Below are 57,671 nucleotides of genomic sequence, written 5' to 3'. Positions count from 1 at the left end.
AGCAACAAAATACTATTTGACAAAATTAAGAGAACAGATAATATATGAGGGTCCAAACAGTGTTGCAGCTATAGTTTTAGAAACCATAACAGGTTCAAATGGTATAATAATTCCACCGAAGGGCTATTTACCAGGAGTTAGAGCTTTATGTGATGAGTTTGGTATTTTAATGATATGTGATGAAGTAATGACAGGCTGGGGAAGAACAGGTAAGATGTTTGGATTTGAGAATTTTGGAGTAAAACCTGACATCGTAACTTTTGCAAAAGGTGTAACCTGTGGTTATGTTCAACTTGGGGGAGTAGCAGTAAGTAGTGAAATTGCAGCATATTTTGATGATAATTTATTATCTTGTGGATTAACTTATAGCGGACATCCTCTAGCTTGTGCAGCAGGACTTGCTTGTATTAATTATTATGAAGAAGAAAACATCTTAGATAATGTAAATAAGGTTGGAAAAGTACTTGGCGAAAAACTTGAAGAGATCAAGGAAAAACATCCATCTGTCGGGGATGTAAGATATATTGGGTTATTTTCAGCTGTGGAATTAGTTAAGGATAAAGAGACAAAAGAGGCATTAGTACCTTATGGAAAAGATCCAGAAGGAGTTATGGGAAAAATCTTAGGAATGCTTAAAGAAAGAAAGTTTATGACTTATACTCATGAAAATATGATACTTGTAGCACCACCATTAATTATTACAGAAGAGCAGCTAGTTGAAGAGTTAGCTAAATTAGATGAAGTGCTTGAGATTGTGGACAAAGAATTTATCTAGATGAGGTGAAAATAGTGGCATATGAATTTAGTTTACCAGGACGTACTATTATTGGAGAAGGTGCACTTGAACAAAGTGAAAATATAATAAAATCCTTTGGAAAAAAGGCACTTATTGTATCAGGTAAAAATGTAACTAAGATGGGTACAGTTAAGATTATTACTGACTGTTTAGAAACGTGGAAAATAGATTATTTAATTTTTAATGAAATAACTGGTGAACCAACAGAGGTTATGATTGAAGCTGGAGTTAAGGCTTATAAAGAAGGAGAATGTGATTTCTGTATAGCAGTAGGAGGAGGAAGTCCTTTAGATAGCGGAAAAGCAATAGTAGCTATGACAAAACTTGAAGGTGAAATCTCAGATTACATGGGACAAACTATGGAAGGAAGGTTTCCACCCTTAGTATTAATTCCAACTACAGCAGGAACAGGCTCTGAAGCTACGAAGTTTACAGTTATTACAGATTCAAAAAAAGATATAAAGATGTTATTAAAAGGAGAAGCACTGCTTCCTGATTTAGCAATTATTGATGCTAAGTTTTCACTTACGGCTCCAAAAGGAGTTACAGCAGCAACTGGTATGGATGCATTAACTCACGCAGTTGAAGCTTATACTTCAAGAAAAGCTAATCCATTAACAGATACATTTGCATTATCTTCAATTAAGAAAATATTTAAGCATTTGCCTCTTGTATATAAAAATGGAGAAGATAAAAAAGCAAGAGAGGAAATGGCAATAGCTGCTTATGAAGCAGGAGTATGCATAAACAATTCATCTGTAACCATAGTTCATGGAATGAGTAGACCAATAGGAGCATTATTTCATGTACCACATGGAATTTCAAATGCAATGCTTATAAAGGAATGTTTAAGCTATGTTTTAGATGGTAGCTATGAGAGATTTGGTGAGATTGGAAGAGCAATCGGAGCAGCTGATGAAAGCAAAAGTGATAAGGAAGCTTCAGAAGCTTTTTTAGATAAACTCTCAGAGTTATGTAAGGTATGTGAAATACCTACATTAAAAGAATATGGTATAGATAAAGATGAGTTTAATAAATTTGTAGATAAGATGGCACAAGATGCAATGAACAGTGGAAGTCCATCAAATACAATAAAAGAAGTTTCAAAAGATGATTTATTAAAAATTTACGAAAAATTATGGTAGAAATAATTTGCAATGGCGCAAAACTTAAGGTTTTGCGTCATTTTTTATATTTAGGGGAGGCGTAGTAAGTATGATTAATGAAATAGAAACTACATTTCAAGAAGAGTCAAATAATATAGAAATTAAAATAGAAAATTTAAGCATGATATATCAAGATAAAAATGGTGGAAAGCCGGTAACCGCTCTTAAGGATGTTAATCTAGAGGTTAAAGAAGGAGAATTTATTTCATTATTAGGACCATCAGGCTGCGGAAAAACAACATTGCTTAGAATCATAGCAGATTTATTACAACCTTCTATGGGAAATATCACAGTAAGAGGACAAAGTCCAAGAGATATAAGACTACAAAAGAAGTTTGGAGTAGTGTTTCAAAATCCAGTTTTATATGATTGGAGAACAGTTAGAAGAAATGTATGTATGCCAATGGAGATTTTAGGTATGAAGAAACAGGATCGTACCGCTAAGGTTTCGGAAATGCTTGATCTAGTAGGATTATCAAAGTTTGGGAAACATTATCCTTATGAGTTAAGTGGAGGCATGCAGCAAAGAGTTGGAATTGCAAGAGCTTTAGCAATTAATCCAGAAATTCTTCTTATGGATGAACCATTTTCTGCTTTAGATGAATTTACTCGTGAAAAACTTCATGAAGATCTTTTGGATATCTGGAGTAAAACCAAAAAGACAGTAGTATTTGTAACTCATAATATTTCAGAAGCGGTTTTCCTATCTGATAGAGTTGTTGTTTTATCACCACATCCTGGACGTGTTTCAGCTGTAATAGATATTGATATTCCAAGACCAAGAAATATGGAATCAAAGCAAACGCAAAAATTCTATGACTATATAACTAAAATCAGAAACAGCTTTGAGGGGGTGTGATAATGCTAAGTAAGAAAGAAAAATACAAAGTCAATTTAGTGTGGACTATTGGAGTATTTTTAGTTTGGGAATTGATTGCTTTCTTTCTAGATAAAGTGATTAATGATCCTATGGCTGATGCGAAGTTACCTTATCCACATAGTATTATTGTATCTATTACTCAGAATTTCACTGACTTAGTTTCAGCAGCTGGACTTACTTTTTCAAGAGCAGTTTTAGGATTTGCACTTGGAGCTTTAATAGGATTTATATTAGCTATAATTATGAGTTTATCAAAAATAGCAGAAAAGATAGCTTTGCCGTATTTGATAGTATCACAAATGATACCAGTATTAGGACTTGCTCCTATAATATTTACTTTAGTTAAGGATATGAATACATCAAGAATAGTAATAGCTGCTTATATAACATTTTTCCCTGTTTCAGTAAATATGCTGAGTGGACTTAATAGTGTTGAAAGTGATAAGAAGGAACTACTATATTCATATGCAGCTAAGAAAAAGAGCATATATTACAAGCTTATGATTCCCTATAGTTTACCTTATTTATTTGCAGGATTAAAAATAGCAGCGCCAATGGCTATAACTGCATCAATATTAGTTGATATGTTAGGTTCAAGTGGTGGGATAGGTGTTAAACTTCTTTATTCATTATATTCTGGAACAAAAGATGTCTTTTGGGCTTCAGTTGTAACTAGTGCGCTTATGGGTATTATGGGTTATTTTGTAGTGATTTTCTTTGAGAAGATATGTATGCCATGGAGAAAACAAACTACATAAGGGAAAGGAGATGAAGTCATGAAAGAAAAAGTTAAAAATGTGTTGTTGCCTTTGGGATTTGGAATATTAGTTATATTTATCTGGCAAAAAGGACTTATACATGATGCGTTAGGTTTTAAGCCTTTTCAGCTACCTATACCATCACAAATTATAGAGACTCTACAAAAGAATTTTGATAAAGCTATAGCAGATACAATTGTAACAATTTCAGGAGCCTTAGTTGGACTAGCTTTGGGATGTCTTATTGGATTTTTAGTAGCTGTAATTGCTACACAATTTTCAAAGTGGGGATACACAGGACTTAGTATAATAGCAGCATTTAATGCAATACCAATAGTTGCATTATCTCCTATAATGAATCGCTGGTTTACTAGTGGATTTGCTCAAAAAGTAGGCGTAGTAACAGTAGTTTGTATGGCAGCTATGGCTATTAACGCTTATAGAGGGCTAAATGATTTAAAGCCTTTCTCTAAAGATTTATTGGAATCCTATGCTTCCTCAGAGCGGGTTATATTTTTTAAACTTCGATTACCAAACTGTTTGCCTAGTGTTTTAACCGCACTAAAAATAAATGTTGCAGCAGCAATAATGGCAGCAATGATAAGTGAATATTTTGCTGCATCTACTTCAGGTATTGGGTTTGGAGTTAAAGATAATTTAAGAAAAGGGATGATGGCAATGGGGTGGTCTTACATAGTTATGGCAGCCTTAGTAGGAATTGTTCTTTATTTAATTGTTCTTTTAGTAGAACGCAGAGCTATAAAATGGCATGCTTCACAAAGATAAATTATTTTATTTAAAAAGGGGGATATAAAAATGAAAAAGAAATTATTAACTCTATGTTTAAGCGTAGTAATGATGGGATTAACCCTTGTAAGCTGCGGTACTAAGGCACAAGATACTACAAAGACAGATGGAAGTTTAGATAAGGTGAAACTTCAACTAAAATGGCTTCCTCAGTCACAATTTATGGGATTTTATGTAGCTGCTGAGAAAGGTTATTACAAAGAAGAGGGAATAGATATAGAACTTTTACCAGGTGGAAGTGATATTATACCAGAACAAAATGTATATAACGGGGCAGCAGATATCGGAGTTACATGGGTATCAAGTTTAATGACCTATCAAGCTCAAGGATATGAGCTACAAGAAATAGCACAAGTATTCCAAAAGTCAGGTTTATTATTAGCTTCTAAGAAATCTTCAGGAATTAATTCTCCAACAGATTTAAAAGGTAAAAAAGTTGCTAACTGGTTTGGTGGTAATGAATATGAAGTTCTTGCATTATTAGAAAAATATAAATTAAATAAGGATTCAGACCTAAAGTTAGTTCAACAAGATTATACAATGGATCAATTAAAAGAAGGTTCAGTTGATGCAGCTTCTGCAATGACTTATAACGAATTTGGATTATTATTAGAAAGCGGTATTCCAGAAAGTGATTTAAATGTTATAAACATGAATGACGAAGGTGTTGCGATGCTTGAAGACTGTTTGTTTGTAAACTCTGAATGGGCATCTAAGAATAAAGATGTGGTTACTCGTTTCTTAAAAGCTACTATAAAAGGATGGCAGGAAGCTGTTAAAAATCCAGAAGCAGCTGGAAAAATTGTTTATGAAGTTGATAAATCAGTATCTTTAGAACATCAAGTGTATATGGCTAAAGAAGTAGCTAAACTTGCAGCTCCACAAGGTTTTGACTCAGCTAAAATAGGACAAATAGATATGGATGCAGTTAAACAAACAGCAAAATTCTTAAAACTTTATAATAAAGACTTGGCTAAAGATCCAGTAGTTAATAAAACAACATTTACTTCAGAATACTGGGATGAAGCAACTAAGTAATTAAACTTAAGTTCAGATGAGGGAATTCTCTCATCTGAACCATAAATATACAAGCTTAGTGCGACTTATCATCATCTAAATGGGTGATGTGTAAGTGGCAGTAATGGTATAGATAAATGAAAGGAGAATATGTATGGATTTAATTATAAAAAATGGAATGATTATAACATCAAGTGAGACATATGTAGCTGATATAGCTGTTAAGGGTGGAAAGATAATAGCAATAGGTACAGATTTAGAGGAAAAAGGAGCAAAGGTTGTTGATGCTAAAGGAAAGATGATTTTACCTGGGGCTATAGATGTTCATACACATTTGGCAATGCCTTTTGGAGGTACTGTTTCATCAGATAGTTATTTATCTGGAACAAGAGCAGCAGCTTGTGGTGGAGTTACTACAGTTTTTGATTATCCAATGCAAAGAAAAGGTAGTGGTATTTTAGAGACTGTAAAGGGAAGAAGAGAAATGGCTGATCCAGAAGTTTGTGTTGATTATGCTTTCCACTGCATTATAACAGATTTAAATGATGGGAAGATATTAGATGAATTTGAAGAGGCAGTTAATTACGGTATAACAAGCTTTAAATGTTTTTTTGTATATAAAAAAGAAGGAATGATGGTAGATGATGCAACCTTCACTAAAATTTTATTAAAAGCGAAGGAAACCGGTGCCATAACTAATCTTCATGCAGAAAATCCAGATTTAATTGATTTAAATATTGAAAAGTTTTTAAAAGAAGGAAAAACCTCAGCTTGGTATCATTATTTAAGTAGACCTGAGTATGTTGAGGCAGAAGCAGATAAGAGAGCTGTTCATATAGCAAAATCAGTAGATGCACCGCTTTATATAGTTCATATGGCAGATAAAGAAGGACTTGAAGCTGCTGTAGAAGCTAAAATGGATGGACACGACATATATATAGAAACTTGTCCTCAATATTTAGAATTTACTAGTGAAGTTTATAAGAGAGAAGATGGAAGAAACTTTGTATGTTCACCGCCAATTAAAGGACAAGAAAGTCAAGATGCACTTTGGAAAGCCATTAACACAGGAGCTATAGATACTGTAGCTACAGATCATTGCCCATTCCAAAGTTATGAAAAAGATTGGGGTAAAGATGATTTTACTAAGATTCCTAATGGTTGTGCAGGGGTTGAAAACTTATATCCATACATGTTATCTAAAGCAAATGAGGGAAAGTTAAGTTTTAACCGTGTGGTTGAGTTATGTTCAACTAATCCTGCAAAGATATTTGGATGTGCGCAGAAAGGTTCTATAACTGTTGGGAAAGATGCAGATATAGTTATATATGATCCAGAAAAAGAGTTCACTATTTCAGTAGATAACATGCATTCAGATTATGATCATACTATTTGGGAAGGTAAAAAACTTAAAGGATATCCAGTGCAAACTTATGTACGTGGATCTTTGGTATATGATAATGGTGACTTTGTTGGAAGACCTGGATTTGGTAAGTTTGTTAAAAGAGTAGGTCGTAAATAAAGATGTATTAAGAGGGGGCAATGAAATGAATAGTTTATTATATAAAGATATTTCACTTAGAGAGGATGTTGCAGGATGTTTACTTTGTCATGAGGCACCTTGCCGAAAAGCTTGCCCTCATTCAGTAGAAGTTAATAGTATTATTCTTTCTTTAAGATTTGAAAATAAGGCAGGAGCAGTAAACAAGTTACCAGATGTTCTGCCATGTGATATGTGTGAATCTAAAGCTTGTAAAGATGCCTGTTTAAAAGGTAAGATTAACGATCCAGTTAATATAGATAGAATACTAAAAGGTATATCTAGTGAAGAAAAAGTTGAAGAAAAAGAGGTTGATTTATCAATAGATTTTTGTGGAGTTAAATGTGAAAACCCATTTTTCCTCTCATCTTCTGTAGTTGGTAGTAACTATGAGATGGTAGCTAAGGCTTTTGATATGGGATGGTCAGGAGTGGCTTTTAAAACTATAGGTATGTTTGTGCCTAAAGAGGTTTCTCCAAGGTTTACAGCCCTTACAAAAGAGAATGTACCTTTTGTAGGATTTAAAAATATTGAACAGATTTCTGATTACACCTTAGAAGAAAATATTGAATTCCTAAAAAAGTTAAAGAAAAACTACCCAACTAAAGTTATTGTTGCATCAATTATGGGACAAAACGAAGAGGAATGGACTACCTTAGCTAAATTAATGACAGAGGCAGGAGCAGATATAATAGAGTGTAATTTTTCTTGCCCTCACATGACGAATAAAGGAGTAGGTTCAGATGTTGGTCAAGACCCAGATTTAGTAGCTCTTTATACAAAGGCTACAAGAAAAGGCACCCATCTACCTATATTAGCTAAAATGACACCGAACATAGGTAATATGGAAGTTCCTGCAATTGCAGCAATAAAGGCAGGAGCAACAGGTATAGCAGCTATTAACACAATTAAAAGTATAATGAACTTAGACTTAGAGACCTTTGAATCAGAACCAAATGTTGAAGGTAAAACAAGTGTTGGTGGATATTCAGGGAAGGCAGTAAAACCTATAGCCCTTCGTTTTATTCATAGCATGAGTAGTTGTGAAGAGTTAAAAGTTGCAGAGTTTAGTGGAATGGGTGGAATAGAAACCTGGAGAGATTCAGCAGAGTTTTTAGCATTAGGCTGTAAAAATGTTCAGATTACAACTTCTGTAATGCAGTATGGATATAGAGTTATTGAGGATTTAATAGATGGGATGAAGTTATATTTAAGTTCACAAGGATACCATAGTATTTCTGAAATTGTAGGGAAAGCACTTCCTAAAATAGTTCCAGCAGATGAATTAGAAAGGGATAGTATCTGCTATCCAAGATTTAATAGAGAAAAATGTGTAGGTTGTGGTAGATGTTATTTATCCTGTTATGATGGAGGCCATCAAGCAATAAAAATGGATGAAAAAAGTAAAAAGCCTATACTTATTGCAAATAAGTGTGTGGGATGTCAACTATGTGTAACTGTTTGTCCAGCTAATGCTGTGGCACCAGGAAAAAGGGTTAATAAAAAAATATAAGGGGGATACTGAGATGTTAACTTGTAGTAAAGAAAGACTTGAAGACAAAATTAAAACTTTTAGTAAGTTTGGAGATACAGGAAAAGGAGGTATTACAAGATTATCTTTATCTAAGGAAGCTCTAGAGGCAAGAGAAGAGTTTTGCAAAAGGTGCAGAACACTCGGAATGGAAATAAAAACAGATGACATGGCTAATATTTATGCAACTATACCTGGTGAAGAAGGACTTCCAGCTATAATGAGTGGTTCTCATATGGATTCAGTTAAGCAAGGAGGGAATTATGACGGTATATTAGGAGTACTTACAGCACTAGAAGCTGCAGAAACTATTGTTACTGAAAAGATAAAACATAAACATCCAATTACGGTAGTAGTATGGACTAATGAAGAAGGTGCTCGTTTTGAACCAGCAATGATGTCTTCAGGAGTTATAACTGGCAAATTTGATAAGGATATTATGTTAGCATCAAAAGATATTGAAGGAATTACATTTAAAGAAGCTTTAGAAGCTAGTGGATATATGGGTGAAATAGAAAACAGGGCTAGCTCAGAGAAGTACAAGGCTTTAGTGGAATTACATGTAGAGCAAGGACCAGTACTTGAGGATGAAAAAATAGATATAGGAGTTGTAGAAGGGGTTTGCGGAATGATAAACTATGAATTTACATTTATAGGTCAAGCAGATCATGCAGGAACAACACCTATGAAGTATAGAAAAGATGCTTTATATGCAGCTGTTAAAACCATACAATATCTACATGATGAGCTTGATAAACTTGATAGCAAGTTAGTATATACAACTGGTAAAATATCAGCACATCCTAATATCCATACAGTTATTCCAGACTGTGTAAAGTTTACTTTAGATGCAAGACATCAAGACCCAGATGTTATAAGTCAGGTTCTTAATATTATAAATGAAATTCCTAAGGTGGTTGAAAAGTGTGAAGCCAGTTATGAAAAGGCATGGTCACGTAATACAGTTCGCTTTAACCCTGACTTTATAGATTACGTTGAAAAAAATGCAAAAGAATATGGTTATTCTACTAAAAAAATGTATAGTGGTCCAGGACATGATGCTCAATTTATAACAGAAATAATTCCAACAACCATGATTTTTGTACCAAGCGAAAATGGACACAGCCATTGTGAAAAGGAGTTTACTCCACTTGAAAATTGTTTAAAAGGAGCAAACGTATTATTACAAACAATATTAGATATTGATAAAAATTAAATATTAAGATATTAAAAAACTCACAGAATCTAGTTAGATTTGTGAGTTTTTACTTTTTATAGAAATAAATATTTATAAATAAAAATTATTAATTAGAATTGACTATTAAGTAAAAAGATGCTAATATTTTTACAAGAACTAACGATAGGTAGGAAGAGGTGAGGATTTGTCTAAACAAAAAATACTTGATGCTGCCTTTGAATCATTTTCAAAAGGTCACTATAACAGTGTAAGTATTTCTGAGATATCACAAAAAGCAGGGATAAAAAAACCTTCTATCTATGCACATTTCGATAGTAAAGAAAGTTTATTTTTACAAGTGTTTGAAGATGAGTCTTCAAAGATTTATTCAAAGTTTTTAAATCTTATCAATGAGAATAGAGGATGTGATACAAAAGTTATTCTTGAAAATATTTTAATAGAAAGTATTAATTACATAAGAGAGAATAAACCCATTGGAGGATTTTTAGCTTATTTGTTTTTTGTAACATCTTACGATTTACCAGAAAAAATTATTGGTAGAATAGAAAAGTTCAAAAATTTAATGAATGATTTAATTTCTGAAATAATTCAAAATGGAATTAACAAAGAAGAATTAACAAAAGAGGAAATTGATGCTATAACATATTTCTATTATTGTCTCTTACAAGGAAATATACAAATGGAGTTAAATTCAGATATTTTTAACATGGATAAAGTTAATAAAAGTTGGAACTATTTTTGGGAGGGTGTAAGAAATAAATTTTATGGCACATAAATAAAAGCTTAAGGGGGAAAAGAAAGTGGTTAGCAAGTTAAAATTAAAAGGCAAAATTTTAGTAATGACAATATCTTTATTAGTAGTTTTAGGAGTTTCAGTTTTTGGAGTTGTATTTTCTCAAATAAAAAATCTAGTTGTAAATAATTTGAATACTAGCCTTAATAGCTATGTTAATTTGGCAGAGAGTATTTTAGACGAGAAGTACCCTGGTAATTGGAAAGTAGAAGGAGACAAGCTTTATAAAGGGAATACTATTATTAATAATAATACAGAATTTGTAGATACCGTTAAAGAAGCAACAAATTCGCCAACTACAATATTTCTTGGAGATACTAGAGTTGCTACAAATGTAATAACAGATGGTAAAAGAGCTGTTGGAACAAAGGTATCTGAGGAAGTAGCAAATGAGGTTTTAACAAAAGAAAAAGAGTATATTGGATCAGCTAAAGTACTTGACTCTAAATATAGGGCAAAGTATGTACCAATAAAAGATAGCTCAAATAAGGTTATAGGAATATTTTTTATAGGAATAGAAGAATCAAAGATAAATTCTGAAGTAAATGCTTTAATGTTAACAATAGGGATAATAACTTTTGCAATAGTGGGACTAGCTATCCTAATATCAATATTATTTACTAATTCCATAACAAAAAATATTAAAAAAATAGTATTTTCCTTAAATAAGATTTCAAATGGAGATCTTACGGAAGTTTGCGACATAGATGCAAAAGATGAAACAGGAGATATAGCAGAAAGCTTAAATAGCATGAATAAAAATATATCTTCATTAGTTAAAGAAATCAAAACAACATCAAATTATTTACAAGAAAAAGGAGAAAATTTAACTGCTGTATCAGAGGAAATGGCATCCTCTTCTGAAGAAGTAGCTATGGCTATACAAGGTGTAGCCAAAGGAACTGTAACTCAAGCAGAAGACCTAGTACAAGTATCCTTTGTACTTGAGAAATTTGGTAGCGAAGTTGAAGAAATTGTTAGTGATATTTATGAAATAGATTCAAGTTCTAAATATATAAGTTCTATGGCAAACACAAGTAACGAAGATATGAGTCACTTATTTAAATCCGTTGAAAATATAAATCTTACATTTAATGAATTCATGAATAAGATAAACCTGCTTGAAGGTAATATAATAAGAATAAATGATATAACAAATGCAATTAATAGTATAGCTGATAAAACTAATCTATTAGCTTTAAATGCAGCTATTGAAGCAGCTAGAGCAGGTGAAGCTGGAAAAGGATTTTCAGTTGTAGCAGATGAAATAAGAAAACTTGCAGAGCAATCTAAAAATTCTTCAATGGATATAAATAGTCTAATAAATAATATATCAAAAGATAGTGAGAATATTATTAACTCTGCTGATGGAATGAATTCTGAGCTTAGTAATCAGATAAACATAATAAATACTACTATGGATTCCTTTAAAAATATAATTCAGTCTGTTAATGGTATAATACCGATGATAGAGTCTGTAAATACCTCAGCAATATCAATAAAAAATGAAAAAGATTCGATAGTTAAAAACATAGAATCCCTAACAGCTATATCTGAGGAGGTTTCTGCATCATCAGAAGAAATAGCTGCATCATCAGAAGAGATGAGTGCTTCTTCTCAAGAGGTTACAGCTACAGCTCAAGATTTAAGTGATATGACTATGAATATGAATAAATTAATAGACAAATTTAAAGTATAATTATAAAGACACATGTATAGTAGCCATAATTGACTACAAGATATATGTGTCTTTAATATTTATATATAGTTTCAGTATTAAAAGTTATTATTTTACTACTACTCCTACGCCGTTTGGAATTACAACAACCTCTGCATCTTTTCCTTTTATTTCATAAGCCATTTCTAAAGCTTCTTCAAATGTGTATGCATGTTTCATGTGCATACTTTTAATCATATCTGGATTACACATATCAGTAACCATAATTACAGTATAGTTACATAAAATTCTTGCAAGTATTTGAAATTCCCATTGATCAGGAATGGTTTCATTTCTAGGAACAGTTAATACCTTGTCCAAAAGTTCTTGAGGATTTTTAGCTTGTGCAACATTATCATAAAAAGATTGGCCGCCATGACCATCATTACAGGCTGATATCATAATAATTATTCCACCTTTTCTACAAGTAGCTTCAGCAGCTGTCATTCCTTTTACAGATTGGTATATATTTTGATCTAAAGGATATCCACCATTACTTGAAACTACAATGTCAGCAGGTATGCTTTTTACACTTGAAAGGTCCATTACAAACTTACAACCTTCTTCATGAGCTAGTTTACTATCTCCAGCAAAAGCATTTATAATATTTTTATCTTCATCTATAACAACATTTAATATAAATGCAAGGTTTGCTTTTTCAGCAGCATAAAGCATGTCTTTATGAATAGGGTTGTCCTTTATTATTCCAGTTCTAGCTTTACTACTATTTATAAATTCAGAGCAGTGATTAGCCATTATAGTTTTTGCAGAAGCTATTCCAGGTAATACACTTTTTCTACCTCCAGAAAATCCAGCAAAAAAGTGAGGTTCTATAAAACCTTCTGATATAAGCAATTCAGTTTCCATAGCTAATTTATTTAAATAAAGTTCCCCGCCAGAAGGTAGAGTTCCAACATTAACTAAGGTACTCTCATCTGTAGAGATATGATTTATTATTTCTTCATTTTCTGAAATTGTTTTACCAAACTTATTAATCATTTCTTCCTTTGTAGTGGGTCTATGAAAACCTGTTGCTATAAGTATTTTTATATTTATATTTGGATTTACTTTTCTTATTCTTTTTAATAATATAGGCATGGTAATTTTACTTGGAACTGGTCTTGTATGATCACTTGTAATGATAACCATGTTATTTTTACCTTTTACGAGTTCTTCTAAAGAATTGCTGCCTAAAGGTTTATTAAGTGCTTTGTTTACGATTTCATCTTGAGAAATAGAAGCCCTGTAATTATTTGCTTTTGACTCTAAAATACCTTTTAAATTTTTATCCTCGATATTTATCTTTAGTGTTTTATTAGAATAAGGGATATCAATTGTATTCATAAATTATCCTCCTCTTAAAAATTATACACAACCATATTTTAACATATAAAACAAAATATAAAAAAGCCTTGCCAGGAGTATATAAGATTAGCAAGGCAGAGCTTTTTTAAGTATATATCAATATAAAGGTATCTTAGAGTAGATTAAAGCTTAATAGTAAGTTAAAAAGAGATTTAAACTAATCTAGAGTTATAATGTCTTCCTCATTTACTCGTTGCATAGCTCCAAGAACTTTAAAAATGCATCCTATAATTGCTATGTTGTATCCTTTACTTATATTTAAGTTAGGGGTTGGAGTTAGTGGAGTATCTACTATGGCTTCTGATTCAACAATTTCAGCATATCTCCTATCTGCTACATTGCCAAAAATAATATAAGCAATAAGTACTAGGCTATTTGATAAAGCAACTAATCTATTTGGGCTAACAGCATTATTAGGTTCAGTTCCTTTTAATCTATTATATATAATTTGTTTATCTTCATGTGCTGAAAAAAGAAGAACTATATAAGCAAAAATAGCAATGTATGCTGCGGCAATCTCTTTATCTATTAATTCTAAATCAAGCTGTACATTACCAGTTTGACGTATAGAAGTGCCATTTATAGAGGAGTTATTTGTAGATCCATTATTTGTAGAGTAATTATATGAAGGCATATATTCATCTCCAAGAATTAATTTAACTACTACTAATATATTAATATATATAGTTAATGTGTCCCTTTTTAAATATTAAGAAAAAAAGACTTTGGTACTTAATATAGCAACAAAAGTCTTGATGTTTAAAATTCTATTAATACTATAGCTTTATTATTTATTGCGAATACGATAAATAATTAGGGTTATACATGAACAGAAAATATTTATAAGAATATCAGAAGCAGTGTCGTGTATTCCTCCTGTCAACATATCAGTTTTAAGTATAAGATCTCCAATGTATTCAAACATCTCCCACAAGGTTTCTAAGGTAATGGAAAAGGTAAATGCAAAAATAGTCTTAAATGTAAAAAATCTTTCTTCGCTTATTTCTGCTTCTTTTCGTATAATTCCTTTAATTAAGTTCATACCAATTATAACAGCATAAGAACCAAATGCTCCATGTAATAATAAGTCCCACCACCAAAAAAATTCATAAAAGTGTAAAATTTCACCCAAGTATTGAGCCGAAAAATTGAATATTAGGGCTATTGGTAGAAAGTTTTTAGGTAATTGAACTTTTTTGACTCTAGCAATGAAGCCAATTATAAATGGAATAGGAAGACATATAAAGGCTAATAAAGATAAAAATATATTATCCCATTGTTTTTCTATAATATTGAATATACAAGTAATTAAAATAATAATTCCAAATAAAATAGCTAATTGTACAGAAATTTTATCTTTTTTATTCTTCATAATTAATCCACCTCGTAGGTAAGTAGTATCTCTTTAGTTAATATCTTTATAAACAGAATAAAATATTCTCATTAACAAAAAAAATAAACTGTTATTACATTGCCTCATATTGTAATAACAGTTTATTTATTATTTTATAGATTTCTTTCCAATTATACACTCTAGTAATATTATCATTTAGAGGAAGTCTATTGTAGTTTGTATCAATAAGTAGAACCTTATAGCCAGCATTTGAAAGCTGAAGTGCATTATCATAGCTATCCTCAATAAATATGTCACAATTAAGTTGGTTAGCTGTTTCAACTTTATCTGGTGAACCTAAAACATAAAGACCATCATAAGAAATTTCATTTTTCTTAAGATAACCATGGGTTAACATAGTTAAGCTTTTATCTCTAGCAGTTACAAAATATATATTATTATATATACTAAGTTTATTTATTAGTTTGCGAGCATTTGGTAGAAGTTCTTGCTCAAGATGAATTTGAAATTTATGATTTTCATAAAATTCAGCATAAACACTTTCCTCTACACCTAAAACATTAGGAATTGAATATTCAGTAACTTGTTCTTTAGAAACATTGGTATTAAAATATTTATTAGAAAGATTTAACCAATAATACGCATCAGTTATTGTACCATCAATATCAATACAGATGTTTAAATTTTTCATTTAATCACTCTCCTTATATGATTTATATTATCATTTGGAAGTTAAGGTTTTATTAAATATAGGTTAAATATATATAAGTAAGGATGGTAAAAGTATGCAAATTAATAGATTATTAGAAATAGTGATGATTTTGTTACATAAAGAAAATATCACAGCAAAAGAACTTGCTGAACGGTTTGGAGTATCTACTAGAACTATTTATAGAGACATAGATGCACTTAGTTTAGCAAATATTCCTATATACACAAACAAGGGGAATAAAGGTGGAATTAGGATATTACCAGAGTTTACTCTTAATAAATCTATTTTTTCAGAAGAAGAGCAATCAGAAATGTTAAATGCCATGCATAATCTTAAGGCTGTTAAATATCCTGAAATTGATGGAGTTTTGACTAAACTAGGAGCTTTATTTAAAAATGCAAACAGTTATAACTGGTTGGAAGTTGATTTTTCTAGTTGGGGAAGTGGGGAAGAAGAAAAAAATAAGTTTAATAAAATTAAAACATCAATTTTAAGTCATAAGGTTATAAGTTTTAATTATATAAATTACGATGGAGAGGAAACTAAAAGAGAAGTGGAGCCTTATAAATTAATATTTAAAGGGCAAGCTTGGTATGTAGTTGGATTTTGTAGAACTAGAAATGCTAATAGAACCTTTAAAATCACAAGAATAAGAGAACTAATCATAAGAGATGAAGTATTTGATTTTGTAGATGGAGATGGAAGGTTTATAGATAGTTCCTCCTCAAAGAATACTATGATTAATCTTATATTTAGATTTAATCGTAAAATAACCCATAGAGTTTATGACGAGTTTAAAGTTGAAGATATAAATAATAAAAATGATAAATATATAGAAGTTAATACCTCATTTGCAGAGGGGGAATGGGTATATGGATATATACTATCTTTTGGTGCAGATGTTGAGATTATAGAACCAGAATATATAAGAGAAGAAATAAAAAATAGATTAAGTGATGCTGTAAGAAATTATTTATTATAAGTAAGTAATAGTTAAATAATTGTCACAATTTCTCGAAAAAAACAAAAATTTAGTTGAAAAATGAATAAAGAGTAGGCAGAAAAAGTAGACTACCTATTGAATGTCTGAATGTCTGAATGTCTGAATGTCTGAATGTCTGAATGTCTGAATGTCTGAATGTCTGAATGTCTGAATGTCTGAATGTCTGCACTTCTATTCGGTAGAAGCGGTTCTCAGCTTCAGCCTAATTCTTTTATATTAAGTAAAAGGAATCTAATGGAGAATTCCTGCGGAATCTCCTACAGGGCAGAGGGGCACCTTTATTCGGTAGGCGCGTCTTTCAGCGCCAGTCTAATCCTTCTAACCTCTATTCAGTAGAAGTGCTCTTAATCTTCAATCCAATCCTTTTAGTATAATAAAAAAGGATTGGATTGAAGCTTTTGAAAAGAAAAGCTTCTACATAGTAGAGGTTAAAGGAATTTAATGAGACTTGGGAAGAAGTCTCTACAGGGCAGAAGTGCACCGCCAGTCTAAGGCTTTATATAGATTCTAAAGTGAGTGCAAAAGAAATTTATAAGAAGTATTAACGTGTATACGTACATTATTTGCAGGTGGTGATTAACCACCTGTTTTTTGTTGTGTAGAAATTTTTTATTGACAGGAAAAGGATATTAATGATATCATGTGACCATGAAGAATAAATTGGTCATAGGGTGGTGATTGTATGGCGAAAGCTTTTACAGATGAGGAAAAAGATATAATAAAAAATAAACTTAAGTTAGCTGCACGGGAATGTGCTTCAAAATATGGAATGAAGAAAACTACTGTAGATGAATTAGCAAAAGAGGTAGGGATATCTAAAGGTGCATTTTATATTTTTTATGACAGTAAAGAACTACTATTTTTTGAGATGATGGAGGATTTGCATGAAGAAATTTATACAAATGCTGCAAGAGCTCTTATTGAGAGTGAGGATGAAGAGGAAAGTGATAGATTGGCAAAAGCTTTTATGACAGCTCTTAAAAGTATGGCTGAAAACAATCTTATGTATTTTTTAGAAAATGAAATAGAGTTTTTACTTAGAAAAATCCCTAAAGAAGTTAAAGAAAAACACTACCATAGTGATGATTTTCATATAAAAGAACTTATGGAACTTACTAATTTTAAGTTTTCTGTTTCTTATGAAGTGGCTTCTGCTGTAGTAAGGGCTTTGATCTTAACAGCTTCTAAGAGAAAAGAAATAGGGGAAGATTTTGATGAAGTTATTTGGATTTTAGTAAAAGGTGCATGCGAGAATATGCTAAAAAGATAGTAAGGTATACCCAAATAATATGATTAGTAAATAATACATAATAAGAAAGGAGGATTATATGAAACCTATTGTTGAATTTAAAAATGTATCCAAAATTTATGAAGTTGGTGATAAAAAATTAATGGCGGCTGACAGAGTTAATTTTACTATTGATGAGGGTGAATTTGTTGTAATACTTGGACCAAGTGGAGCAGGTAAATCAACTATACTAAACTTGCTTGGAGGAATGGATTACGTAACAAGTGGAGAGATTGTAGTTAATGGTGAAAATATAGAAGGTTATTCTGATAATGAACTGACCGAGTTTAGAGGTGAAAATATTGGATTTGTATTTCAGTTTTATAATCTAATACCAACACTAACTGCATTAGAAAATGTGTCCCTTATAAAAGAAGTTGTAAAGGACCCCTTAGATGGAAAAGAAATATTGGAGTCAATAGGACTTATAGATCACGTGAATAAATTTCCATCCCAATTATCAGGAGGGGAGCAGCAAAGAGTATCAATAGCTAGAGCTTTATGTAAAAATCCAACAATGTTATTATGTGATGAGCCAACAGGTGCATTAGATTCTGAGACGGGAGTTATGATTTTATCGTTACTTCAAAAAATGTGTAGAGAAAATAAAAAGACAGTTATAATAGTAACTCACAACGGAATTCTTACTGAGGCTGCGGATAAAGTCATAAGGGTTAAAAATGGGAAAATACAAGAAATTATTATTAACACCTCACCTAAAAAAATAAGTGAGGTGAATTGGTAATGTTATTTCGTAAAATGCTTAGGGATATGAAGCAGCATAAAGCACAGTTTATTTCTATTTTTCTAATGGCTTTCTTAGGCGTTTATATCTATAGTGGTGTAGGTGGAGATTGGCATGGATTGAAAAAGATAGTAGATAAATATTACTCAGATACTAATCTATCTGATATTTGGATTTACAGTAAAGGATTTTCTAAAGAGGATATAGAGAAAATTGAAAAACTTACAGATGTTAAAGAAGCTCAAGGTAGGATGAGTATTGAAGGGATAGGGGATTTTGATAATAATCCAAGTTTAAAACTTAATTTCTTAGATGAAGATAAAGTATCTAAAAATTTTCTTGTTGAAGGGGAAGAATTCTCGGTAGATAAAGAAGGTATTTGGTTAGATTATAGTTTTGCTAAGGAAAAAAAGTTAAAGATTGGAGATGAAATAAAGGTTAGTTATTATGGAGTCTCAATAACTGAAAAGATTAAGGGTACTATATATAATCCAGAGTATGTTTATTTTACAAAAGCTAATGACATGATACCAAATCATAATAACTATGGTTTTGCATATTTATCATATAAATCACTACCAGCTGGATTTAATATTGTATATACAGATCTATTGGTTACTAGTGAGAATAAGAATTATTCCGCACTTGAAGATGAGATAGATAAAACATTAAATGGAAAATATAGTGTTATTATATCAAGAGAGGATTTTCCGAGTTTCACTATGTTTGATGAGGAAATTCAACAACACAAAGCCATGGGACAGGTATTCCCAATAGTTTTTTTAGGAATAGCAGTTTTAACTATTGTGACCACAATGTCAAGATTGGTGAATTCTCAGAGAACACAAATAGGAACTCTAAAAGCTCTGGGTTTTAAAAGAAGACAGATTCTTTTTCATTATATTTCTTATGGCTTTTGGTTACCTCTTTTAGGTGCAGCCTTAGGAGCTATATTAGGACCAATAAGCTTACCATTTCTTTTTTATAAATCTCTAAAAACCACTTATACACTTCCAGAATGGAAACCAGGGATAGCCTTGAGTTTTGGAGTGGTAGCATTGATTTCAGTGACTTTATGTGTTATAGCAACTTATTTAACCTGTATGAATGTATTAAAGGACACTCCTTCAGAAACTTTAAGACCTAAGGCACCTAAAATTATGAAACAAAACATTATAAGCAAGACTAAGCTATGGAATAAACTTGGGTTTAATGCTCAGTGGAACTTTAGAGATATATCTAGAAGTAAAATAAGATCTATAATGGGTATAGTTGGAGTAATGGGATGTATGGCATTATTAGTTTGTGCATTTGGGCTGCAAAACAGCTTAGATGATATGAGTAATTGGCAGTATAGGGATATATATAGATTTGATAGCAAATTGGAGCTTGAAGAAAATATAAATGAACAAGAACTTAAAAATATAATTGATAATACAAATGGAGAAGTCTTAATGGAGGGAGCTATTGAGGTTAAAGTAAATGGAGCGAAAAAGAGTGGAACCATGCTTGTGACTGATGATACAACTCTTATAAAATATACGGATAAAAGTAGAAGGTTTATAGATTTACCTAAAAACGGGATATCAATAAGCTATAAACTTGCAAACTTACTTGGCGTAAAAATTGGAGATAAAGTTGAGTGGCATATTTATGGAGAAGATAAGTGGGTATATTCCAAAGTAAGTGAAATTTATAGAGTTCCTATTTCACAAGGTGTAGTAATATCTAAGGATGATTATGATAAGCTTGGATATGATTATAAGGCAACCTCAGTTATAACTTCAGAAAAAGTTAGTGGGGACTTGAAAGGCGTGAATTCAAAGTGGACAAGAGAACAGCTTATAGAAAGTTATGATACTTTAAGCGAAGCTATGAACACATTAGTTTATATATGCATTTTTGCAGCGGCCCTTCTAGCAATAGTTGTTTTATATAATTTAGGGGTTATATCTTTTGTAGAGAGAGAAAGGGAACTTGCAACTCTTAAGGTTATTGGTTTTAAAAGAATAAAAATAGCCAAATTATTATTGACTCAAACGATAATTTTAACTATTTTAGGTATGATAATAGGTGCACCTATAGGAAAGGCGCTTATTGAATATATGTGTTCTTTTTTAGGAGATGATTTTGATATGATGGTAGTGATAAATCCATTAAGTATTATTTATAGCATTATTATAACCTTGGGACTTTCGATAATTGTAAATCTAATGTTTTCAAGAAAGATAAAAGATATCGATATGGTAAGCTCACTTAAGGGTGTAGAGTAAATTCTATTGATGTTTTTTTGGAACTCGTAAATAACTTAACTATTCATAAAAAATAAGAAGAACAATTCAGCGCTTGTGAGAATTAGATTAATTGAAGATAAGTAGATGTACTTTTTCTCACAGGCGTTTACAAAAGATAGGGGAAAAACAATATTTATAGTAGTTACGAAATTCTTTTACGAATTTAATTAATGGACATATAGGAAGAAATTTGTCAATAAAAAATAAGTATTTTCTTATTTTGAAAAGGTTAACAATTCACCTTTAAAATCAATTAAACTATAAATCATGTAATAATAAATTGAATTTAGAGGTAGGAATAATGGGAGTTTATAAATTAACCATAAATTTATTGAAATCAGATTTAAAACAATGTATTTTTTATTGTTTATCCATAGCTTTTTCTGTTGGGATTATTTTTAATGCATTTAATATAGTGACAAATGAAAGTTTTGTTGCATTAGGAAAAAATGAAGCAGAAGTATCGTCCACTATAATATTTTCAATAATATCAATAGTAATCTTATTTACTTTCTTCGCAAATTCTTATTTTATTATGAGTAAAAGTAAAGAAATTGCAACATCTATTTTAAGTGGAGCTAATTATTATAAAATATCAGCATTACTGTTTTTCCAAAACTTTATTATTATAGGACTTGGAAGCATATTAGGTTATATTTTAGGAATAATTATTAGCCCCTTATTTTTATATATTATGTTTAGAGGACTTGGCATAAGCGGAAGTATTTTGGATTTATCTACTGAAGGTATATGGGGAACATTTGCAGTTATAATAGTACAATTTTTTTGTGTAAGTTATGGAGACTTTATGTATGTATCCAGTAAAGAAATTACTGAATTAATGAAGGAAAATAGACAAGTATATAAACCTGACGATAGGATAGTAAAAATCCCTAAAATTGTATACTTAATTATCTACTTAATACCCATAGTAACAATATTTATAAATCCCAAAAAGTTAGATCCATCTGCTTTAATTTTTATAAATATAATTTTTTCAATATATGGAACACAGGGAGTAATTAGATACTTTTTGCCAGATATTATTTTAAAGCTTAAAAAGAATAAATACATAAATGATAAAGTAAAGTTAATATCCTTTAGTAATCTACATTATTCTTTAAGAAAATTAGATTTTTTAGTTGTGATACTTTCTGTTTCTACAATTACGCTTATAGCTTTATCTGGATTATATAGCCATTCTTCTAGTATTAAAATAGTAAGTATATGCTCCTATATTACTATTATCATTTTAATGGCAATAACTATTTTGTATAAGCTGATGATTGAGGTAAGTAATAGAAGATATGCATTTAAGCAGTTAAGATTGATAGGATATACTATAAGTCAAATAAAAAAAGTTATATTTCATGAAGTAAAAATATTTTATTACATGGTAATAGGTATTCCATTATTTCATATAGTTATTTACTTAATATTATTTAGGAATATAGGAATCATATCTACGACTTTATCTTTAGCATTTTTGGGAGTTTATCTATTAACCTTTTTAATTATAGGAATAATATCGTATTTTGTGTATAGAAGGTTAATAACCAGTTATTTATAGGAGGCAGTTATAATGAAAAAAATAATAGAGGCTAAAAATATTATAAAAGTTTACGGGGACAAAGCAAAAGTTAAAGCATTAAATGGAGTTAGTTTAACTGTCAATGAAAGTGATTTTGTATGTATTATGGGACCATCTGGAACAGGTAAATCTACATTTCTAAACATATTAGCTACTATTGACAGACCTAATGGTGGAGAGGTAAAAATAAATGATAAAAATGTTACTATTATGTCAGAAAAAGAAATAAGTAGGTTAAGATATGAAAATATAGGTTTTGTGTTCCAAGAATTTAATCTAATAGATTCACTTACTATAAGAGAGAATATAGGGGTTCCCTTGGTGCTGGCTAATAAAGATAAAGAATCTATAAATAAAAAAGTTGAAGCTATTTCTAAGGATCTTAATATACATAACCTTTTAGATAAGTTTCCATCAGAGTGCTCTGGCGGACAAAAACAAAGAGCTGCTATTTGCAGGGCCTTAGTTACAAATCCTAAAATGATAGTTGCAGATGAGCCTACAGGAAGCTTGGATACCAAAAGTTCTCATGAATTACTTAAGATTTTGCAAGAAAGAAATGAAAAAGATGGAATTGCAATTCTTATGGTTACCCACGATTCTATGATAGCAAGTTACTCTAAAAAATTAGTTTTCTTAAGAGATGGAAAGATTGATGAAGAGATTGAAAGAAAGTCTTTAACCCAAAAGGAATTTTTCTATAAAATTGTTGATACTACGTCTAGAGAATCACAGTCATTATTTGAAGCATTTTAACAAATATCCCTTAGTTTAAAGTATAATTAAAAACTAAGGGATATTTTTATTTAATTCATGATAGAATAGGTAAAAAGATTATTTTAGATAAATTATTATAAAGGAGCTTAATTACAATGAAGAAAGCTTTAATAGACTTTTGCAAATCGATAGATATAGAATGTGTTGGAATAGCTCCACCAGGACCATATTATGACTTTAAAGAAAGATGGGAAAAGCAGATAGAAAGAGGGTTTTTAACTGGTTTTGAAGAAATAAATATAGAAAAAAGGGTAGATCCAAGACTAACATTAGAAACAGTAAAATCAGTTATAGTATGTCTATTTCCATATTATATTGGGGAAAGCACGGAAGGTAATATTTCTAAATATTCTTATGGATTAGATTATCACATAGTAGCTAAAGATAAGCTTAAAAAAATAGGAGAATTTTTAAGTGAAAATATAGAGGGTTTTCATTATAAGGAGTTTTCAGATATTGGGCCTTTAAGCGATAGATACTTAGCTCATAAGGCAGGCTTAGGGTTTTGGGGAATAAACAATCATTTAATAACAGATAAGTATGGAAGTTATGTATTTATTGGCTACATATTAAATAATTATCCTTTTGAAGTTGATAAACCTATTGAAAAAACTTGTGTTCAATGCTTAAGATGTATGAATGCCTGTCCTGGACAATGTATTCAAGGAGACTTCACAATAAACCCACTCAAATGCAAGTCATATTTAACTCAAAAAAAAGAAGAACTTACAAAAGAAGAAGAAGAAATAATTAAAAAAACATCATTGATATGGGGATGTGATGTTTGTCAAAATGTATGCCCTCATAATAAAGGAATTGAGGAAACTATATTAGAAGAGTTTAGGATGGATTTAAAATATAAGATAGATTGTGAAGAAATAAGCAAAATTTCTAACAAAGAGTTTACAAGAAGATATAAACATAAAGCCTTTGGCTGGAGAGGGAGGAAAATACTAGAAAGAAATTGTGAAATAATTAATAAAAATTAAGATAAAATATAAAACACTCTGATATAAAATCAGAGTGTTTCTTAATTTGGATTTGTATTTCTAATTAATACCCCTATTAATTAAATTAATTATTTTGCAGCTTTTGCAGCTTCAACAAGAGCTGAAACATAACCTTTAGTATCAACTAATGTAGCACCACTTACTGTATCAACCATCTTTTCAGTGCTAGTATCTTTTAATACTTTTTCTAAATCAGCAACTGTTTTACCAGTTACATATTTTTCGATAGCTGCTAAAGAATCTTCAACAGGAGTTGTAGCCTTACCTTTTTCTTTCATATTTTTGTTGTAGTATTCAGTATTAGCTTTCTTTGAAGCTAAAACATTTTTTGGATCAGCATAACCTTTAGCAAAATCTTTATCTGAGTTAGGTACGCCTGTTGCTACATCTGTGCTCATAAATTGATAATCATCTAAATAAGCTCCAACAATTGTATCACCAGATACTGTAGCTACTGCAATTGTGAAACATTTAGTTCCGTGAGCAGCATATTCAACTTTACCCATTTTTATGTTGCTTGTATCAACTGGAGAAGTTGATGCAGGTTCTGTTTTGCTTCCACATCCAGCTAGTCCTAAAACAAGACCTAATGATAATACGATTCCTAAAAATTTTTTCATAGTAGTTTGTCCCCCTCTAAATTGGTATTACGTTTTCATTTATATATTACAGTGTCGTTATTTTTTTGTCAATGGAAATGTTAATAAAATTGAAACATTTTTAACAAATATTCAAAACTATCACTTTAACAGAAATATAATTAAGCTTATAATAAAAAAGTAATAACTTACTAAATACTTTAATAATAAGGGGAGCAATATATGTATAAGTATAATGATTACCATCTACACTCAAAATTTTCTTTTGATTCTAAAGAGGATATTAAAAATATAATTTTAAAAGCAAAAGATAAACATATTAAAGAAATATGCCTAACAGAACATTTCAGTATGATAGAAGCCAATGTTAGTTATGGATTCTTAGACTTTGAGGAATATGCGCAAGAGATTTCAAAGTATAATTCAACAAATAATGATATAAATATTAAACTTGGTTTAGAAATAGGAGAAGGACATTTAAGGATTAAAGAGATAGATGATTATTTAAAAGGAAAACCTATAGATTTTATAATAGGTTCACTTCATAGAATAGATAATATAGGTGTAATTAATCATATAGAAGAAAAAGATATTGATGAAGTGTACAAAAACTACTTTTTAGAAATGTATGAACTTGCAGATACAAGTGAATATGATGTGTTGGGACATATGGACTTAGTCCAACGATATGCTTGGAATAAATATTCAAGATATAATTATTTAGATTATTTAGATCTAATAGATAATTTATTAAAAAAAGTTATAGAAAAAGGAAAAGGTATTGAAATTAACACATCTATACTAAAAACACGAAATGATTTTATGCCGAAACTTGATATAGTTAAAAGATATAAAGAATTAGGTGGAGAAATAATAACTGTTGGATCTGATGCACATAGTGCTGATAGAGTAGGGGAAGGTATAGAGTACGTATATGAGTTTCTAAAGGAAATAAATTTTAACTATATAGCTACCTATGATAAAAGAAAAGTAACACTTATACCACTGTAGAATTTATTTTTTCAGTAGTTTCATTAGATTCATTTAACAAAATAGGGTGTGTATTAACAAATGTTTAGAACACTCTATTTTACTTATTGGAATCAGAAGGGTCAGGTGGTATAATTTACATAAAAGAAGCAAGTGAGGAAGGCAAAATGAAGAATTTAAAATCTATACATATTAAACTAGCAATGATAACAGTATTATTTATTTGGACAATAGCTTCATTAGTTATCGTTTTTAAAAATATAGTTGGAGATTTTACTATAGGGTTAGTAGTGGGAAACATTTTTCTATTAGTGATTGTATATTTGTATCTATTAGTAGACTCCATATTAAAATTAATAAAGTTAGATTCCAAGAACATAAAAGATAGGGGATTTAAGTTTATAGTATTTTTTATCCTAATAGTTATTTTGGATTTTATCCTATATTATTTTACTAAAGCCAAGGGTTTAAGATTAAGTACAAGCGTACCAGTGTCAATTGTACTTTCATTAGGAATTTCTCTTTTTGATTTACCTTTTATAACTAAAATTAAGGAAGATGATAAGGATGAATAATAATATTTTAATAATTGAAGATGATGTATCCATAAGTGATATGGTAAAAAATTATCTAATAAAAGATGGTTTTAGTGTTACAACTGCTTTTGATGGAGAAGAAGGAGTTGTAAAATTTCTTAATGATGATTTTGATTTAATAATATTAGACCTAATGTTACCTAAACTAGATGGACTTGATACTATGAAAATAATAAGGAATAAAAGTTCAGTTCCTATATTAATAATGTCAGCTAAAGGTAGTGATGTGGAGAAGGCTGTAGGACTAGAGCTTGGAGCAGATGACTACATAGCTAAACCTTTTTCAATGATAGAAATATCAGCAAGAATAAAGGCTGCTATTAGAAGAGCTACTAAATATTCAACTAACAAAGAAGACAATATAATAAAAATCAAAGATATAACTATAGATTTAGATAGCTTTTTGGTTAGTAAAAATGGTGAAAATATTCAACTTACATCAAAAGAATTTGATATATTAAAGTTATTTGTAAAGAATCCTAATAGAGTTTTTACAAAAGCTCAAATTTACAGTTTTGCATGGAAAGAAGAATACTATGGAGATGAAAATGTTATAAATGTACATATGAGAAGACTTAGAGAGAAAATTGAAGATGATCCTTCAAAGCCTGAATATATAAAAACCTTGTGGGGAATTGGGTATAAACTGGAGGTAAACTAATTTGCTTATTATTTTATGTATTGTAATAGCTATATTAATCTGTATTATTTTGTTTCAGTATTTTTCGCAAAAAGTTAGAAATGAAAACTTAGTATATATAAAGGGAAAATTAAAACAAATATTAAATGATAATAGCGAAGAGAAGATATTGGTTGTAACTGATGATAAGGTTTTAAAAGATCTATTATCAGAAATCAACAAACTTTTAGAAAACAATCAAATGATTTTAGCTGAATATAGAAAAAAAGAAGATTCTATGAGGAAAATGCTTTCAAATATTTCTCATGATTTAAAAACTCCCCTTACTGTAGTTTTAGGTTACATAGAGACCATAAATTTAGATAAAAGTATGCGTAGTGATGAGAAAGAAGTTCTTTTAGAGAAAGTGCATGACAAAACTATTGAGGTAATTGATTTAATAAATAAGTTTTTTGATTTAGCTAAATTAGAATCAGGGGATAAGGATATTTCTTTGACTAGGATAAATATAAATGAGGTATGCAGAAAAAATATACTGAACTTTTATGATATATTAAATTCTAAAGGATTTGAGGTAGATATTAATATTCCAGAAAAAGATTTATATGCCTTTGGAAATGAAGAAGCACTTGATAGAATCTTAAATAATTTACTTTCTAATTCTGTTAAATATGGAACAGATGGCAAATTTATAGGATTAAGTATAGAAGAAAATGAGAAATCTATTTATATACATGTAATAGATAAAGGAAGAGGAATAGAAGAAGATAAAATAGATAGGGTTTTTGAAAGAATGTATACACTTGAGGACTCAAGAAATAGGGTTTTTCAAGGCAGTGGACTAGGTCTTACAATAACCAAAAGATTAGTTGAAAAGATGAATGGTGAAATATTTTTAAAAAGTATACCTTATAAAACAACAACATTTACAGTTAAGTTAAAAATAATAGACTATTAAATGAAACCAAGATGTATGAAATTATAGCATCTTGGTTTTTAAACTTAAGTATTTTGTAAGATTTGATTAATAAAAAAGAGAAGTTGAAGATTTAGAATAAACTTAGAGATAAGGTAATAAAAGGAGTGAGAGCATTGAAATATATATTAAAAACTACAAACTTAACAAAAACATTTAAGGATAAAAATGTTGTTTCAAATGTTAATATGAACATTAAAAAAGGTGAGATATATGGATTTCTAGGACCAAATGGAGCAGGAAAAACTACAATCATGAAGCTTATTACTAACTTAGTTAAACCAACTGAAGGAGAAATAGAAATCTTCGGAGAAAAGCTCACAAACACATCATATGAAGTGTTAAAAAGAATGGGAACTATAATTGAGTACCCAGTATTTTATGACAAAGTAACTGGAAGAGATAATCTTGAACTTCATTGTGAGTATATGGGATATCATAATAAAGAAGCTATTGATAAAGCACTAGATTTAGTAGATTTAAAGGACATTGAAAATAAAGCAGTTAAGGATTATTCATTAGGAATGAAACAGAGGTTAGGAATAGCAAGGGCTATATTAACTAAACCGGAGTTATTAATATTAGATGAACCTATTAATGGACTTGATCCTATTGGTATAAAGGACATGAGAAATTTACTTAGAATGTTAAATAAAGAATATGGAATGACTATCTTAATTTCAAGCCATATCTTAAGTGAAATAGAACAAATAGCAGACACTATTGCAGTAATAAATAATGGAAGATTGGTTGAAGAAGTTTCTATGGAAGAGATTAGAGGGGAAAAGAGTGAGTATATAGAAATTATAACTAAGGATTGTTCTATAGCTGCTTTTGTTTTAGAAAACAACTTAAATATAACCAATATAAGAGTCGAAGAAAATACACTTATAAGAATATATGATTTAAGGTTAAGCCAAAATGAGATATCAAAGGCTTTAATTCTAAATGACGTTAATATAGAAGCAATAAACAAAAAAAATAATTCTTTAGAAGATCATTTCTTAAAGTTATTAAAGGATGGTGAAAGAAGTGCTTAATTTAATAAAGCTTGAATATAAAAAGGCAAAAATAAGTGTTAAATCAGTTGCTATAACCAATATAATATTAGTTCCATTAATAATGGTTACTGTTTACCTAGCTAAGGCTGAAGGAGATTTACCTATATATGACTATGGTACTATGTTTGAGTTTGGTGGTGTAATGGTAAGATCAGTATTTTTAGTTTTTACTGCTGTAATAATATCTAGGGTTATGATTAGCGAATATACAACTAAAACTATAAATATTATGTTTATGTACCCAATAAAAAGGATGAAGATAATGGTATCGAAAGTGATTTTAATATTAAGTTTTTCCTTTTTAAGTATGTTTTTATCTAGCATATTCGTAAATATATGTATATATATTATAAATAAGTTTATTTATATTTTTGATGAAAGATTGACATTAGAGATAATTTCAAAAGGGTTAGTTAATAATTTTATTTTTTCTTTAATCTTTTCTTTTATTAGTTTAATTCCAATGTTCGTAGGTATGAAGAAGAAGAGTACAGTAGCTACTATAGTAACATCAGTTATAGTACTTAGCATACTAGGCAATGGGGTTCAAGAATCAATAATAATTACAACTGCTATGGGGGTTATCGGAATAATAGCTTCATATCTATCTATAAGAAATGTTGAAAATGCTGATTTATTAAACTGATAAACACCACCTTGATTAATTTCAAGGTGGTGTTTATCTTACAATTTTATACTATATTCATTACGAGTAGCAAAATGATCATAACCAGCTTTAATGAATGCATTTGCCATAGGAACATTATTTATGTCAGTATCTGTTTTAATTACATCAACATCATTATCTAAAAGTATTTTGGTTCCTAGGGAAAGAAGAACATCTACATACCCTTTACCACGCTTTTCAGGAACCACACCTATATGACCTATAGTTCCAAATGAGGGTGCAATAGTAGGCATAACTAAACCTATTAGTGAATTATCAATTTTATCATATATTAATTTCCACCAAGAGGGTTTATAATGCATATTCTTAAGATATTTAAAGTTTTCTTCTGCTTGAGCAAACGCACCTATTGAGTTTATATCAAAATTAATTCGTTCATCTAAGGTAGATTTTGAAACTTCAAGTATAGCTTTAATATATTCACTGTCATCAACATCTTCTAAAGATCTGATGATAAAATTTTCGTAATTAAAGTTAACTAATGGAGCACTTGATGAGTAGATGAATCTTTTAGTTTTTCTAGAAACTTTAAAACCAGAGGTTTCTAGAAGTTTAGACCTTTTATTAAAGTGTTCCTGCCACTGAGGATATTGAGCTGGGGAATCTAAAACATATCCCAAATTAGCAATAGATAGATCTTTAGAGATATCTTTAATCTTTTCTAAAAATAAAGTTCCTAGTTCTAAATACTTCTTATTTGACCAATCTAAATCTAATAAAACTATATCTAGTGGTTTATCTAGTTTAGGAAGAGACCAAAATATAAATTTTCCTAAAAAATCACCATTATTTTCTAAGACATAACACCATTCTAATCTTGTGCAGCCAGATTCTAAAAGCTCAGTAACATATTTTTTTATATCTTCTAAATTTTCATGGCTAGTTCCTATTGATAAGAATCTAGGAAATTCACCTATTTGTATGGGACGAACTGTAATATTTATCATAGAGTACCTTCTTTCTTTTAAATAAATGTTTTTTATTAATAATAAACATTTTCATCCCTCCTTTTAAATTTAATAGTAAGAAAATAAATTTCTATAATTATTATATAATCATTAATAGAATTTTAAAAGAAAAATTTGGGTTTTAGATTCAGCTACTGATATAATAATAGGTATAAATTAATTTTATAATATGAAAGGAAGTATTAAATATGGCATTGATAGATTGCAATTTTCACTCATATGTACTAAATACAAAAGTAAATGTAAGAGTAGTAATTCCAACATTATTTGATATGAATAAATATGAAAAAACTTTGGATGAAGTTTATCCTATTAAAAAGTTTAAAACTTTATATTTGTTACACGGAATGTTTGATGATTATAGTTGCTGGACTAGACATTCTAATGTTGAGAGATATGCTGAAGAGAAAGATCTAGCATTAGTAATGACTTCAGTTCAAAATAGCTTTTATGTAGATACAGAATACGGGCATAACTACTACACATTTATTACGGAAGAACTTCCAAGGTTTGTTAGAATGACATTCCCTTTATCAGATAAAAAGGAAGATAATTTTATTGGTGGATTATCAATGGGGGGATATGGTGCACTTATGATAGCACTTAGAAATCCGGATAAATTTGCGGCAGCTGTTTGTTTATCAGGAGCTGTTGATGCTTTGGAAAGCGTTGATTTTTCGAATGAACCTCCTTTTATTAAGTTAAAGGCAATGTTTGGAGAGAATCCTGAAAAGGTTAATCCATATAAAATATATTCTCTTATAGAAAATCTGACTAAAAACGGTCTTAAACTTCCAGGAATATATCAAGCTATAGGAACAGAGGACTTTTTATATGAATCAAATGTTAGATTTAAAAAGTATCTAGAAGAAAAAGGAATTTCATCTACTTATGAAGAAGGACCAGGAGGACATGAATGGGATTTTTGGGATACTTATATTAAAAAAGCAATAGAGTGGCTTAATTTATAAATAGGATAAAGCTTAAATTAAAAGGTGATTTGATGAGTAATATTATTATAGATGTAATAACAAAAACAATAGTAGAAACATTATATTTGACAGCAGTTATAATTGTAATAGGCTTTATTTTAGGAGCATTAAGAAATAATTCACTCAAAAATTTTCAAAAAAGATTTGGAAGTAAGTCACTTATGATTACAGGTTTTATAGGAGTACCTATCCATGAATTAAGTCATGGATTAATGGCCTTACTCTTTGGGCATAAAATAACTGAGGTAAAACTTTTTCAAAAACCAGATGCAAATGGAACTATGGGATATGTAAAACATAGTTATAGAAAAAATAATTTATATCATGAGATAGGTAACTTTTTTATAGGAATTGCGCCTATGTTTGGAGGAACTATATCAATTATAGCTTTAATGAGATTTAGTATTCCTAAATCATATTTTAATTTAATTGAAATTCTTGAAAAAGGATTAAAGTTCGAAGTATTAAATAAAGAAGTTTTTTATAATATACTTATTTTATATAAAAGTTTTATAAGAAATATTTTTCTTATAGAAAATTTTAAAAATCCCTATTTCTATTTATTTTTATTTCTATCAATTTGCATAGCTTCTCATATATCCTTAAGTAAGGCAGATGTAAAAGGAGCTTCAAAGGGATTAGATGTTATATTTCTCTTATTACTTATACTTAATGCAATAGGATTTTCAAACTTAATATCTGAAGTAATTATTATAAAATATAACATTTTAATGACTTCTATATTAATTTTAGCAGTTGTTCTTTCATTAATTACATATGTCATAAGTGTAATTCTTTTGGAACTGAAGATTTAAACATTTAATTAAATTAAGAAAAATAAGATGCCGAGTAAGTTCTCAGCATCTTATTTTAAATAGTGTGTTGAAATATAAGCTGAGGACCTTTAGGTCCTATTTTTTTTATTGAAGTATCAGTGTATCCGCAACGTAAATATAGGTTTTGAGCAGGCGTATTTTTTTCATTTACAGCCAAGATTAGTTGGTTTATGCCTGAAAAGTTATTTTTTATAAATTCAAGAACAAGCTTTAAAGTTTGTTTTGCATATCCATTTTTTTGAAACCTATAATTAATTGAAAAAGAACGTAATAAAATTGCATTGGGATTATGTATAAATTCCATTATATCTCTACCGTAATGAAGAATAAAAAAGCCAACAACCACATCATCGAGTAATACAACAATAGGAAACCTGTGTCTATCAGATAAGCAAAGATGAAGCACATCTTTAGGAAGCGCGGTAAAAACTTCTTGTTCTGGTGGAAGACAGAACCTTAGTAGTTCTGGAAGGTGTTTTTCTTTATAAAAATCTAAAGTTATAATGCTTGACATCTTATCCTATAAACCCTCCTTGATTTACTATAATTACTGAGATTATAACATTATAAAATTTAAGAGTAAAGCTAAAATTAATAACCTTAAATATTAATTATGAAATTTATTCTAAATAATATAAAAATATAAATTTAATTATTATTGTAGTAATAATCAAAAAAAATGAATATTTTATAGTATTACTAAGTTTTAGAGGTGATGGATAATGCTGCCTAACATAGAGACTATAGATCCAAATTTTAATTGGAATGATTCCAATTATATTTTGATCGAATACCAAGGTAATATAGAAAGTCAGATGAGTAAGTTTCCAAATGCGAGATTAATAATAGTGGATAGAAGTCGTGCTGTATTGGTGGTTTTAGGAAATCTTTCAGATGTCATAAAAGGACTTGGAGTATATGTTTCTAATGTAGAGCTTAATGCATTATATTCTCCGTGCGAGACATCACCTGGAAATGCTGCTGGAGCTGACTTATTTCATACAAGTCCATATCTTCAATTAGATGGAACGGGGACTATTATAGGAATTTTAGATTCTGGAATAGACTATTTAAATGAAGAATTTAAAAATGAAGATGGAACTACAAGGATATTAGCGATGCTAGATCAAGGTGGCAGAAGAGACTATTCAAGTGAGGATATTAATAATGCAATAAAGGCAAAAAATCAAGGGTTAGATCCATATTCAATAGTACCACTTAGAGATGACCAGGGACATGGTACTTATATGGCAAGTGTTGCAGGAGCTAGGGGAGTTAATCCAGATATTATAGGGGTTGCACCTAAATGTCATTTTGCAATAGTTAAGTTAGCTATAGCTGATGAGCGTACGAAAAGTGAATATGCGGTTGTTGGAGATAGCCCAGTGTACACTACAGTAGCGTTGATACTTGGAATGAGATATTTATACGAAGTAGCAGTTAGGTATAATATGCCAATGGTGATTTTAATACCATTGGGATCTAATACTGGACCTAAAGATGGATTAAGTACAACTGAAAGATTTATGGATGAAATTTCTGCTACTAGAGGAATAACATTTGTGACACCTACAGGAAATCAAGGAGATGGAGAAAATCATGCTTCTGGAGAATTAACGAATGTAGGTGATGTATCAGAAATAGAATTAAAGGTAGATAGTAATCAAAGAAATATATGGATGGAGATTTGGGTCAAAAATCCAGATAAGTTTACATTATCAATAGTATCTCCAACAGGTGAAATAGTACAAAGGGTTCCACCTATTCCTAATAGGCAAACAGAAGTAAGTTTTCTATATGAAGGAACTAGGATGATTATTGAATACCTTTTACCTGAAAGGCAAACAGGAGATGAGAGAATAATTATAAAAGCTACAAATATTAAAGAGGGTATATGGAAGTTTAGACTTTTAGGGGAATTAGTTGTAACTGGAAGATATGATGCTTATTTAGTTTCAAGACAGTTGTTAGCGCCAGAAACTAAATTTTTAAGACCAGATCCATATATAACATTATCAACACCATCAACAGCCACTCAAGCTATAACAGTGGCAGCTTATAATCAAAGTAATAACTCTGTAGTTGGGTTATCTGGAAGAGGTTATACAAGGGACGGGAAGATTAAACCTGATATAGCAGCAGGAGGGGTAAATGCATTAGTTGCATCTGTAGGAGGTGGAACTCAAACCATTACTGGTACAAGTGTAGCAGCTGCAGTTACAGCAGGATGCTGTAGCCTAATATATGAGTGGGGTATAGTTGAGGGTAATGACCCATCTTTATATTCACCAAAACTTAAGACTTATTTAATAAGAGGAACAGAAAAAAGATTAGGTGATACATATCCCAATAGGGAATGGGGGTATGGGATGCTCAATTTAAAGGGAGTATTCGATAATATTAGATTTTTAGTTTCTGAAAATAAAAAAAGAAACAGATATAGAGATGGATATTATGTAGGAAGTTTATTTGTAAGACTTCCATAATGAATTAATATAAGTCAAATAGCAATGATTTAGAGGTGTTTATTATAGAAACAAATAAGTTTGATAGTGGATTAAATTTGTTAAACAATGTCCCAGGACAACTAATATATAAAGTGGTTGCTTTATCGGAAAATGAAAAAATAAACCAAGGTAATGTTGAAGTTATAGTATTGTTTGGAGATAATTTAGAGCAAATTGTAAGTTCTACTGCCAAAATAGGTGGAGTGTTTGAAAATTTAGGTTTTGGTTTTGGAATAGTAACTGTTAAAGCATCAGATATTAGAAGATTATCAGAACTTGAAGGAGTTCAATATGTTGAGCTTCCTAAGGTGTTATTTACATCTGACTATTATAGTAATAGAGCTTGCTGTGTTTTAAGCGCTTGGGAAAGTTATGGTCTTTCAGGTGAAGGGGTTATAGTTGGGTTTATTGATACGGGCATAGATTATACTCATCCTGCATTTAGAGATGAAAACGGAAATACTAGAATAGATTATATTTATGATTTAGGGGAAGATAGAAGAGTATATAATAGTACACAAATAAATGAAGCTATAAGAGCACAAAACCCATATTCAGTAGTAAATGTAAGGGATCCTTTAAATCATGGAACACATGTTGCTGGAATAGCTTGTGCAGGTGGAAGAGTTCCCAGGGTAAACTATGGTGTAGCTTATAAAAGTTCAATAATAATGGTTAAAACAGCAAGAGGCGGGCTTTTAAACTATGCCTTAAGCACACAGATAATGAGAGGAATAAAGTTTATTGTAGATAGGGCAAAAGAATTAAATAGACCAAGTGTCATAAATATAAGTCTAAGCACTAATGATGGTGCGCATAATGGAACTAGTTTATTGGAGCAGTATATAGAGACTATATGCAAGCTTGAAAGAGTAGCGATAGTTGTAGCTGCTGGAAATGAAGGTGATGCTGCACATCATACACAAGGATTATTAGAGAATACTAATAATATTATATTAAGTATTTCGGAAGCAGAAACATCAGTATCTTTACAGTTATACAAGCCTCTTTTAAGCGAATTGTCTATACAAATAACAAATCCGCTAGGAGAAAGAACAGGAAATATAGTCTTAAATGAAGGATATAAAGAAATGAGTATAGGTAAGGATAGGTGTATTATTTATAATACTGGGCCTAAACCTTTTGACATAAATGGAGAAATAATTGTAAGCATAGTCCCTTCAGCAGACTATGTTCCAAGTGGTCAGTGGAGTATAAACTTACAGTTATTAAATGAGTATAGAGGGGTTTACAACATATGGCTTCCTATATCAGAAGCTTTAAATACAAAAACGAAATTTCTAAATCCAAGTGTATATAACACGTTAGGCATACCTGCAACGGTACAAAGTGTTATATCGGTTGGTAGTTATAATTACTTAACCAATTCGATTTCACCATTTTCAGGAAGAGGAAAAATTGAAGTAGGATCTTTTAATAAACCTGACCTTGTTGCACCAGGTGATGAGATATTATCAACAGTTTCAGGAGGTAGCTTTGAAACTAAGTCTGGAACCTCGATGGCAGCACCACATGTAGCGGGAATATGTGCACTGCTCTTAGAATGGGGAATCGTAAGGGGAAATGATCCGTTTTTGTTTGGAGATAGGCTTAAATATTACTTATCCAAAGCATCAAAAAGAGAAAGAAAAGAAATAGTTTATCCAGATCCTACTTGGGGATATGGTACTATATGTGCTTATGATTCATTAAGGCTTTTAGGTGCATCAAGGGGAAGAGAAAATTTAAATGAAATGTCTAGACAAAATATAGAATATGCTTTAGTTGAATATCAGGGAGATATAGTTGGAGAGGCTAACAAACTTAATGGCGTAAATGTTCAAATTATAGATAACGAGAGAGCACTAATACAAACAACGGTAATGTCAATTGATGATGCTATAGCTTCCTTAAGAAATAGGATAACCTATGTATCACCAGGCGCAATATATACATTGTGTGATATTTCTCCACTTCAAGCTTCAGGGGCAATTATGTTCCAAGATACAAATGCACAAAACAATTTTTTATCTTTAAGTGGATCACAAGTCGTAGTTGGTATAATTGATACAGGAATAGATTATTTAAACGAAGAGTTTATTAATGAGGCGGGGAATACAAGAATTATTTCTATTTTTGACCAAACTGAAGAAGGTGGAAGAAAAATAGTAGGACATCCAATAGGAAGTGAATTTATAAGAGCAGACATAAATAAAGCTATAGAAGAAATGAAGCAAGATAGAGATCCATATGCTGTTGTTCCATCAAGAGATACAATAGGTCATGGCACAAGCATGGCTGGAATTGTTGGGGCAAGAGGGGTTAATCCTGATATTATAGGAGTGGCTCCAAAATGTGAGTTTGCAATTGTTAAATTAAAGGAGGGAAGTCAAGGACTTAGAGATTATTATGGAGTATACGGGAATAGACCTGTATTCTATAGTATTGATATTATTTTAGCCATTAATTATTTATATGAATTAAGCTTAAATATAGCAAAACCTATGATAATATTACTGCCATTGGGCTCGACTATGGGGGCTCATAATGGATTTTCATCCACTGAGAGGTATATAGATAGAATTTCTAAAAGTCGGGAAATAACATTTGTAGTTCCGACAGGTAATGAAGGAGAAGCTTTTACGCATACATCTGGAGTAATACGAAATCAAGGTGGAATAGATAATATTGAATTACAAGTTGATAAAAATCAAAAAGATATAAGATTAGAAATATGGGTATCTAAGCCAGATAAATTTGCATTATCTGTGGTTTCACCTTCAGGAGAAATCGTAGAAAGAGTACCGCCTAAACTCAACGAAGCAACACAGATAAACTTTATATATGAGAAGACACAGATGTCAATAACTTACTTCATTCCAGAAGAAAAAACTGGGGATGAAAAGATAGTTATACTTGCACGTAATATAAGAGAAGGTATTTGGATTTTTAGACTTATTGGAGATTTTGTGTCAACAGGACAATATAATGCGTGGCTATTACAAAAAGAGCTATTAGCACCTAGGACTATGTTTATTAAGCCTAATCACTATACGACACTAACACTACCTTCAACATCTTTAGAAGCTATTTCTGTAAGTTATTATGATCAGAATTATGATACCATAGTAGAAAGTTCAGGACGTGGCTTTAGTAGTGATGGAAGAATAAAACCAGATCTTGCAGCAGGAGGAATAAATGCATTAACTACTGGTCTTGAAGGTACAAATGTTCTTGTAAGCGGATCCAGTGTAGCAGCAGCAATTATAGCTGGATGTGCGGCTCTTATAATGGAGTGGGGTATAGTAAAGGGTAATGATACAGGAATGTATGCAACCAAGATGAAAACTTATTTAGTTAGAGGAACAGATAAAAGGCCAGGAGATGTATATCCTAATCCTGAGTGGGGATATGGAACTATTGATATGAAAAAGGTTTTTGACAATATAAGAAGTCTAGAGAATAAAAGTTATAGAGAAATTTCTCCAAAACCATCAGAAAATAAATTTCTAGAGGAAAAAGGAAGGAATTATTTGGTTGAGTACAATGGAGATATAGTTGAGGCTGTAAAAAGATTTCCTAATACCTATGCTTATGTAATAGATGATACTAGAGCTATAATAGCTATAGAAGAGTCTTTTGTTAAAGCTATAGATATAATTTCATCTATTCCCGAAGTAATTGTTATAGATTCAGGAGCAGTATTTACACTCTGTGATATTTCTCCTATAGAAGCCTCCGGGGCAAACTTGTTTTACAATAACATATATCTACCTTTAGATGGAAGAGGGGTTACAGTAGGAATAATAGATACGGGAATAGATTATTTAAATAAAGAATTTATGAATGATGATGGAACTAGTAGAATATTGTCAATTTGGGATCAAACTATAGAAAGTAATCAAGAGACCACAGGATTAATTCAAGGTACTATATATAGTCAAGAACAAATAAATAGAGCAATAAATGAAAGTGCTAATGGAAGAGATCCTTATGCAATAGTTCCATCTAAAGATGAACTTGGTCATGGAACAAATATGGCTGGAATAATAGCTGCAAAAGGGACAACACCTGTATTTAGAGGAGTAGCACCTAAATGTGATTTAGCAATAGTTAAACTTAAGGAAGCATCGAATATAGTTAAAGATTATTATGGAATCTATGGTAATGCGCCAGTGTTTAGAAGTACTACACTCTTTATGGCAATAAGACACTTATATGAGCTTTCATTATCATTAAACAGGCCAATGGTAATATTTCTTCCACTTGGTACTAATAATGGACCTCATAACGGAGATGGATTTACAGATAGATATATAGATGAGATATCTTCATATAATGGGATAACAGTAGTAGTACCTAGTGGAAATCAAGGAAATACTAACACACATACATCCGGTCTTATAAAAGGGGTTGGAGATGTTGGTATTATAGAACTAAGAGTTGGAAGGAATCAGTCAAATATACGTTTTGAAATATGGATATCAAAGCCAGATAAGGTTTCGATATCAATAACTTCACCATCAGGAGAAGTTATACAAAGAGTTCCACCAAAACTTAAAGGTTTTACAGAGGTTAACTTTGTTTATGAAGAAACTAATATGATTGTTGAATATTCAATACCAGAGGAAATCACAGGAGATCAAAGAATAACTATAGTATGTAGAAAAATGAAACCTGGTATTTGGAAGTTTCAATTAACTGGAGAGTTAATTGTAGTTGGAAGATATGATTCGTGGATACTACAAAAAGAATTACTAGCTGAAGATACTAGATTTCTTAATCCAGATCCACAGATTACTCTAACTGCTCCATCAACATCATCTGGAGCTATAAGTGTAGCTTTTTATAATCAAAATAATAACTCTATAGTACCTGAATCTGGTAGAGGATATACACGAAAAAATTTAATAAAACCAGATATAGCAGCTGGAGGGATTAATCAGATAACTACAGATGTTAATGAAGGAACTAAGCTAGTATCCGGTTCTAGTGTGGCAGGAGCTGTTTTAGCTGGATGCTGTGCCTTAATAATGGAGTGGGGTATTGTAGATCAAAATGATATAACCTTGTATGCAACCAAAGTTAAAACATACTTAATAAGGGGAACTAGTAAAAGACCTGGAGATATATATCCAAATCCTGAATGGGGTTATGGGATGTTAAATATGAAGGGTGTTTTTGATAATATAAGAGGGCTGGTTTACGAAAATAGAGAGCTAGTAAACATTCAAAACATAAATTATTTTAACCAAGATACCCATAGAGGGGTATTAATTGAGTATCAAGGGGATATTAGAAGTGCTATGGCAAAATACCCTAATACCGGGTTGTATATATTAGATAATAGAAGAGCAGCTATTGCAATTCCAATTGAAAACTCAGATGCTTTTATAAAATCAATACCACAAATAATATATAATGATCCAGTAGAAGCATATACCTTAAGTGATATATCACCAGTAGAAGCTTCTCAAGCTCCATCATTTATAAATAGCTCAAATTTTGCATTAGATGGTACAGGGGTAGTTATAGGACTTGTGGATACAGGGATTGATTATTTAAATGAACAGTTTATTAATGAGGATGGAACCTCTAAAATTCTGACTATATGGGATCAAACAATAGTTCCATCTATAATAAATCCAGAACTTGTAGGTGGTGTAGAATATAGTAAAGAAGAAATAGATAGGGCAATACAATTGAAAGCAAGTGGAGGAGATCCATACTCAATAGTTCCGTCTAAAGATGAAGTTGGGCATGGTACTCATATGGCAAGTATACTTATAGGAAGAGGTACAATTCCAGAACTTCAAGGAGTATCACCAGGAAGTAATATAGCAGTTGTAAAGCCAAGAATGAGTAGTAAAAAGGGAAGGGAGTTTATTGGCATATATGGAGATGTTCCTAGTTATAGAGGAACTGGAGTATTTTTTGCAGTCAGATATTTGTATGAGTTGGCTTTAAAATTAAATAGACCTATGGTTATATATGTTCCTTTAGGAACAAATACGGGAGCTCATAATGGAACTACTTTCTTAGAAAGATATATAGATGAAATATCAAATCGTAAGGGAATAGTAGTTGTAGTACCAACAGGAAATCAAGGAAATACAGACACCCATACATCAGGAATGATAGAGTTTGTTGGAGATTCAAAAACAATAGAGCTAAAAATAGGACCAAGGCAAAAAGATATTAGATTTGAGATATGGGTGACAAAACCTGACAAGGTTTCGCTTTCAATAATATCACCTACAGGAGAGATTATAAAAAAAATAGTCCCTAAATTTAAGGAAGATGCTGATATAAACTTTGTATACGAAAAAACTAGGATGTATATATCATTTTTAATACCAGAAGAAATTACTGGAGATCAGAAAATAGTTATTTTTGCAGAAAATATTAAAGAAGGTATATGGCAATTTATTCTAATAGGTGAATTAATTACAGTAGGTAGATACGACTCTTGGTTATTACAACGAGAGTTAATAGCACCAGGAACAGCTTTTCTTAACCCAACAAGCAACACTACATTAACAATACCATCAACATCTGAAAGAGCTATAAGTGTAGGTTATTACAATCAAAACAATAATAGTATTGTACCAACCTCGGGTAAAGGATATACAAGAAATAATATTGTGAAACCTGATATAGCAGCAGGGGGAGTGAATCAAATAGTTGCTTCTGTTGGAGGAGGAACTCAAGTTGTATCTGGATCAAGTGTAGCTGGAGCAATAACGGCAGGATGTAGTGCATTAGTACTTCAGTGGGGAATAGTAAATAATAATGATCCAAATATGTATGCTTCAAAGGTTAAAACCTATTTAATAAGAGGAACCAATAAAAGACCGGGGGATATTTATCCAAACCCTAATTGGGGATATGGAATGTTAGATTTTAGAATGGCTTTTGAGGCAATAAGAAGTAGTCCTGAAGAGGAAATTTTAGAAGGTAATAGTAGAGAGTATTATCTTAAAAATCTATTTATTAGGCTACCTAAAGAGCGAGATTCTAAGTAAAAATCATAAAAAGGAACAAATAGAACTTAAGAATATTTGTTCCTTTTTATATTTCTAGGATTTAAATTAATTCATCAATATCCCATATATTTTTTCCATCTTTAATATAGCCATATTCTATAGTATCAAAATCTATAGTTTCATTTTGTTTATTATAATAGGACATAGGTATTTCAACCTCTAAAGAACCATATTTATATAATTTGCCCTTCATATAGTTTTTTTTCATGGTATCAAAATTATGAACAAGTCTTATACCAAGATTAGAATCGCTATGATAAGTAGCTCTCCAAAAGTCAGTGCTTGTTACATCTTTTTTTAATTTTACTTTTACATTTTTATACATAATGATTCCTCCATATTATATTTGACTTGTATTATAATTATATTTTATCAAAGTTTGAAAATATATAACACAAATAGATAATTATTATTGAAAATTATATTAAAATAACTTAAGCTATACTAATAGGAAAAAATTTGTAACATTGGAGGAGATGGGATGATAAGAAAACTAAAGGAATCAGATAGACAGATTTCATTAAACTTTCTAAGTGAGGAGCCTGCTATAAATTTATTTATAATTGGAGATATAGAGAATAATGGATTTGATGAAGATTTTCAAGAATTATGGGGTTCTTTTAATGAAAACAATGATTTAGTAGGTATTCTTTTAAGATATCATGAAAGTTTTGTTCCTTATTTTAACTATAAAAACTTCAATGTAGAGGGATTTAAAAGAATAATAAATTCTTTTCATGGTTGTAAAATTATCTCAGGAAAAGAGTCTATCGTAGTTAAGTTTATAGATATTTTAAAAGATCCTAAAGTAAAATATATGAACTTTTGTGAGTTAAAGAATAGGGGAAAATTAAGTGATAATAAAAATAATGTTTTTATAGCAACAGAAAAAGATGCCAAGGAAGTTTATGATTTATTACTATCAATTGATGAGTTTGATACGATAAGTACAAATTCTCCAGAGAGAATTTCAGAAAATATAAGAAGCAAAACTTCAAGAATATATTATTCGAAAAATGAAGAAGATGAAATATGTGCGGTTACTCAAAGTACAGCTGAATGTACTAAAGCAGCTATGATAGTTGGAGTAGCATGTAAAAAAGAGGATAGAAAAAAAGGACATGTTACAAAATGTTTATCTAGTTTATGTGACGATTTATTAAAAGAGGGAAAAAGCTTATGTTTATTTTATGATAACCCTAAAGCAGGTAATATTTATCACAGATTGGGATTTGAAAATATAGATAGATGGACAATGGCATTAGAGAAGGAAAGAGAAGAGGTGTAAAATGTTATATTTAGAAGAGTTATCAATGAATGCTTGGCCAGCGATACAAACCATTTTATATGATGGTTGGATTTTAAGATTTGCGAATGGATACACAAAAAGGGCTAATTCCATAAATCCTGTATATTTTTCTAATGAAAATATACACGATAAAATAGAAGAATGTGAAAAAATCTTTAAGGAGAAAAATATACCTATTGTTTTTAAGATAACACCCAAGATTTTTCCTAATAACCTAGATAAAATACTAGAATCAAAGGGTTATTTAGTAAAAGATATTACTAGATTTCAGACTCTTGATATAGAAGAGAGTGACTTTGAAGTTTCTCATAACATAAAAATAGAAGATGATTTTAATGGGGGATGGTTAGAGGCATTCTGTAAGTTAAATAAGTTAAGTGAAGAAAATAAAAATACTATAGAAAAAATGTTTAACAATATAATTTCTGAGAAATTCTTTGTTTCAATATTAGATGAAGATAAAGTTGTTGGATGCACATTAGGTGTTTTAGAAAGAAATCACGTAGGTATTTTTGATGTAATTGTTGATGAAAATCATAGAAATAAAGGATTAGGAGAAAAATTAATAAAAGCTACTCTTAGAAAAGCGAAAGATAATGGAGGAGAAAAGGCTTATTTGCAGGTAGTAGATAACAATATCTCCGCAATCAATCTATATAAGAAAATTGGTTTTAAAGAAATATATAAATATTGGTATAGGATTAAATAGATAAATTGGTCTAATTTATCTATTTATTACATAAAGTATATATGAATATAAATACTTAGGAGAGCTATAACAATGCATTTTGTGGAAGTTGAAGATAGAGTGAAATTATATGTCAAAGACTTGAATCCAGGGTATGAAGATGCTATAGTTTTTATTCATGGATGGCCAGTAAATCATAAGATGTTTGAGTATCAATTAAATTTTCTACCTAATTATAATTTTAGATGTGTTGCTATAGACTTAAGAGGTTTCGGAAACTCTGATAAACCTTGGCATGGATATTGTTATAATAGATTAGCTGATGATATTAGATTTGTTATAGAAGAGTTGAACATTAGAAATATAACCTTAGTAGGATTTTCAATGGGAGGGGCTATAGCAATAAGATATCTATCTAGATATAAAAAAAGCAGAGTAAAAAAACTGGCTTTATTATCAGCAGCGGCTCCTGTGTTTACGAAAAGAGAAGACTATCCTTATGGGAAAAGTATAGAGGAAGTAAATAAGTTAATTTTAGACACTTATGAAAATAGACCTGAAATGATAAGTGAGTTTGGAAAAATATTTTTTAATACAGAAGTTACTCCTAATTTTAGAGCTTGGTTTAATGGTCTTGGTCTAGAGGGGGAGAACTATTCAACAATAAAAACAGCTGTATCCTTAAGAGACGAAGATTTAAGGAATGATTTAAAAAATATAGATGTTCCAACTGGAATTTTTCATGGAAAAAAAGATAAGGTTTGCCCTTACGAACTTGCGTTAGAAATGAAGAAGGGTATTAATAAATCAGTTTTATATACCTTTGAAAATAGTGGACATGGTATCTTTTATGATGAATTAAATGAGTTTAATAAAAAATTTACAGAATTTTTATTACAAGATTAATAGAAAAAAGTTGTTGCAAATTTATTTTTTAATGATTTGCAACAACTTTATTTTTTAAATTTCTTTATCATTAGGATAATATTGTTTAAATGCTTTGTCATAATCTTCAGGTTTATTGAATTCTTGAACTTCACTTATGTAGGTACCTTTTTCATCATGAATTTTTTCTTTATATACAGTTTTAAAACTATCACTATCTTTAACTTTATTTGATTTTCTCAATGTTTACACCTTCTTTTAATTTAATAGAAAAAGAACAAATAGGATTAAACTAACACCATTATAAATAATTTATTATACATAGATAATCTTTCGACTAAATACAAATAAATCACTACCTATAACAATGAGTCGTTCCACCACATAAAATATCTACACAACCTTATATAACCTTACGGCTATATAATATCATTACAACACCTTATATGATGTTAGCTAAACCCTATATGATAAGTTGGAATATTAGTATAATAAGAAGTTTTAGTTTCCGACTACAAAAACACTTTTCCTAACCATATAGAATTCACTAGAATTAAGTATAAATTTATACTTAATTCTAGCAAGCTTAAATAAATCTAAAAGAATTATTTAAGTATTGGCTTAATCACTATTTGTTCCTTGATATTATATTAACCTAAATTGGTTTTTATATTCTGGTAAGTTAAGGAATTAAAAACCTCTTTTTTTAGCTTCAACATAACTGTCATTTTTGCCAGGTTCCTCTATAGTCTGAGAAATTTGATTTTTAGACCATTGATCTCGAGTTTTAGTTCCATTTCTTAAAGCATTTTCTTTAGTAAAAGTTCTTTTATTATCATTTTTCATAGCTACACCTCCTTATTTCATTCTTTATTAGTATTAATAAATATTAAGAAAATATCATAAGGAGTTATAACCTAAAAAAGAAATTTTGGGCAAAATATAAGAAAGGCTTGGGGTAAACAAGCCTTTCTAAATGATGAAGGGTAAATCTATATACTAATATTTCATTTTGTGCCGAAATGAAATGAATAGTATCGAATAATATAGGAAAATATTAAAATTTTCCATTTAAAGCTGTATATATAAAATTAAATATATATACTGTATTTATGTAGATAAATGAAACACTTCACTATCCATAACTAGTATATGATATAAATTCAAAAAAATCCATAGTTAAAATGAAAAATTCATTAAGAAGTTCATTTTTGCGAGGTTTAAAGTTTTAGATTTATTAAATCTCTTTTGAATTATGGCGAGAATTTAGAAGCAGTTGAATATATTGTAATAAGGAATAAAATATTAAAGATTTACTATAGTATTTCTTTTAGGTAGGTGATAATCATTAAAACTTTTAGATTTATTCTAATGATTATTCTTTTTATAGGAATTTTAATTGGTTCCATTTTTACCACCAATTTAGAGGTTAAAAAGTTTTTACAATTATTTTTAGTGGCAGGACTTTTCATGACAGCAGTAATAAAGTTCTTTAAAAAACTGTGAAACTTTTTAAAAGGTATTCCTAAACTTGTGAGGAATACCTTATTTCTATAAAAACAATTTGCTGTTAATTCTTTTATCATACTCTGACCAACTACCTTCGGGAGTAATATCTCTAATCTGCTGAACCTTATTCATGGTAGCATCTATGTTATCAGCAATACTTAAAATCAAGGCTTCTTCTGTTTTAGGTTCCCTAGGTGAACCATACTCTAATTTTCCATGATGTTGGACTATGCAGGCTTTTATTCTTGCTTTAAATTCCTCAGTATAAAGAGTAGGTTGTTCGTTAAAGGCCTTTTCAACCATTTGAGTGCCTATAACTATATGTCCTTCCATTTCTCCTCTTAAACTATATCTAAAGGGAGAATCATGATAAAATTCATATATTTTACCAATATCGTGAAGCTTAGCCCCTAATATAGCAATTTCTTTACGCCTTATTCTATAGCTATATGCAAGATGTTTAGTTAGTTTCATAACCCCTAAAGTATGTTCTGCAAGGCCACCACGATAGTTATGATGTTGAGAGACTCCACCTATGCCTGATTTAAACATATCTAAAAATTCCTGATCCTTAAAGAAAAATTCATTTAAAGTTAAAACATCTTTGCTTTTAAATTCTTCTAAAGAAATTTTCTCAATCTCATCTAAAAGATTAGATATATCACCATTATATTTAGGCAAAAATATATCTAAATCTGGATTATTTTCAATTTCATATTCTGAAACTTCGAAAATAGAAGTATATTTTCCTTTAACTTTCAAAACCATTCCTAATTCTAAACTTGTATTTGCAACTATAGATGCTTTAAAATCTCCAGAACTATCTCCTAAAATAATAATATCTTTTTTACCATCCTTATATAGTTTTCTAATTATCATAAAAGTTGACTTAATAATTGATTTAGAAATATGTATATCTTTAGCATACACTTTATTATTCATAACATTCACCTCATCAAAGACATTAAATTTATTATAAGAAAAACAAATTGAAATTATTCTAATGAAATAGTAGATTAAAATTACAATTTATTTCCAAAATATGTAAAGTGTGATAAGATATATTTAAGAGAACCTATATGTGTAGGAGGTAGATGGATGAGTTACAAAAATTATTATTATGGAGATATAAATATGGATATAAATTTATCCATGAGAAAACTACAAATATTAAGAGAAGATTTGTTTAAAGACAAACCTTTTTATAAAAGAATATATAATAAGTATAGAATAAAAACGCTTAAAAAAATTATAAAAAGTGGATTTCCCCAGCCAGCCATAGTTGTTTCATTAAATCCATTTTTAGTAGCAGCTTACTCAGATGACTTAGATTGTGTAGCTATTTTAGCTTTTCCAAAAGATTTAATTAATGAATACAAACTTACTATTGGATCAAAACTACTTTCATTAAATACTTATAAAAATGGAAATGAATATGACAACGATATTATGCCAGGTGAGAATCCAAAAGGATTATGGGTAGGATTTACACCTAATATAGCAGATTTTTTATCTGAGGATATGGAAATTATCGAAAGGAAAAAAATTGATATATCAGATGAATATTGGGGACGTGGATATGAACTTGGATTAAAATATATAAATAATTTTCCAGATGTACAAAGAAGTGGTGAACCTCTTTTATCAGGAAAAATACCTTTGGGAATATAAGAGGATGTTTTAGATCCTCTTTTTACCAAAAGTTATCAAGCTTATCTAAGGTAAAGACAAAATCATAATAATAATCACCATAATTACTAGTACAACCATAATCAATTAAACGTAAGCTATTATCAAGGAATCCCCATGAGGTAGGGGAATATAAATCTTCCTCTAAAAGATAGAATTTATCTGTTAAAGTATCAAGATAATCTTTAATATGTGAGTATCCTGTAAAATTACTAATGTTTATATATTTTGTTTTAGTAAAAAAAGACATAGGTGTAGCTCTCCTCATAACTATATGTTTTGGAGTAAAGTATTCTATTGGGCATAATATAGTTTTCAGATTACTTGAAGCATTTTGAAAAACATAATTTTCTACAGAATTTTGATAAAAGCCATCTATACCCTTGGAAATTTTAATTACATATTCGTCATCAAGAGCATAAACTCTTCTTGCGATACCTTCACCTAAAAAATGATATTGAGCAGACATTTCCTTTGGGGATAATTTATCTAATTCCTTTGTAAGTTCTTCCCACATTCTTATCTCCAGTAAATTAATACACTATTAGTTTACTCAAAAAATCCATAATGTGATACAAAATGAAAAAAGGAAACCCCTATAAAAAAGAGTTTCCAGAAAATTTTCTGATTAAAAAGCCCAATTTCCATCCTTAAATACTTGGATTTTTTCGTTAGTATAAGTATAACCAACTATATTTAAATCATCTGTACCTATCATAAAATCAACATGAGTTAAAGAGTCATTTGCCCCTCTTTTAACAGCTTCTTCATTTGTAATTTTATCGCCATCATCAAAGCAAGGATATGCCTTACCAATAGCAAAATGACAGGAAGCATTTTCATCATATAATGTATTAAAGAATATTATATTTGAATTAGATATAGGTGAATCATGTGGAACTAATGCAACCTCACCTAAGTAGTGAGACCCTTCATCTGTTTCTATTAAATGTTTTAAAGTATCGTAACCTTCTTCAGCTGAAAAATCAACAACTTTTCCATCTTTAAATGTTAATGAGAAGTTATCAATTAAATTACCACCATAATTAAGTGGTTTTGAAGAAAATACAGTTCCATTGACCCCAGTTTTTAAAGGTAGAGTGAATACTTCTTCAGTTGGCATATTTGCAACAAAATATCTGCCATCAGCACAGGTTTCTCCGCCTCCAACCCAAATATGTCTTTCAGGTAATTGTACTCTAAGGTCTGTTCCTTTGGAGTTTGTGTAATGTAACTCTTTAAAATTATTGTCATTTAAGAATTTACTTTTCTCTTGCAAATTATCTATATGAGCTTTCCAAGCCTCATTTGGATTTTCTGTATCAATTCTAACTATATTAAATATAGTTTCCCAAAGTTTTGCAACTGCATCTTCAGTAGATAAATCATTAAAGACTTTTTTAGCCCAGCCTTCAGTTGGAACTGAAACGACACACCAAGGACATTTATTTGACATTAAAAGCTCAGAAAAATCCTTGTTAGCTAATTGCATAGCTTTTTGAGCTGTTGATATTTTTTCTGTATCAACACCCTTAAGGTTTTCAGGGTCGGATGCAGAGATGCTAATGAAGGCAGCTCCTTTTTTTGCATAATAAAGTTTTGATTGCACTTTCCAATCAGGAACCTCTTCTAAAGTTTCTAATGAAGCATAAGTTAAATTTATTTTTGTGAATTTTTCATCTGCCCAATGAATAGTGACTTCTTTAGCACCTTTTTTGTAAGCTTCTTCAGCCATTTTTCTAGCAAAGTCAGCACATTCTATTGGAGAGTTTATAACCAAGTAATCGTCTTTTTGTATATTTACTCCTGTCCCTACAGCGAGAGAAGCATATTTTTGCAATAATTTTTCCATTTATTATCACTCCTTCAGTATTATTTTCTCAAATCTTGCCTTATATTTCAAGCTGTAAGCATATTTTAACCTTTATATGTTAAAATTAATAATACTGATAGATGAAGTTTTTAGCTAAAAATAGTATAATTAGCTTATTATGATTTATTTGGAGGAAAAAATGAAGAAGATTTTACTTATAGATAGTAATTCACTTATGAATAGAGCGTTTTATGCATTGCCACCACTTACTAATAGCGATGGCATCCATACTAATGCCATATATGGGTTTACTAATATGATTTTGAAGATACAGGATGAAATAGTCCCAGATTATATAATAGCAACATTTGATAAAAAAGCACCAACTTTTAGGCATAATGAGTATGCGGAGTATAAGGCAGGAAGAAAAAAAATGCCGCCAGAGCTCGCAGAACAGTTTCCTTTAACTAAGGAGCTACTTAGCTATTTAGGTATACCTATATTTGAATTAGATGGGTTTGAAGCAGATGATCTTTTAGGCACCTTATCTAAAAAGGCAGAAGAAAACAATATAGAAGTATATGTTTTAACTGGAGACAAGGATGCGCTTCAATTAGCATCGGATACCACAAATATAATAATTACTAAAAAAGGTGTATCTGAAAAGGAAGTTTATAATAGACAAAGAATGCAGGATGATTTTGGAGTTACACCTCTAGAATTTATAGATGTAAAAGGACTTATGGGCGATAAGTCGGATAATATACCAGGGGTTCCTGGAATAGGGGAAAAAACAGCTTACAAATTAATTCAGACCTATGGAAGTGTAGAAGGTGTATTAAACAACATAGCTGATATTTCAGGTAAAAAAATAAAAGATAATTTAGAAACTTACAGTGAACAGGCAATTTTCAGTAAAAAGCTTGCAACTATTATGAGGGATGTACCTATAGAATTTTCTTGGGATGAAGCTCTTCATAATGAAAATATAGATAAGAGAAAAGTTAGAGAATTACTAATTAAGCTCGAAATGAAGTCTCTTTTAGGTAGATTTCAAGAAGAGAATATATTAGAAGAAAAAGAGGATATTAATTCTCAAACTATAACCACAATATCAGATTTTAAAAACTTAATGGATAAAATATCAAAAGATGTTTATATAATATCTGAACTTATAGAAGAGAATGTTTTTTCAAAAATTAATATAAATAGGCTTTACTTAAGTTCTAACAATGAAATTTTTATTATAGAATGTTTAAAGATGGAGATTGAAAATTCAGAAGAATATATTAAAGCACTTAAACTTCTTTTTGAAAATGAACAAATAAAAAAATATTCCTATAGAATAAAAAATACTTTAACTGTCTTAAGAAAATTTAATGTTGAACCTAAAGGCATAGAATTTGATGTTGAGTTAGCAGCTTATATAATAGATTCATCAAAGGGTAAATATCCATTAGAAAGCCTTTTAGAAAAATACTTAAATAAAGGAATTAAAGCAGAGGGTGAAGAAGAGAAGGTTTTTGAGGCTTATAATCTTAAAAATCTAGTTGATATGTTAAGAGAGAAGCTAAAAGAAGATGAAATGGAGGATCTTTACTATAATGTTGAGTTACCACTTGCAAATGTATTATCTTCTATGGAAGCGGAAGGTTTTAATATAAATAAAAAAATGTTAGAAGAATTGTCAGTTTCATTTAAAAAAGAAATAGATGAAAAAGGAAATAAAATCTATGAGCTAGCAGGTGAGGAGTTTAATATAAATTCGCCAAAGCAGTTAGGCAAAATACTATTTGAAAAACTTGACCTTCCTCCAGTTAAGAAAACAAAAACTGGATATTCAACTAATGCAGAGGTTTTAGAAAAATTAGTAGATAAACACCCAATTATAAAAGAAATAACTTATTATAGACAAATAACAAAGATATACTCAACTTATATTGAAGGGTTAAAAGCTGTTATTGATGAAGATGGAGGAATACATTCAAGCTTTAATCAGACAGTTACAACAACAGGAAGATTAAGTTCAACAGAACCTAATTTACAAAACATTCCTATTAAATATGAAATGGGTAGAGCTATAAGAAAAGTATTTATTCCTAAAGAGAAGGAAGATGTTCTTATATCAGCTGACTATTCTCAAATAGAGTTAAGAGTTTTAGCACACATGGCAGAAGATGAAAATATGCTTCATGCGTTTAGAGAAAATATAGATATTCATACTAAAACTGCTTCAGAAGTTTTTAAAGTTCCATTAGATGAGGTAACTAAGCTTATGAGAGGAAGAGCTAAAGCTGTTAACTTTGGAATAGTATACGGAATTTCAGATTTTTCTTTATCTCAAGATTTAGGGATTACTAAAAAAGAAGCTGCAGAGTATATGCAGATATATTTTGATAGATATCCTAAGATACAGGGATTTCTTCATGAGGTAACGGAAAAAGCTAAAGAGTTTGGATATGTATTAACAATTTTAAACCGTAGAAGGTTTATACCAGAAATACTATCTTCTAATAAGATATTAAAAGCCTTAGGGGAAAGATTAGCAATGAATGCTCCTATACAAGGAAGTGCTGCTGATATTATAAAAATAGCTATGATAAGAGTTTATGAAAAACTTAAAGAAAATGGACTTAAGAGTAAACTTATACTTCAGGTTCATGATGAGCTAATATTAAATGTTAAGCCAGATGAACTAGAAGAAGTTAAGGAATTAGTTAAAAATGAAATGGAGCATGTATTAGAATTAAATGTTCCTCTTGAAGTTGATGTAAATATAGGTGACACTTGGTATGATGCAAAATAGGGGGTAATAGTATGTTAAAGGTTGGATTAACAGGTGGAATTGGAACGGGAAAAAGCACTGTTAGTAAATTTCTTAAAGATGCTGGATTTCCTATAATTGATGCAGATGTAATATCTAGAGAGGTATTAGATAAATACCCAGATATATTAAAAAGAATTAGAAAAGAGTTTGGAGAAGGTTTTTTTGACTGGAAAGGTGAGTTTAGAAGAAAAGAATTCGGTAATCACATTTTTCGATTTCCAAGACTTAGAACTAGATATGAAGATCTGATAATGCCTTATATAATTAAGGAAATAGATGAGGCTTTCAAAAAATTTGAAGATAAAAAGGCTAAGATTGTGATATTAGATGCTCCAACGTTAATAGAAAATAATTTACATGAAGTCATGGATTTAGTTATTGTTGTTTGGGCTGATCACAATACACAGCTTTCAAGGATTAAAGATAGAGATAGACTGGGGACAGGAGAGGCTCTTCAACGAATAAATGCCCAGCTTAGTTTAGAAAAAAAGAAGGAATATGCAAATATAATAATTGACAATTCCAAAGACATTTTAAGTACAGAAGTTCAAGTTAGAGATTTAATAGGGATACTAAACCTTTATAAATAATTTCTAAGGAGTGAAGAATGAAAGCAAAAAAAAGAATAATAATAATTTTGTGTATAATCATATTTCTTGTATTTTTTAGAGAATGTATACTTAAAATTGTGTATCCTTTAAAGTATAAAGAAACCATAGTTGAGTATTCTGAGGAATATAATCTAGATCCATATTTAGTAATGGCTATAATAAAAACAGAAAGTAACTTTCAGAAGGATGTAGTATCTCATAAACAAGCATATGGACTTATGCAGATTACAGAGCCAACGGCGACATGGATTGTAGGAGAGATGAAAAAAACAGATTTTAAGTACAGTGATTTATTTGATGCTGATACTAATATAGAGATGGGTTGCTGGTATTTAGACAACTTAAGAACAGAATTTAATGATATTGACTTAGTACTTGCTGCCTACAATGCTGGACGGGGAAACGTTAATAAGTGGCTTGATAATTCAGAGGTTTCAAAGGATGGGGTTAATCTTCACAATATCCCTTTTGGAGAAACAGATAAATATATAAAGAAGGTTAAAGTAAATTACAATATCTATAAATTTTTATATGGGGGCATAGGGAAAAAAAATGAAGGTTAAAGTAACAATCGCAGTGGTGTTATTACTTAATCTTGTATTATTTGGTATATGGTTTATTTTTATTAAGCCATATACCTTTACTATAAATACAGGAATAAGTTGGAGCGAAAAAGAAAAAGCGAAAGAAGAAAAAGATTTACATGATTTTATAAGCAATAACCTAAGTAAAAAGGATTATGGTATATACACTACTTATTTAGAAAAACCTAATGATAAAGAAACAACTAAAGGTCATAGCGTACTATCTGAGTCTCACGGATTATGGATGTTATATGCCGTAGGTGCTAATGATAAAGATGCTTTTGATGAGAGTTATGGAATTATTAAAGATAGATTACTAACCTCTAAGGGGTTGGTGGCTTGGAGATATGACGATAATGAAATTTCTAAAGGTTCTTCAACCATTGATGACCTAAGAATAATAAAAGCACTTATATATGGATCTGACAGATGGCAGGAAAATAAATATAAACACCTAGCAGCAAGTATTTCTCAGCACCTATTAAAAAATGTTGAAGACAGTGGATACATATTTGATTTTAATGATGGGAGTTCAATAGGACAGGATGTTACTATTTGTTATCTAGATTTAACAACCATGAATTATCTAAAAGAGAGCAATAAAAAGTGGGATAAGATATACGCTAATTCCTTAGATCTTATAAAAAATGCTCAGATAACTAAAGGATTACCTTTGTTTAAAAAAAGCTATAGACCTAATTCAGGAAAATATTCTAATGAGACAGAAACAGAATTGGTATATTCACTTATAGCGTTAAAGTATTTACAATCTGCTAATATTGATATAACTCCAGAACTTGATTGGCTATGGAATGAATTTAATAAGGATAAAAAAATATACATAAAATATTCATCTAAAGGAGAAAAATTAAGTGATATAGAATCTACGTCCATATATTCTTTTATAGGTGAGTTATTTGAGAACGATGGTAGATTTAATGAAGCTGAGAACATTAAAAAACGTATGAAAGAATTTCAAATAAAAAATAGTACAAGTCCAGTATACGGAGCTTTTGGTGAAGAAAAAACTATGGATATATATTCTTATGATAATTTAAACGCATTAATTTTTTTAAGTTCAAATGGGCTAGATGATTAAAAGAATACAAGTAACAAATAGATGGTTTTAACAGATGGTATAGTTTTAAAAATAACTAGAAAACTCTTTAGAAATGCTAAAACATTGACAAAACAGTGATATGGCATTATGATATTAAATGTAGTAAAAATAAGCAGATGTGGCGGAATGGCAGACGCACTATCTTGAGGGGGTAGCGAGTGTACTCTCGTGCGGGTTCAAGTCCCGCCATCTGCACCATATAGAAAAAGAGAGATTTTATCTCTCTTTTTCTATCATTTCAGATATTATTTTTAAAGCACTTATAAGCCTATCTATGTCTTCCATTGAGTTAAAAGCTGCTAAGGAAGCACGAACAACTCCATATCCTTCACCACTTTTAAATAGCTCATAAGCTTCAGCATTAGAGAGCCCAAGTAAATCTTGAACATAAATATCAGCACCTGAAAATCCAGCTGTAACAGTAAGTCCAAATTGAAAGCCTAAAATGCTTCCAAGCTTTTTATAAGAGATACCATCCATGTTAAAAGAAACATATGGAAGGTTTGAAGCATTTTGTTGAGAAGCATAAATAACTATACCTGGAATTTCTTTAAGTTCCTTTATCAGATAGCCATAAAGCATATCTTCATAATCGGAGATGTTTTTAAGTCCAATACCTTTTAAGAAACTAAGAGCTTCACCAAATGAAATTATTCCCATAAAATCAGGATAGCCTGCTTCATGAGATAAAGGAGAGTCCTTTAAAATATATTTTTCATCATTTACAAAATGAGTTACTCCAGCACCATAAGTCATTGGATGATATTTATCCAAAAACTCTTTTGGACCAATAAGAACTCCTCCAGATTGACCCGTATAACATTTATGACCATCGAAAGAGATAAAATCTATATGTTCTGGGTCAGAATGGGCTTTCATTGAAAATGGCTTATGTTGAACAAGTTGTACAGCATCTAAAAGAATTTTTGCACCATATTTATGAGCTAAATATGCCATTTTGTAGTAAGGAGTAACTATTCCAGTTATATTTGATGCTGCTATAGCAGCTACAAGTTTAACTTTCCCTTGATATTTTATTAACAGTTCTTCGTAGTGGTTCATATCTATATTTCCATCAGGAGTAAGTCTAACTAGTAGAGTTTTAAAGCGAATTCTAAATGGCAGATAATTAGCCATATGATCCATGCGAGTAGTAATTATAACTTGATCTGGATCATCCTGTAAGGCAATGTGGCTTAAAAGATTTAAAGCAGAAGTAGTTGTGTCTGTATAAACAACTGAATCAAGTTTACTGTCTCCACCAATATAATCAATAATGATATTTCTCACATTATTGTAAGTAGTTTGAATTTGTTCAGATAAATGATTTTGCTCATTGTGATAAGAATAATGATGAAGAAGTGATTCAACTTTTTCTACAACCACTTTCGATATTTGGGGAGTTGCAGCGTTATTCATATATACGCGAGGAATATATCCAAGGGTGGTTTTCATGTAAGTATCAGTTCCAAAGAAATGATTCCTCCAAGGTGATGTAATCATAGGTTTCCTCCATATTTAATTAAATGTAAAATACACTACAATATATTCCTTTAAAAGATGATATGTGTTCCAAATTGGTTAATAGGTCATGAAAAGCATGTATAATGAAATAAAAAATAATTAATAGATTGGATAAAACTCATTGTAAAAAATTATATAAGAAAAAAGATAGATTTATTTAAAAATCTATCTTTAAAATAGTTATAAATTTCCAGGGAGATTAATTAAATTTAGTAAATTATCTACCATCAAATCAACCTTATTAAGACTTTCAGTTCTAGTATTTTGGAGGGTAATTATTTTTTCCATTTCTATGTTTGCTGCATCAAAATTCTTATTTTTTATATTACTTTTTGTTGCTTCTGTAGCCGTTTTTATAGGTTGTAAAGTATTCTCTAATTTGGTGATTTCATTTTGGATATTTTTAAGTTCAGTCTTAATTTTATCTAAAGTTTCATCGTCAAAAGACAAATCTCCTTTTAGTTTTTCATGAATGGTTTTGGTTTTTACTTTAATTTCATTTTTTAAAGTTTTATTAGTTTCTCGATTATTTTTAATTATTTCTGTATTACTATTAAGAGAATCTCTTGCAGCTTGAAGAGTTTGCTTTTTAACTAATAACTCTTGCTTTTTATTTAAGTTATTAATTAACTTAGAATTGCTATCTTCTGCGTATGCAGAAATTCCAGGTATAGATAATGAAGCTATTAATAGAGCTGATAAAAATCTACCTTTTATATTTTTCATTTTATATAAACCCCTTTCAATTATTGCTTATAATAGAATCTAACTCATCAAAATTATCTATTTCTAGCGAATCAAGTACTTTATCTAGACTTTCTAACGTCGAATCTATATTTTTAGTTGAACTTTTAGCTTCTTCTTCAATTTC

Annotated in this window: 52 protein-coding genes and 1 tRNA gene (2 of these 53 cut by a window edge); 37 read left to right on the top strand and 16 right to left on the bottom strand. The window is 30.0% G+C overall.

Annotated features, from left to right (window positions below):
• From BUA92_RS18450 to BUA92_RS18400, 11 genes are all read left to right on the top strand, one after another.
• A protein-coding gene (locus BUA92_RS18450) for an aminotransferase class III-fold pyridoxal phosphate-dependent enzyme (RefSeq protein WP_073022110.1) crosses the window boundary here: on the top strand, window positions 1-775 show its 3' portion. Its footprint begins 551 nt before the window's first position; 775 of the gene's 1,326 nt are visible here — the last part of the coding sequence; its start codon lies off the left edge, out of view; its stop codon occupies window positions 773-775.
• 14 nt (window positions 776-789) lie between these two features.
• Window positions 790-1,941, top strand: coding sequence for an iron-containing alcohol dehydrogenase (locus BUA92_RS18445; protein WP_073022108.1), 1,152 nt, complete (start codon window positions 790-792; stop codon window positions 1,939-1,941).
• Window positions 1,942-2,011: 70 nt separating this feature from the next.
• Complete coding sequence (locus BUA92_RS18440) at window positions 2,012-2,821, top strand: ABC transporter ATP-binding protein (protein WP_073022106.1); 810 nt, start codon at window positions 2,012-2,014, stop codon at window positions 2,819-2,821.
• Between the two features lie 2 nt (window positions 2,822-2,823).
• The gene (locus tag BUA92_RS18435) at window positions 2,824-3,600 is read left to right on the top strand and encodes an ABC transporter permease (protein ID WP_073022103.1); all 777 of its coding nucleotides are present in this window, start codon (window positions 2,824-2,826) and stop codon (window positions 3,598-3,600) included.
• An 18-nt stretch (window positions 3,601-3,618) separates the two neighbouring features.
• The gene (locus BUA92_RS18430; protein WP_073022101.1) at window positions 3,619-4,386 is read left to right on the top strand and encodes an ABC transporter permease; all 768 of its coding nucleotides are present in this window, start codon (window positions 3,619-3,621) and stop codon (window positions 4,384-4,386) included.
• Window positions 4,387-4,416: 30 nt separating this feature from the next.
• Window positions 4,417-5,445, top strand: coding sequence for an ABC transporter substrate-binding protein (locus BUA92_RS18425; RefSeq protein WP_073022099.1), 1,029 nt, complete (start codon window positions 4,417-4,419; stop codon window positions 5,443-5,445).
• A 133-nt stretch (window positions 5,446-5,578) separates the two neighbouring features.
• A complete protein-coding gene (hydA, locus tag BUA92_RS18420) occupies window positions 5,579-6,946 on the top strand; it encodes a dihydropyrimidinase (RefSeq protein ID WP_073022097.1) in 1,368 nt (455 codons plus the stop codon).
• A 25-nt stretch (window positions 6,947-6,971) separates the two neighbouring features.
• The gene (gene preA, locus BUA92_RS18415; RefSeq protein ID WP_073022094.1) at window positions 6,972-8,477 is read left to right on the top strand and encodes an NAD-dependent dihydropyrimidine dehydrogenase subunit PreA; all 1,506 of its coding nucleotides are present in this window, start codon (window positions 6,972-6,974) and stop codon (window positions 8,475-8,477) included.
• Window positions 8,478-8,490: 13 nt separating this feature from the next.
• Entirely contained in the window at window positions 8,491-9,711 is a 1,221-nt protein-coding gene (locus BUA92_RS18410; RefSeq protein WP_073022092.1) for a Zn-dependent hydrolase, read from the top strand.
• Between the two features lie 166 nt (window positions 9,712-9,877).
• Window positions 9,878-10,468 carry a TetR/AcrR family transcriptional regulator gene (locus BUA92_RS18405; protein ID WP_073022090.1) on the top strand — a complete coding sequence of 197 codons (591 nt, stop codon included), beginning with the start codon at window positions 9,878-9,880 and terminating at the stop codon, window positions 10,466-10,468.
• A 25-nt stretch (window positions 10,469-10,493) separates the two neighbouring features.
• A complete protein-coding gene (locus BUA92_RS18400) occupies window positions 10,494-12,185 on the top strand; it encodes a methyl-accepting chemotaxis protein (RefSeq protein ID WP_083553590.1) in 1,692 nt (563 codons plus the stop codon).
• Between the two features lie 87 nt (window positions 12,186-12,272).
• Here the strand turns inward: BUA92_RS18400 and larA are convergent, their stop codons facing one another.
• The 4 genes from larA to BUA92_RS18380 all read right to left on the bottom strand — a co-directional run bounded on the left by larA (window position 12,273) and on the right by BUA92_RS18380 (window position 15,613).
• The gene (gene larA / locus BUA92_RS18395; RefSeq protein WP_073022087.1) at window positions 12,273-13,547 is read right to left on the bottom strand and encodes a nickel-dependent lactate racemase; all 1,275 of its coding nucleotides are present in this window, start codon (window positions 13,545-13,547) and stop codon (window positions 12,273-12,275) included.
• A gap of 178 nt (window positions 13,548-13,725) precedes the next feature.
• Window positions 13,726-14,202 (bottom strand): hypothetical protein, encoded by a 477-nt coding sequence (locus BUA92_RS18390; protein ID WP_073022085.1) that lies wholly within the window; start codon window positions 14,200-14,202, stop codon window positions 13,726-13,728.
• A gap of 153 nt (window positions 14,203-14,355) precedes the next feature.
• Entirely contained in the window at window positions 14,356-14,940 is a 585-nt protein-coding gene (locus tag BUA92_RS18385; protein WP_073022083.1) for a DUF2238 domain-containing protein, read from the bottom strand.
• A 94-nt stretch (window positions 14,941-15,034) separates the two neighbouring features.
• Window positions 15,035-15,613, bottom strand: coding sequence for a 5' nucleotidase, NT5C type (locus BUA92_RS18380; protein WP_073022080.1), 579 nt, complete (start codon window positions 15,611-15,613; stop codon window positions 15,035-15,037).
• A gap of 94 nt (window positions 15,614-15,707) precedes the next feature.
• Between BUA92_RS18380 and BUA92_RS18375 the strand changes: the two genes are divergently transcribed.
• The 7 genes from BUA92_RS18375 to queG all read left to right on the top strand — a co-directional run bounded on the left by BUA92_RS18375 (window position 15,708) and on the right by queG (window position 24,321).
• A complete protein-coding gene (locus tag BUA92_RS18375) occupies window positions 15,708-16,616 on the top strand; it encodes a helix-turn-helix transcriptional regulator (protein WP_073022078.1) in 909 nt (302 codons plus the stop codon).
• Between the two features lie 703 nt (window positions 16,617-17,319).
• Entirely contained in the window at window positions 17,320-17,907 is a 588-nt protein-coding gene (locus BUA92_RS18370) for a TetR/AcrR family transcriptional regulator (RefSeq protein WP_073022076.1), read from the top strand.
• A 58-nt stretch (window positions 17,908-17,965) separates the two neighbouring features.
• A complete protein-coding gene (locus BUA92_RS18365; protein ID WP_073022074.1) occupies window positions 17,966-18,670 on the top strand; it encodes an ABC transporter ATP-binding protein in 705 nt (234 codons plus the stop codon).
• A complete protein-coding gene (locus BUA92_RS18360; protein ID WP_073022072.1) occupies window positions 18,670-20,943 on the top strand; it encodes an ABC transporter permease in 2,274 nt (757 codons plus the stop codon). The genes BUA92_RS18365 and BUA92_RS18360 overlap by 1 nt, the downstream gene beginning before the upstream one ends.
• A gap of 322 nt (window positions 20,944-21,265) precedes the next feature.
• A complete protein-coding gene (locus BUA92_RS18355) occupies window positions 21,266-22,534 on the top strand; it encodes an FtsX-like permease family protein (protein ID WP_073022070.1) in 1,269 nt (422 codons plus the stop codon).
• A gap of 12 nt (window positions 22,535-22,546) precedes the next feature.
• Entirely contained in the window at window positions 22,547-23,311 is a 765-nt protein-coding gene (locus BUA92_RS18350) for an ABC transporter ATP-binding protein (protein WP_073022068.1), read from the top strand.
• Window positions 23,312-23,427: 116 nt separating this feature from the next.
• Window positions 23,428-24,321 carry a tRNA epoxyqueuosine(34) reductase QueG gene (gene queG / locus BUA92_RS18345; RefSeq protein WP_073022065.1) on the top strand — a complete coding sequence of 298 codons (894 nt, stop codon included), beginning with the start codon at window positions 23,428-23,430 and terminating at the stop codon, window positions 24,319-24,321.
• A gap of 89 nt (window positions 24,322-24,410) precedes the next feature.
• On the opposite strand, the gene BUA92_RS18340 is transcribed toward queG, so the two are convergent.
• Window positions 24,411-24,962, bottom strand: coding sequence for a hypothetical protein (locus BUA92_RS18340; RefSeq protein WP_073022063.1), 552 nt, complete (start codon window positions 24,960-24,962; stop codon window positions 24,411-24,413).
• A 201-nt stretch (window positions 24,963-25,163) separates the two neighbouring features.
• Between BUA92_RS18340 and BUA92_RS18335 the strand changes: the two genes are divergently transcribed.
• The 6 genes from BUA92_RS18335 to BUA92_RS18310 all read left to right on the top strand — a co-directional run bounded on the left by BUA92_RS18335 (window position 25,164) and on the right by BUA92_RS18310 (window position 29,850).
• Window positions 25,164-25,952 (top strand): histidinol-phosphatase HisJ family protein, encoded by a 789-nt coding sequence (locus BUA92_RS18335; RefSeq protein ID WP_073022061.1) that lies wholly within the window; start codon window positions 25,164-25,166, stop codon window positions 25,950-25,952.
• Between the two features lie 146 nt (window positions 25,953-26,098).
• Complete coding sequence (locus tag BUA92_RS18330; protein WP_073022058.1) at window positions 26,099-26,506, top strand: hypothetical protein; 408 nt, start codon at window positions 26,099-26,101, stop codon at window positions 26,504-26,506.
• Window positions 26,499-27,188 (top strand): response regulator transcription factor, encoded by a 690-nt coding sequence (locus BUA92_RS18325; protein WP_073022056.1) that lies wholly within the window; start codon window positions 26,499-26,501, stop codon window positions 27,186-27,188. Before BUA92_RS18330 ends, BUA92_RS18325 begins: the two co-directional genes overlap by 8 nt.
• Before the next feature lies 1 nt (window position 27,189).
• Complete coding sequence (locus tag BUA92_RS18320; RefSeq protein WP_073022053.1) at window positions 27,190-28,125, top strand: sensor histidine kinase; 936 nt, start codon at window positions 27,190-27,192, stop codon at window positions 28,123-28,125.
• Between the two features lie 134 nt (window positions 28,126-28,259).
• On the top strand, window positions 28,260-29,183 hold the full coding sequence (locus tag BUA92_RS18315) for an ABC transporter ATP-binding protein (protein WP_073022051.1): 924 nt from the start codon (window positions 28,260-28,262) through the stop codon (window positions 29,181-29,183).
• Complete coding sequence (locus BUA92_RS18310) at window positions 29,176-29,850, top strand: ABC transporter permease (protein WP_073022049.1); 675 nt, start codon at window positions 29,176-29,178, stop codon at window positions 29,848-29,850. Before BUA92_RS18315 ends, BUA92_RS18310 begins: the two co-directional genes overlap by 8 nt.
• 38 nt (window positions 29,851-29,888) lie before the next feature.
• Here the strand turns inward: BUA92_RS18310 and BUA92_RS18305 are convergent, their stop codons facing one another.
• Window positions 29,889-30,839, bottom strand: coding sequence for an N-acetyltransferase (locus BUA92_RS18305; protein ID WP_073022046.1), 951 nt, complete (start codon window positions 30,837-30,839; stop codon window positions 29,889-29,891).
• Between the two features lie 209 nt (window positions 30,840-31,048).
• Between BUA92_RS18305 and BUA92_RS18300 the strand changes: the two genes are divergently transcribed.
• Window positions 31,049-31,831: an alpha/beta hydrolase gene (locus BUA92_RS18300; protein ID WP_073022044.1), complete on the top strand. Its 783-nt coding sequence runs from the start codon at window positions 31,049-31,051 to the stop codon at window positions 31,829-31,831.
• A gap of 32 nt (window positions 31,832-31,863) precedes the next feature.
• On the top strand, window positions 31,864-32,667 hold the full coding sequence (locus tag BUA92_RS18295) for a hypothetical protein (RefSeq protein ID WP_073022041.1): 804 nt from the start codon (window positions 31,864-31,866) through the stop codon (window positions 32,665-32,667).
• 55 nt (window positions 32,668-32,722) lie between these two features.
• Here the strand turns inward: BUA92_RS18295 and BUA92_RS18290 are convergent, their stop codons facing one another.
• Window positions 32,723-33,202 carry a GNAT family N-acetyltransferase gene (locus BUA92_RS18290; protein ID WP_073022039.1) on the bottom strand — a complete coding sequence of 160 codons (480 nt, stop codon included), beginning with the start codon at window positions 33,200-33,202 and terminating at the stop codon, window positions 32,723-32,725.
• A 208-nt stretch (window positions 33,203-33,410) separates the two neighbouring features.
• On the opposite strand from BUA92_RS18290, the gene BUA92_RS18285 reads away from it, so the two are divergent.
• Both BUA92_RS18285 and BUA92_RS18280 read left to right on the top strand, forming a co-directional pair.
• Window positions 33,411-35,174: a S8 family peptidase gene (locus BUA92_RS18285; protein WP_073022036.1), complete on the top strand. Its 1,764-nt coding sequence runs from the start codon at window positions 33,411-33,413 to the stop codon at window positions 35,172-35,174.
• Window positions 35,175-35,209: 35 nt separating this feature from the next.
• Window positions 35,210-42,220: a S8 family peptidase gene (locus BUA92_RS18280; protein WP_083553588.1), complete on the top strand. Its 7,011-nt coding sequence runs from the start codon at window positions 35,210-35,212 to the stop codon at window positions 42,218-42,220.
• Between the two features lie 61 nt (window positions 42,221-42,281).
• Here the strand turns inward: BUA92_RS18280 and BUA92_RS18275 are convergent, their stop codons facing one another.
• Entirely contained in the window at window positions 42,282-42,566 is a 285-nt protein-coding gene (locus BUA92_RS18275) for a hypothetical protein (protein ID WP_242950199.1), read from the bottom strand.
• A 156-nt stretch (window positions 42,567-42,722) separates the two neighbouring features.
• Here BUA92_RS18275 and BUA92_RS18270 point away from each other — a divergent pair, with 156 nt between their 5' ends.
• The 3 genes from BUA92_RS18270 (at window position 42,723) to BUA92_RS18260 (ending at window position 45,144) form a co-directional block, all read left to right on the top strand.
• Entirely contained in the window at window positions 42,723-43,529 is an 807-nt protein-coding gene (locus tag BUA92_RS18270) for a GNAT family N-acetyltransferase (protein ID WP_073022030.1), read from the top strand.
• A 1-nt stretch (window position 43,530) separates the two neighbouring features.
• Complete coding sequence (locus BUA92_RS18265; RefSeq protein WP_073022028.1) at window positions 43,531-44,259, top strand: GNAT family N-acetyltransferase; 729 nt, start codon at window positions 43,531-43,533, stop codon at window positions 44,257-44,259.
• Between the two features lie 72 nt (window positions 44,260-44,331).
• On the top strand, window positions 44,332-45,144 hold the full coding sequence (locus tag BUA92_RS18260; protein WP_073022026.1) for an alpha/beta fold hydrolase: 813 nt from the start codon (window positions 44,332-44,334) through the stop codon (window positions 45,142-45,144).
• Between the two features lie 54 nt (window positions 45,145-45,198).
• On the opposite strand, the gene BUA92_RS23395 is transcribed toward BUA92_RS18260, so the two are convergent.
• From BUA92_RS23395 to BUA92_RS18250, 3 genes are all read right to left on the bottom strand, one after another.
• Window positions 45,199-45,366: a hypothetical protein gene (locus BUA92_RS23395; protein ID WP_175550931.1), complete on the bottom strand. Its 168-nt coding sequence runs from the start codon at window positions 45,364-45,366 to the stop codon at window positions 45,199-45,201.
• Window positions 45,367-45,813: 447 nt separating this feature from the next.
• Complete coding sequence (locus BUA92_RS23390) at window positions 45,814-45,969, bottom strand: hypothetical protein (protein ID WP_175550930.1); 156 nt, start codon at window positions 45,967-45,969, stop codon at window positions 45,814-45,816.
• 705 nt (window positions 45,970-46,674) lie between these two features.
• Window positions 46,675-47,574, bottom strand: coding sequence for an HD domain-containing protein (locus BUA92_RS18250; protein WP_073022022.1), 900 nt, complete (start codon window positions 47,572-47,574; stop codon window positions 46,675-46,677).
• 156 nt (window positions 47,575-47,730) lie between these two features.
• Here BUA92_RS18250 and BUA92_RS18245 point away from each other — a divergent pair, with 156 nt between their 5' ends.
• Window positions 47,731-48,303: a hypothetical protein gene (locus BUA92_RS18245; protein ID WP_073022020.1), complete on the top strand. Its 573-nt coding sequence runs from the start codon at window positions 47,731-47,733 to the stop codon at window positions 48,301-48,303.
• A 22-nt stretch (window positions 48,304-48,325) separates the two neighbouring features.
• Here BUA92_RS18245 and BUA92_RS18240 read toward each other — a convergent pair whose 3' ends face one another.
• Both BUA92_RS18240 and BUA92_RS18235 read right to left on the bottom strand, forming a co-directional pair.
• Complete coding sequence (locus BUA92_RS18240; RefSeq protein ID WP_073022017.1) at window positions 48,326-48,838, bottom strand: hypothetical protein; 513 nt, start codon at window positions 48,836-48,838, stop codon at window positions 48,326-48,328.
• Between the two features lie 111 nt (window positions 48,839-48,949).
• Entirely contained in the window at window positions 48,950-50,173 is a 1,224-nt protein-coding gene (locus BUA92_RS18235; protein WP_073022015.1) for an aminopeptidase, read from the bottom strand.
• Between the two features lie 160 nt (window positions 50,174-50,333).
• Here BUA92_RS18235 and polA point away from each other — a divergent pair, with 160 nt between their 5' ends.
• From polA to BUA92_RS18210, 5 genes are all read left to right on the top strand, one after another.
• A complete protein-coding gene (gene polA, locus BUA92_RS18230) occupies window positions 50,334-52,940 on the top strand; it encodes a DNA polymerase I (RefSeq protein ID WP_073022014.1) in 2,607 nt (868 codons plus the stop codon).
• Between the two features lie 11 nt (window positions 52,941-52,951).
• Complete coding sequence (coaE, locus tag BUA92_RS18225) at window positions 52,952-53,551, top strand: dephospho-CoA kinase (protein WP_073022012.1); 600 nt, start codon at window positions 52,952-52,954, stop codon at window positions 53,549-53,551.
• A gap of 17 nt (window positions 53,552-53,568) precedes the next feature.
• Window positions 53,569-54,135, top strand: a complete 567-nt coding sequence (locus BUA92_RS18220; protein ID WP_073022010.1) for a lytic transglycosylase domain-containing protein — start codon at window positions 53,569-53,571, stop codon at window positions 54,133-54,135.
• Window positions 54,125-55,255, top strand: coding sequence for a glycosyl hydrolase family 8 (locus BUA92_RS18215; protein WP_073022009.1), 1,131 nt, complete (start codon window positions 54,125-54,127; stop codon window positions 55,253-55,255). Before BUA92_RS18220 ends, BUA92_RS18215 begins: the two co-directional genes overlap by 11 nt.
• 133 nt (window positions 55,256-55,388) lie before the next feature.
• Window positions 55,389-55,474 (top strand) — tRNA-Leu (locus BUA92_RS18210).
• 18 nt (window positions 55,475-55,492) lie between these two features.
• Here BUA92_RS18210 and BUA92_RS18205 read toward each other — a convergent pair.
• The 3 genes from BUA92_RS18205 to BUA92_RS18195 all read right to left on the bottom strand — a co-directional run.
• Window positions 55,493-56,779 (bottom strand): aminotransferase class V-fold PLP-dependent enzyme, encoded by a 1,287-nt coding sequence (locus BUA92_RS18205; RefSeq protein WP_073022007.1) that lies wholly within the window; start codon window positions 56,777-56,779, stop codon window positions 55,493-55,495.
• Window positions 56,780-56,980: 201 nt separating this feature from the next.
• Window positions 56,981-57,526: a hypothetical protein gene (locus BUA92_RS18200; protein WP_073022005.1), complete on the bottom strand. Its 546-nt coding sequence runs from the start codon at window positions 57,524-57,526 to the stop codon at window positions 56,981-56,983.
• 16 nt (window positions 57,527-57,542) lie between these two features.
• Window positions 57,543-57,671: the 3' portion of a hypothetical protein gene (locus BUA92_RS18195; RefSeq protein WP_073022003.1), read on the bottom strand. It continues 102 nt past the right edge of the window; the window shows 129 of its 231 coding nt (coding positions 103-231); its start codon lies off the right edge, out of view; its stop codon occupies window positions 57,543-57,545.

This window comes from Clostridium intestinale DSM 6191 (assembly GCF_900130055.1).
Classification (GTDB): domain Bacteria; phylum Bacillota; class Clostridia; order Clostridiales; family Clostridiaceae; genus Clostridium_T; species Clostridium_T intestinale.
Note: the sequence above shows the minus strand (reverse complement) of the source record. Positions and strands in the feature narration are given on the sequence as shown.

Coding starts and splice junctions, on each gene's coding strand:
- BUA92_RS18440 (WP_073022106.1), top strand. CDS start 2,012: ATGATTAATGAAATAGAAACTACATTTCAAGAAGAGTCAAATAATATA.
- BUA92_RS18435 (WP_073022103.1), top strand. CDS start 2,824: ATGCTAAGTAAGAAAGAAAAATACAAAGTCAATTTAGTGTGGACTATT.
- BUA92_RS18430 (WP_073022101.1), top strand. CDS start 3,619: ATGAAAGAAAAAGTTAAAAATGTGTTGTTGCCTTTGGGATTTGGAATA.
- BUA92_RS18425 (WP_073022099.1), top strand. CDS start 4,417: ATGAAAAAGAAATTATTAACTCTATGTTTAAGCGTAGTAATGATGGGA.
- hydA (WP_073022097.1), top strand. CDS start 5,579: ATGGATTTAATTATAAAAAATGGAATGATTATAACATCAAGTGAGACA.
- preA (WP_073022094.1), top strand. CDS start 6,972: ATGAATAGTTTATTATATAAAGATATTTCACTTAGAGAGGATGTTGCA.
- BUA92_RS18410 (WP_073022092.1), top strand. CDS start 8,491: ATGTTAACTTGTAGTAAAGAAAGACTTGAAGACAAAATTAAAACTTTT.
- larA (WP_073022087.1), bottom strand. CDS start 13,547: ATGAATACAATTGATATCCCTTATTCTAATAAAACACTAAAGATAAAT.
- BUA92_RS18390 (WP_073022085.1), bottom strand. CDS start 14,202: ATGCCTTCATATAATTACTCTACAAATAATGGATCTACAAATAACTCC.
- BUA92_RS18385 (WP_073022083.1), bottom strand. CDS start 14,940: ATGAAGAATAAAAAAGATAAAATTTCTGTACAATTAGCTATTTTATTT.
- BUA92_RS18380 (WP_073022080.1), bottom strand. CDS start 15,613: ATGAAAAATTTAAACATCTGTATTGATATTGATGGTACAATAACTGAT.
- BUA92_RS18375 (WP_073022078.1), top strand. CDS start 15,708: ATGCAAATTAATAGATTATTAGAAATAGTGATGATTTTGTTACATAAA.
- BUA92_RS18370 (WP_073022076.1), top strand. CDS start 17,320: ATGGCGAAAGCTTTTACAGATGAGGAAAAAGATATAATAAAAAATAAA.
- BUA92_RS18365 (WP_073022074.1), top strand. CDS start 17,966: ATGAAACCTATTGTTGAATTTAAAAATGTATCCAAAATTTATGAAGTT.
- BUA92_RS18360 (WP_073022072.1), top strand. CDS start 18,670: ATGTTATTTCGTAAAATGCTTAGGGATATGAAGCAGCATAAAGCACAG.
- BUA92_RS18355 (WP_073022070.1), top strand. CDS start 21,266: ATGGGAGTTTATAAATTAACCATAAATTTATTGAAATCAGATTTAAAA.
- BUA92_RS18350 (WP_073022068.1), top strand. CDS start 22,547: ATGAAAAAAATAATAGAGGCTAAAAATATTATAAAAGTTTACGGGGAC.
- queG (WP_073022065.1), top strand. CDS start 23,428: ATGAAGAAAGCTTTAATAGACTTTTGCAAATCGATAGATATAGAATGT.
- BUA92_RS18340 (WP_073022063.1), bottom strand. CDS start 24,962: ATGAAAAAATTTTTAGGAATCGTATTATCATTAGGTCTTGTTTTAGGA.
- BUA92_RS18335 (WP_073022061.1), top strand. CDS start 25,164: ATGTATAAGTATAATGATTACCATCTACACTCAAAATTTTCTTTTGAT.
- BUA92_RS18330 (WP_073022058.1), top strand. CDS start 26,099: ATGAAGAATTTAAAATCTATACATATTAAACTAGCAATGATAACAGTA.
- BUA92_RS18325 (WP_073022056.1), top strand. CDS start 26,499: ATGAATAATAATATTTTAATAATTGAAGATGATGTATCCATAAGTGAT.
- BUA92_RS18305 (WP_073022046.1), bottom strand. CDS start 30,839: ATGATAAATATTACAGTTCGTCCCATACAAATAGGTGAATTTCCTAGA.
- BUA92_RS18300 (WP_073022044.1), top strand. CDS start 31,049: ATGGCATTGATAGATTGCAATTTTCACTCATATGTACTAAATACAAAA.
- BUA92_RS18295 (WP_073022041.1), top strand. CDS start 31,864: ATGAGTAATATTATTATAGATGTAATAACAAAAACAATAGTAGAAACA.
- BUA92_RS18290 (WP_073022039.1), bottom strand. CDS start 33,202: ATGTCAAGCATTATAACTTTAGATTTTTATAAAGAAAAACACCTTCCA.
- BUA92_RS18285 (WP_073022036.1), top strand. CDS start 33,411: ATGCTGCCTAACATAGAGACTATAGATCCAAATTTTAATTGGAATGAT.
- BUA92_RS18275 (WP_242950199.1), bottom strand. CDS start 42,566: ATGTATAAAAATGTAAAAGTAAAATTAAAAAAAGATGTAACAAGCACT.
- BUA92_RS18270 (WP_073022030.1), top strand. CDS start 42,723: ATGATAAGAAAACTAAAGGAATCAGATAGACAGATTTCATTAAACTTT.
- BUA92_RS18265 (WP_073022028.1), top strand. CDS start 43,531: ATGTTATATTTAGAAGAGTTATCAATGAATGCTTGGCCAGCGATACAA.
- BUA92_RS18260 (WP_073022026.1), top strand. CDS start 44,332: ATGCATTTTGTGGAAGTTGAAGATAGAGTGAAATTATATGTCAAAGAC.
- BUA92_RS23390 (WP_175550930.1), bottom strand. CDS start 45,969: ATGAAAAATGATAATAAAAGAACTTTTACTAAAGAAAATGCTTTAAGA.
- BUA92_RS18250 (WP_073022022.1), bottom strand. CDS start 47,574: ATGAATAATAAAGTGTATGCTAAAGATATACATATTTCTAAATCAATT.
- BUA92_RS18245 (WP_073022020.1), top strand. CDS start 47,731: ATGAGTTACAAAAATTATTATTATGGAGATATAAATATGGATATAAAT.
- BUA92_RS18240 (WP_073022017.1), bottom strand. CDS start 48,838: ATGTGGGAAGAACTTACAAAGGAATTAGATAAATTATCCCCAAAGGAA.
- BUA92_RS18235 (WP_073022015.1), bottom strand. CDS start 50,173: ATGGAAAAATTATTGCAAAAATATGCTTCTCTCGCTGTAGGGACAGGA.
- polA (WP_073022014.1), top strand. CDS start 50,334: ATGAAGAAGATTTTACTTATAGATAGTAATTCACTTATGAATAGAGCG.
- coaE (WP_073022012.1), top strand. CDS start 52,952: ATGTTAAAGGTTGGATTAACAGGTGGAATTGGAACGGGAAAAAGCACT.
- BUA92_RS18220 (WP_073022010.1), top strand. CDS start 53,569: ATGAAAGCAAAAAAAAGAATAATAATAATTTTGTGTATAATCATATTT.
- BUA92_RS18215 (WP_073022009.1), top strand. CDS start 54,125: ATGAAGGTTAAAGTAACAATCGCAGTGGTGTTATTACTTAATCTTGTA.
- BUA92_RS18205 (WP_073022007.1), bottom strand. CDS start 56,779: ATGATTACATCACCTTGGAGGAATCATTTCTTTGGAACTGATACTTAC.
- BUA92_RS18200 (WP_073022005.1), bottom strand. CDS start 57,526: ATGAAAAATATAAAAGGTAGATTTTTATCAGCTCTATTAATAGCTTCA.